The sequence below is a fragment of the Vreelandella sedimenti genome, from assembly GCF_013416325.1.
In the GTDB taxonomy this organism is placed as follows: Bacteria; Pseudomonadota; Gammaproteobacteria; order Pseudomonadales; family Halomonadaceae; genus Vreelandella; species Vreelandella sedimenti.
Genome location: NZ_JACCGK010000014.1, coordinates 1 through 57,671, shown reverse-complemented (window position 1 = coordinate 57,671; position 57,671 = coordinate 1). Strand labels below are relative to the sequence as shown.

General features: G+C 54.4%; 51 protein-coding genes (1 of these 51 running past the window's edge). 31 read left to right on the top strand and 20 right to left on the bottom strand.

Annotation, left to right across the window (positions count from 1 at the left end; all coding sequences use genetic code 11):
• The 5 genes from HZU72_RS16190 to HZU72_RS16170 form a co-directional block, all read right to left on the bottom strand.
• Positions 1-147, bottom strand: partial view of an ABC transporter ATP-binding protein gene (locus HZU72_RS16190; protein ID WP_235976150.1) — the beginning only. Its footprint begins 927 nt before the window's first position; the window shows 147 of its 1,074 coding nt (coding positions 1-147); it begins with the start codon at positions 145-147; its stop codon lies off the left edge, out of view.
• Positions 144-1,160, bottom strand: a complete 1,017-nt coding sequence (locus HZU72_RS16185) for an ABC transporter ATP-binding protein (protein ID WP_009287009.1) — start codon at positions 1,158-1,160, stop codon at positions 144-146. Before HZU72_RS16185 ends, HZU72_RS16190 begins: the two co-directional genes overlap by 4 nt.
• Positions 1,161-1,167: 7 nt before the next feature.
• Complete coding sequence (locus tag HZU72_RS16180; protein ID WP_180093900.1) at positions 1,168-2,109, bottom strand: ABC transporter permease; 942 nt, start codon at positions 2,107-2,109, stop codon at positions 1,168-1,170.
• Entirely contained in the window at positions 2,106-3,155 is a 1,050-nt protein-coding gene (locus tag HZU72_RS16175) for an ABC transporter permease (protein ID WP_180093898.1), read from the bottom strand. The genes HZU72_RS16180 and HZU72_RS16175 overlap by 4 nt, the downstream gene beginning before the upstream one ends.
• Before the next feature lie 208 nt (positions 3,156-3,363).
• Positions 3,364-4,944 carry an ABC transporter substrate-binding protein gene (locus HZU72_RS16170; protein WP_180093896.1) on the bottom strand — a complete coding sequence of 527 codons (1,581 nt, stop codon included), beginning with the start codon at positions 4,942-4,944 and terminating at the stop codon, positions 3,364-3,366.
• 297 nt (positions 4,945-5,241) lie between these two features.
• On the opposite strand from HZU72_RS16170, the gene HZU72_RS16165 reads away from it, so the two are divergent.
• Positions 5,242-5,790 carry a hypothetical protein gene (locus HZU72_RS16165; RefSeq protein WP_180093894.1) on the top strand — a complete coding sequence of 183 codons (549 nt, stop codon included), beginning with the start codon at positions 5,242-5,244 and terminating at the stop codon, positions 5,788-5,790.
• Positions 5,791-5,858: 68 nt separating this feature from the next.
• Here HZU72_RS16165 and HZU72_RS16160 read toward each other — a convergent pair whose 3' ends face one another.
• On the bottom strand, positions 5,859-6,245 hold the full coding sequence (locus tag HZU72_RS16160) for a glutaredoxin family protein (protein WP_180093892.1): 387 nt from the start codon (positions 6,243-6,245) through the stop codon (positions 5,859-5,861).
• A 256-nt stretch (positions 6,246-6,501) separates the two neighbouring features.
• Here HZU72_RS16160 and mpl point away from each other — a divergent pair, with 256 nt between their 5' ends.
• From mpl to HZU72_RS16145, 3 genes are read left to right on the top strand one after another with little or no spacing between them, the layout of a single operon-like run.
• Positions 6,502-7,926, top strand: a complete 1,425-nt coding sequence (gene mpl / locus HZU72_RS16155; protein WP_180093890.1) for a UDP-N-acetylmuramate:L-alanyl-gamma-D-glutamyl-meso-diaminopimelate ligase — start codon at positions 6,502-6,504, stop codon at positions 7,924-7,926.
• Positions 7,923-8,567 (top strand): flavin prenyltransferase UbiX, encoded by a 645-nt coding sequence (locus HZU72_RS16150; RefSeq protein ID WP_180093888.1) that lies wholly within the window; start codon positions 7,923-7,925, stop codon positions 8,565-8,567. Before mpl ends, HZU72_RS16150 begins: the two co-directional genes overlap by 4 nt.
• 3 nt (positions 8,568-8,570) lie before the next feature.
• The gene (locus HZU72_RS16145) at positions 8,571-9,194 is read left to right on the top strand and encodes a LysE family translocator (RefSeq protein ID WP_180093886.1); all 624 of its coding nucleotides are present in this window, start codon (positions 8,571-8,573) and stop codon (positions 9,192-9,194) included.
• An 18-nt stretch (positions 9,195-9,212) separates the two neighbouring features.
• Here the strand turns inward: HZU72_RS16145 and HZU72_RS16140 are convergent, their stop codons facing one another.
• Genes HZU72_RS16140 through HZU72_RS16130 form a run of 3 tightly spaced genes read right to left on the bottom strand, consistent with a single transcriptional unit; the run spans position 9,213 to position 12,434 of the window.
• A complete protein-coding gene (locus tag HZU72_RS16140) occupies positions 9,213-10,610 on the bottom strand; it encodes a bifunctional DedA family/phosphatase PAP2 family protein (RefSeq protein WP_180093884.1) in 1,398 nt (465 codons plus the stop codon).
• Positions 10,611-10,653: 43 nt separating this feature from the next.
• Entirely contained in the window at positions 10,654-11,583 is a 930-nt protein-coding gene (locus HZU72_RS16135; RefSeq protein ID WP_180093882.1) for a diguanylate cyclase domain-containing protein, read from the bottom strand.
• Positions 11,580-12,434: a hypothetical protein gene (locus HZU72_RS16130; RefSeq protein WP_180093876.1), complete on the bottom strand. Its 855-nt coding sequence runs from the start codon at positions 12,432-12,434 to the stop codon at positions 11,580-11,582. The genes HZU72_RS16135 and HZU72_RS16130 overlap by 4 nt, the downstream gene beginning before the upstream one ends.
• Before the next feature lie 198 nt (positions 12,435-12,632).
• On the opposite strand from HZU72_RS16130, the gene HZU72_RS16125 reads away from it, so the two are divergent.
• From HZU72_RS16125 to lipB, 11 genes are all read left to right on the top strand, one after another.
• Positions 12,633-13,940, top strand: a complete 1,308-nt coding sequence (locus tag HZU72_RS16125; RefSeq protein WP_180093873.1) for a glutamate-5-semialdehyde dehydrogenase — start codon at positions 12,633-12,635, stop codon at positions 13,938-13,940.
• Positions 13,941-13,949: 9 nt separating this feature from the next.
• A complete protein-coding gene (gene nadD, locus HZU72_RS16120; protein WP_180093871.1) occupies positions 13,950-14,609 on the top strand; it encodes a nicotinate-nucleotide adenylyltransferase in 660 nt (219 codons plus the stop codon).
• Positions 14,610-14,687: 78 nt separating this feature from the next.
• On the top strand, positions 14,688-15,074 hold the full coding sequence (rsfS, locus tag HZU72_RS16115; RefSeq protein ID WP_022523156.1) for a ribosome silencing factor: 387 nt from the start codon (positions 14,688-14,690) through the stop codon (positions 15,072-15,074).
• Complete coding sequence (gene rlmH / locus HZU72_RS16110; RefSeq protein WP_009286999.1) at positions 15,071-15,538, top strand: 23S rRNA (pseudouridine(1915)-N(3))-methyltransferase RlmH; 468 nt, start codon at positions 15,071-15,073, stop codon at positions 15,536-15,538. The genes rsfS and rlmH overlap by 4 nt, the downstream gene beginning before the upstream one ends.
• Positions 15,539-15,626: 88 nt before the next feature.
• Positions 15,627-17,534, top strand: coding sequence for a penicillin-binding protein 2 (mrdA, locus tag HZU72_RS16105; protein ID WP_180093869.1), 1,908 nt, complete (start codon positions 15,627-15,629; stop codon positions 17,532-17,534).
• Positions 17,535-17,537: 3 nt separating this feature from the next.
• Entirely contained in the window at positions 17,538-18,698 is a 1,161-nt protein-coding gene (rodA, locus tag HZU72_RS16100; RefSeq protein ID WP_180093867.1) for a rod shape-determining protein RodA, read from the top strand.
• Positions 18,699-18,776: 78 nt separating this feature from the next.
• Entirely contained in the window at positions 18,777-19,838 is a 1,062-nt protein-coding gene (gene mltB / locus HZU72_RS16095; protein ID WP_180093865.1) for a lytic murein transglycosylase B, read from the top strand.
• Complete coding sequence (locus HZU72_RS16090) at positions 19,835-20,845, top strand: septal ring lytic transglycosylase RlpA family protein (protein WP_180093863.1); 1,011 nt, start codon at positions 19,835-19,837, stop codon at positions 20,843-20,845. Before mltB ends, HZU72_RS16090 begins: the two co-directional genes overlap by 4 nt.
• Positions 20,846-20,942: 97 nt before the next feature.
• Positions 20,943-22,157, top strand: a complete 1,215-nt coding sequence (locus HZU72_RS16085; RefSeq protein WP_180093862.1) for a D-alanyl-D-alanine carboxypeptidase family protein — start codon at positions 20,943-20,945, stop codon at positions 22,155-22,157.
• Positions 22,158-22,269: 112 nt separating this feature from the next.
• The gene (locus HZU72_RS16080) at positions 22,270-22,578 is read left to right on the top strand and encodes an HP0495 family protein (protein ID WP_022523161.1); all 309 of its coding nucleotides are present in this window, start codon (positions 22,270-22,272) and stop codon (positions 22,576-22,578) included.
• 2 nt (positions 22,579-22,580) lie between these two features.
• Entirely contained in the window at positions 22,581-23,243 is a 663-nt protein-coding gene (gene lipB / locus HZU72_RS16075) for a lipoyl(octanoyl) transferase LipB (RefSeq protein ID WP_180093860.1), read from the top strand.
• Positions 23,244-23,335: 92 nt separating this feature from the next.
• Here lipB and lipA read toward each other — a convergent pair whose 3' ends face one another.
• Together lipA and HZU72_RS16065 are read right to left on the bottom strand one after the other, a co-directional pair.
• Entirely contained in the window at positions 23,336-24,400 is a 1,065-nt protein-coding gene (gene lipA, locus HZU72_RS16070; RefSeq protein ID WP_180093858.1) for a lipoyl synthase, read from the bottom strand.
• A gap of 178 nt (positions 24,401-24,578) precedes the next feature.
• A complete protein-coding gene (locus HZU72_RS16065) occupies positions 24,579-25,565 on the bottom strand; it encodes a LysR family transcriptional regulator (protein ID WP_180093856.1) in 987 nt (328 codons plus the stop codon).
• 246 nt (positions 25,566-25,811) lie between these two features.
• Between HZU72_RS16065 and HZU72_RS16060 the strand changes: the two genes are divergently transcribed.
• From HZU72_RS16060 to HZU72_RS16035, 6 genes are all read left to right on the top strand, one after another.
• Positions 25,812-28,355 (top strand): DUF3141 domain-containing protein, encoded by a 2,544-nt coding sequence (locus HZU72_RS16060; protein ID WP_180093854.1) that lies wholly within the window; start codon positions 25,812-25,814, stop codon positions 28,353-28,355.
• A gap of 314 nt (positions 28,356-28,669) precedes the next feature.
• A complete protein-coding gene (gene topA, locus HZU72_RS16055) occupies positions 28,670-31,297 on the top strand; it encodes a type I DNA topoisomerase (RefSeq protein WP_180093852.1) in 2,628 nt (875 codons plus the stop codon).
• Positions 31,294-31,755 (top strand): DUF6586 family protein, encoded by a 462-nt coding sequence (locus HZU72_RS16050; RefSeq protein ID WP_180093850.1) that lies wholly within the window; start codon positions 31,294-31,296, stop codon positions 31,753-31,755. Before topA ends, HZU72_RS16050 begins: the two co-directional genes overlap by 4 nt.
• 46 nt (positions 31,756-31,801) lie before the next feature.
• Positions 31,802-32,266 (top strand): ferritin family protein, encoded by a 465-nt coding sequence (locus HZU72_RS16045; RefSeq protein WP_180094095.1) that lies wholly within the window; start codon positions 31,802-31,804, stop codon positions 32,264-32,266.
• Between the two features lie 154 nt (positions 32,267-32,420).
• Entirely contained in the window at positions 32,421-33,050 is a 630-nt protein-coding gene (locus tag HZU72_RS16040) for a L,D-transpeptidase family protein (protein WP_180093848.1), read from the top strand.
• Positions 33,051-33,280: 230 nt separating this feature from the next.
• Complete coding sequence (locus HZU72_RS16035; protein WP_022523170.1) at positions 33,281-33,544, top strand: Lpp/OprI family alanine-zipper lipoprotein; 264 nt, start codon at positions 33,281-33,283, stop codon at positions 33,542-33,544.
• A 178-nt stretch (positions 33,545-33,722) separates the two neighbouring features.
• Here the strand turns inward: HZU72_RS16035 and HZU72_RS16030 are convergent, their stop codons facing one another.
• Positions 33,723-34,895 carry a L,D-transpeptidase family protein gene (locus HZU72_RS16030; RefSeq protein ID WP_180093846.1) on the bottom strand — a complete coding sequence of 391 codons (1,173 nt, stop codon included), beginning with the start codon at positions 34,893-34,895 and terminating at the stop codon, positions 33,723-33,725.
• A 111-nt stretch (positions 34,896-35,006) separates the two neighbouring features.
• Positions 35,007-38,456: a transcription-repair coupling factor gene (gene mfd / locus HZU72_RS16025; protein WP_180093844.1), complete on the bottom strand. Its 3,450-nt coding sequence runs from the start codon at positions 38,454-38,456 to the stop codon at positions 35,007-35,009.
• Positions 38,457-38,687: 231 nt separating this feature from the next.
• On the opposite strand from mfd, the gene HZU72_RS16020 reads away from it, so the two are divergent.
• From HZU72_RS16020 to sthA, 9 genes are all read left to right on the top strand, one after another.
• Positions 38,688-40,142 carry a glyceraldehyde-3-phosphate dehydrogenase gene (locus HZU72_RS16020; protein WP_180093842.1) on the top strand — a complete coding sequence of 485 codons (1,455 nt, stop codon included), beginning with the start codon at positions 38,688-38,690 and terminating at the stop codon, positions 40,140-40,142.
• Positions 40,143-40,448: 306 nt separating this feature from the next.
• Positions 40,449-41,813 carry a Na(+)-translocating NADH-quinone reductase subunit A gene (locus HZU72_RS16015; protein WP_180093840.1) on the top strand — a complete coding sequence of 455 codons (1,365 nt, stop codon included), beginning with the start codon at positions 40,449-40,451 and terminating at the stop codon, positions 41,811-41,813.
• A gap of 2 nt (positions 41,814-41,815) precedes the next feature.
• Positions 41,816-43,039, top strand: coding sequence for an NADH:ubiquinone reductase (Na(+)-transporting) subunit B (locus HZU72_RS16010; RefSeq protein WP_180093838.1), 1,224 nt, complete (start codon positions 41,816-41,818; stop codon positions 43,037-43,039).
• Positions 43,039-43,860 (top strand): Na(+)-translocating NADH-quinone reductase subunit C, encoded by an 822-nt coding sequence (locus tag HZU72_RS16005; protein ID WP_180093836.1) that lies wholly within the window; start codon positions 43,039-43,041, stop codon positions 43,858-43,860. The genes HZU72_RS16010 and HZU72_RS16005 overlap by 1 nt, the downstream gene beginning before the upstream one ends.
• Positions 43,861-43,862: 2 nt before the next feature.
• Positions 43,863-44,531 (top strand): NADH:ubiquinone reductase (Na(+)-transporting) subunit D, encoded by a 669-nt coding sequence (locus HZU72_RS16000; protein ID WP_009286985.1) that lies wholly within the window; start codon positions 43,863-43,865, stop codon positions 44,529-44,531.
• Position 44,532: 1 nt separating this feature from the next.
• Positions 44,533-45,150: an NADH:ubiquinone reductase (Na(+)-transporting) subunit E gene (nqrE, locus tag HZU72_RS15995; protein WP_009286984.1), complete on the top strand. Its 618-nt coding sequence runs from the start codon at positions 44,533-44,535 to the stop codon at positions 45,148-45,150.
• Positions 45,151-45,222: 72 nt separating this feature from the next.
• Entirely contained in the window at positions 45,223-46,455 is a 1,233-nt protein-coding gene (gene nqrF / locus HZU72_RS15990; RefSeq protein WP_180093834.1) for an NADH:ubiquinone reductase (Na(+)-transporting) subunit F, read from the top strand.
• A 232-nt stretch (positions 46,456-46,687) separates the two neighbouring features.
• Positions 46,688-46,942 carry a (Na+)-NQR maturation NqrM gene (nqrM, locus tag HZU72_RS15985; RefSeq protein WP_022523176.1) on the top strand — a complete coding sequence of 85 codons (255 nt, stop codon included), beginning with the start codon at positions 46,688-46,690 and terminating at the stop codon, positions 46,940-46,942.
• Positions 46,943-47,002: 60 nt separating this feature from the next.
• Positions 47,003-48,394: a Si-specific NAD(P)(+) transhydrogenase gene (gene sthA / locus HZU72_RS15980; protein ID WP_180093832.1), complete on the top strand. Its 1,392-nt coding sequence runs from the start codon at positions 47,003-47,005 to the stop codon at positions 48,392-48,394.
• 57 nt (positions 48,395-48,451) lie between these two features.
• Here the strand turns inward: sthA and HZU72_RS15975 are convergent, their stop codons facing one another.
• From HZU72_RS15975 to leuS, 6 genes are all read right to left on the bottom strand, one after another.
• Positions 48,452-49,657, bottom strand: a complete 1,206-nt coding sequence (locus HZU72_RS15975; RefSeq protein WP_235976149.1) for a GGDEF domain-containing protein — start codon at positions 49,655-49,657, stop codon at positions 48,452-48,454.
• A 288-nt stretch (positions 49,658-49,945) separates the two neighbouring features.
• A complete protein-coding gene (locus HZU72_RS15970; RefSeq protein ID WP_180093830.1) occupies positions 49,946-50,884 on the bottom strand; it encodes a PA2778 family cysteine peptidase in 939 nt (312 codons plus the stop codon).
• Between the two features lie 13 nt (positions 50,885-50,897).
• Entirely contained in the window at positions 50,898-51,296 is a 399-nt protein-coding gene (locus HZU72_RS15965; protein ID WP_180093828.1) for a PA2779 family protein, read from the bottom strand.
• Between the two features lie 118 nt (positions 51,297-51,414).
• Positions 51,415-52,482 (bottom strand): DNA polymerase III subunit delta, encoded by a 1,068-nt coding sequence (gene holA / locus HZU72_RS15960; protein WP_180093826.1) that lies wholly within the window; start codon positions 52,480-52,482, stop codon positions 51,415-51,417.
• Positions 52,479-52,973, bottom strand: coding sequence for an LPS-assembly lipoprotein LptE (locus HZU72_RS15955; protein WP_180093824.1), 495 nt, complete (start codon positions 52,971-52,973; stop codon positions 52,479-52,481). The genes holA and HZU72_RS15955 overlap by 4 nt, the downstream gene beginning before the upstream one ends.
• Positions 52,970-55,555, bottom strand: a complete 2,586-nt coding sequence (gene leuS / locus HZU72_RS15950; protein WP_180093822.1) for a leucine--tRNA ligase — start codon at positions 55,553-55,555, stop codon at positions 52,970-52,972. The genes HZU72_RS15955 and leuS overlap by 4 nt, the downstream gene beginning before the upstream one ends.
• Before the next feature lie 161 nt (positions 55,556-55,716).
• Here leuS and HZU72_RS15945 point away from each other — a divergent pair, with 161 nt between their 5' ends.
• Positions 55,717-56,238: a zinc ribbon-containing protein gene (locus tag HZU72_RS15945; protein WP_180093820.1), complete on the top strand. Its 522-nt coding sequence runs from the start codon at positions 55,717-55,719 to the stop codon at positions 56,236-56,238.
• 4 nt (positions 56,239-56,242) lie between these two features.
• Here the strand turns inward: HZU72_RS15945 and HZU72_RS15940 are convergent, their stop codons facing one another.
• The gene (locus HZU72_RS15940; RefSeq protein ID WP_180093818.1) at positions 56,243-57,556 is read right to left on the bottom strand and encodes a hypothetical protein; all 1,314 of its coding nucleotides are present in this window, start codon (positions 57,554-57,556) and stop codon (positions 56,243-56,245) included.
• Positions 57,557-57,671: the final 115 nt, after the last annotated feature.

Sequence of the window (57,671 nt, the reverse complement as noted above, 5' to 3'; positions counted from 1 at the left end):
CTTAAAGCGCAACTGATCAAGGAAATCCCCAGAGAGCGAGAAGCGCTTTTTCAAGTCGCGAATCTGCAGTAGCGAATCAGCGCTCTCTTCGTTCTGACGTGGAGTAGGATTATGGCTGTCCGTTATAGCCTCAGCGTGCGCACTCATGAGGTTTCCTCCTTCAAACGGCGATCTTCGAGCATTTCAGCCACCATATGACATGCCACACGACAGTTGCCGGATTCGACAAATTCAGGTACCTGCTGGGTGCAGGCGGGGCGGGGCTGGCCATCGGCACGATTGATAAAATCACAGCGCGGATGAAACGCGCAGCCGCTGGGCAGGTTAGAAAGTGACGGCATGCTGCCACGAATTTGATTGAGCTTTTCACCCGGCGTAGCCATCTGAGGCAGGGCGTTGATTAACCCCTGGGTATAAGGGTGCTGCGGGTCGTTGATAATCTCCCGTGTTGGCCCTTGCTCAATGACTCGGCCAGCGTACATGACCAGCATGCGCTGGGTGACCTGGCTGACCACGCCCAGGTCGTGGGTGATCAGAATAAGCCCCACATTGTGCTGCTCGCAGAGATCAAGTAGCAGCGCCATGATCTCGGCTTGAATGGTCACATCAAGCGCCGTAGTAGGCTCGTCGGCAATGATAATGTCCGGGTCGAGCAGCAGGGCAATGGCGATAATAATCCGCTGGCGCATACCACCTGAAAGCTCGTGGGGGTACTGATCCAGGCGCGTTTCCGGCGAAGGGATTTGCACCTGTTGGAGTTTGTCCAGGGCGATCGCGCGGGCCTCCTTAGAGGAAATACGTCTGTGCGCTTTTAAACACTCAACCATCTGCTCGCCAATGGAGAGCACTGGGTTCAGCGTCATCATTGGGTCTTGGAAGATCATCGAAACGCGGTTGCCGCGTACTTTACGCAGGCCACGCTCAGACATGCGGTTAAGCACCTGACCGTCAAATGTCACCGTGCCGCCGGCGATAAAGCCCGGTTTGGCGATCAAGTTGAGCAGCGAAAACGCGGCAACCGATTTACCAGCGCCGGACTCACCGACAATACCCAGGCGCTCACCGCGTTCAAGGCTGAAACAGATATCGCGCAGGGCGTGCACTTCACCCTGGCGCAGTGCAAAGCGCACATCGAGGTTGTTGACTTCAAGTAGTGCCATGGTGTCCTCAGCCTTTGTAGAGTCGTGGGTTCATGACATCACGCAGCCAATCGCCGAGTAGATTGATCGACAGCACCAGCACCACCAGAACTGCGCCCGGGATCAAGGTTATCCACCAGGAACCGGACTGGATGTAGTCAAAGCCCGATTTGATCAGTGAGCCAAGCGAGGGGTGGGTCTCTGGCATCCCCAGCCCTAGAAACGACAGCGCCGCTTCAGAGATAATCGCGTTGGCGATCTGCACGGTAGAGATAACGAATATCGGTGACATGGTGTTGGGCAGTACATGGCGGAACATAATCCGTTTGCTGCGTAGGCCCATCACGCGGGCAGCGTCAACGTACTCTTTGTTTTTTTCTGCAAGCACTGAGGCGCGCACGGTACGTGCATACTGGGGCCATTCGGCTAGGCCGATAATCAGGATCAGCATCATCACTGCGTACTGGCTATAGAAGGCGCTACCCATGGTCGCTTTGACCAAAGCGCCCACCACGATAGCGACCATCAGCGTCGAGAAGGAGAGCTGAATGTCCGCCAGGCGCATCAAAATCGTATCGACACGGCCGCCCAGGTAGCCAGCCATTAGGCCGAAGGTGACTCCTAGCAGCGCCTGCAAAATAACCGCACCGAAACCAATCAGCAGCGATACGCGGGTGCCATACAGCACAATCGACCACAAATCGCGCCCCTGGGCATCGGTGCCTAGCGCGTAACGCTCATCGGCACCGTCAATCCAGAAGGGCGGCAGTTCAGATGACATAATGTCGATCTGGGAGAGGTCGTAAGGGTTCGTGGGCGCCAGCAGCGGTGAGGCAAAGGCGGCGATGACCATGCAGATAAACACAGCCAGGCAGAGCTGGGCGGTGCGGTCACGCTTGAAGCTGTACCACATATAGGAGTCGCGCAGGCGTTCCCAGCGGCTGGGGGGGACGTTGGTGGTGGTGCTCATGCGGGCTTCCCAGTCAGTTTAACGGTGGGGTTTACCATGCCGTAGATGAGATCCACGATGGTGTTAGTAACGACAAAAATCACGCCGACGATCATCAGGTAGGTCACAATCAGCGGTATATCGGCGCGGTTGATCGCATCCAAAAACATCAAACCCATGCCGGGCCATTGGAAAACGGTCTCGGTCAAAATGGTGTAGGCCACCATGGTGCCGATCTGCACGCCGCCCACGGTAATTACCGGTAGCATGGTGTTTTTAAGGGCGTGAACGAAATAGACCCGGCGCATAGAGATACCTTTAGCGCGGGCGTACTTCACATACTCCGACTGCAGGACTTCCATCATTTCGGCGCGAATCAGGCGGATAAACAGCGGTAGCATAATGGAGGCCAGCGAGACCGCCGGTAGCACTAGATGCTGTAAACCGTTCCAAGTCGCTAGGTTGGTGTCCCAGTTGCCCACCACATTAACGAGGTCATAACCACGGCCGAAGGAGGGCATATTGCCTTCGGTGGAGAAAAAGTCATTCAGCCATGCGCCCCAGCCGGTACTTTCGGGGAACAGCGTGACGGTAACGCCGATGGCGAAGATTTGAATCAGTACGATCGCGGTCAAGAACACCGGAATTGAGATACCGATAATCGATATACCCATAAACAGGCGTGAAATCGGTGAGCGCGGTTTGATGGCGCTATACACCCCAATGGGTACCGAAAACAGCACAATAATCAGCGTCGCGGCAAATACCAGCTCCAGGGTGGCGGGTAAGTGGCGAGCAATCACTTCTAACGCCGGTTCGCGATAAAAGTAGGAGTAGCCGAAATCGCCTTGAACGGCGTTTTTAGCAAAACGAACGTACTGCACCAGGAAGGGGTCATTGAGGCCAAAGCGCTCGCGAATCTCTTCACGCTCGCTCTCCGGTACTGACTGGCCCACCATCTGCTGTACGGGGTCACCCAGGTTATCCTGAATGGCGAAGGCCAGCACGCTGATGACAAACATCACCAAAATCGCGTGCATCAGCCGCTTGATTAAAAAGGCAATCATGGCGTACGCCACCTATATGAGGGGTTCATCAAAGGGAGTAGGGGCATGTTATGCAGAGTTCTCTCAGACGCGAACTGCCAGCCAAAAGGCTTCGCTCCCTAAACGCTTAGGGAGCGAAGCATCCTTGCGGTTTACTCGTTGGCGGTTAACGCTGCAGTGACTCTTTTAATTAAATGCTAGGCATTCAATCAATTAGCTCTGTGGGCGCTTAATCGTCGCTGCGATTAATGACCAAGTCACCGAGGTAAGGAAAGTCAAGAGCGTTAACTACCGGCTCAATCTCAACCCCTTCAGCGGCTGCGTAGGCAAGGTTCTGCCAGTGCAGTGTGATATAGCCGACGTCTTCATAGAGCATGGCTTCGGCTTCGCGCAGCATTTCGTTGCGTTTTTCCAGATCGGTTTCGCTATCTGCTTCGGTGACGAGTGCGTCGATCTCCTCGTTGCAATAGCCACCGTAGTTGTACTGGCCAGCACCGGTCTCTTCATCGAAGCAGAAAGAGAGGTACTGGAAGAAGTTAGCGGTATCTTCGGTATCCGCGTGCCAGCCGATCATCGCCATATCGGACTGGCGGGTATCGTACTCAGGCCAGTACTGCGCCAGGGGCATGGTACGTAAATCCACGTCAATATTGATTTGCGCCAGCATGTTGGCAACCGCTTGGGCGATTTGGGCGTCGTTCACGTAGCGATTATTCGGGGCGATCATTTCAACGCTGAAGCCCTCTTCGTAGCCCGCTTCGGCCATCAGCTCTTTGGCGCGCTCAATGTCGTAGCGGGGCGTTAAATCTGGGTTGTGGCCTGAGTAACCCTCAGGTGAGAATTGCCCTGCAGGGTTAGCAAAGCCGCGCATGAGCCGGTCAGCAATGCCTTCCTGGTTAATAGCCAGGTCGACCGCTTGTCGAACGCGGGCATCCTGGAAGGCTTCAACGCGCTCTTCGTTCATTTGGAAGCCAATGATACGCGTACCATCAACCTCTACCAGATTAACGCCGTCGGCCTCGCGTACGCGATCCAAATCGTTGGGAGGCACGGCATCAATAAAGTCGACACCGCCAGAGAGTAGGGCAGCAACTCGTGAGGCATTCTCAGCGATGGGCGTCAGCACGATATTAGAGACGTTGCCTTCGCTTTCGGTATCCCAGTAATCTTCAAAACGCTCAAAATCTACCCGTACACCCTGACGGCGGTCAGTGACCATGAACGGACCAGTACCGGAAACATTGCGCGAAGCAAAGGAGTTGCCTGCTTTAACAATTTCAGCTTTGTCGCTGCCTTCGTCGGTTTCACCGCTATAGAACTCGCTATCCATCGGGAAGATGTAGGTAGCCAGGTTGAGTAGCAGCGGGTAAGGTTCGGCGGTGACGATCTCAACGGTGTAGTCGTCAACCGCTTCGGCGCTGGAAACCGGCTCAAAAATAGCGCGGTAGTCAGGGCTCTCTTTTAGACGCTCAATGGTCCATACCACGTCTTTGGCAGTGAATTCGTTACCTGAGTGGAAAGTAACACCTTCGCGCAAGGTCATGCGCATGGTGGTTTCGTCGACTTGTTCCCACTCGGTGGCTAAGCGCGGCTCAAACTCAAAATCTTTTGTCCAGCGAACCAGCGGATCAAATGCCATATGAGAAAAGCGCAACACGCCGCCAGAAAGCTGCTCATGGAGGTCGAGTGTTTCAGGGTCAGCGGAGTAGCCAATGCGCAGGGTTTCAGCACTTGCAGTCATCGGTAGCAACGTCGTACCCGCAACCACTGCACCAATAACGGAAGCCAGTAAGGTTTTCTTGAGCGTCATCATCGTTCCCTTAAATCATTGTTTATTGTTCGTTTTACCGCCGTTTTCTTAGCTAGAAGCACCCTTCCCGCTAGGAAAGCGTCAGTAAAACAGACACGGTCAGTTGTTAAGTCTATTTACAACACAAGCGTACAACCTAGGCTTACAACATAGAGAGTGCCTATCGCGTCATACAATCGAAATAATGACAGGCATCATTCGTCTACTGAATGATGGGGCTAATAGCGGTACGCTGAAGGCTCTACTTAAGACGAAAGTAGCAAGCGAAAAGCGACGCATAATCGGACGGAAAATCTTATGTGGGAAAAAATTGGGATAGCGTTGATGGGGTTTTGGCTACCTATCACTGGTTTGGCCACTGAGCCTGTGGGGCAAAGTACCCCTGATCAAGGTGGCTCTGAGCACGCTGCGCCTGAAATAGCAGGGTCGTTGGATGATGAGCTACGCGAGTGGTTTATTTTAAGTCATGGTAATGACTCAAATGCCTCATTCGTAGAGCTAGGCGACGATATCAATATTGATATCACTGGCTCTGTTGACGAGGAGACGTGGGAAGGCAAGGAGGCGCTCTCTATTAGCCTGACCGTGAACGAAGGGCAGTTGATCAATGCAGTGGTCATTTACTCAATAGGAAGTGCTATTTCCCCGCCGTTATTCACCTCTGAAGGCGGAGAAGTGGCGGTAACGCTAACTCATTATGAGCGCTCCAGCCAAACGGTTCACGTGGCAGGGAGAATAGAAGGGGTGCTGCTACTGCAAATCGAACTAGGTGAACCGCCAAGCCAGGAAGAGGGCATTGAAATCGACGTGGCGTTCGATGTAGAAGCGCAAAAAGTAGAGTTCTAAGCTTCCAGGTCGACGTTTGCCGACCTGATGAAAAGACCTCAGAGGCTATCCATGTCCACCAAAAGCGCTTAACCGAACTGCTGGTGCAGCCAGGTATTAATAGTGTCAGATTCGTACATCCACTCTTCACGCCCATCGTCGTGGGTGATTCTCAAGCAGGGCACTTTGACTTTGCCGCCCCCTTCCAAGAGCGCCTGCTTATGGGCAGGATCAAGTTGAGCATCACGTACCTCAATGTTTAAACCCAGCCGCGCTATCTCTTTGCGCACCTTGATGCAGAAAGGGCAGGTGCGAAATTGGTACAGCGCAAGGTTCTGGCACACTTGATCCACCTTGGCTTGCTCTTCAGGCGTACGCTCTACTGACTTAGGCGTGGAAAGCTTCTCGGAAATCAGCATGACCGGGGCGAGCACCAAGCGAAGACCACGAAAGAAATAGCGAATTAAAATGCGCATCGAAAAAGGCTCCTGTGCTGAGATGTTGGCTTACATCAGCGTGACAAGTGGGAAGAAAGGGGTCGTCATCGTAAGTAAACAGTGGCCGCATCCTGCAACAACTAAAGAGATTTGTCACTTGAGTGGTGCTTTGTAAGCGTTTATGGCGATGAATAGATGAGCAAATAGCCTCAACATGCTAGGCTACTTGGCTATTTTTACGCCATTTTTTGGCTTTTAGTGAATTGGTTTACGGGCGATTAACGGGGCGAGAGCCATGCATCTGCATATTATGGGTATCTGCGGCACCTTTATGGGTAGCCTGGCACTGCTGGCGCGTGAAATGGGGCACCAGGTGAGTGGCTCCGATCAAAATGTTTACCCACCCATGAGCACTCAGTTGGTTGATGCGGGCATCACCTTGATGGAGGGCTACCACGCCGAGCATCTGTCGCCAGCGCCGGATCTTGTCGTGGTGGGCAATGCCTTGTCACGGGGCAATGAAGAGGTTGAAGCGTTACTCAATAGCGGTCTGCCGTATACCTCGGGGGCGCAGTGGTTGGCGGAGCACGTGCTGCCCGGCCGACACGTCATTGCGGTGGCAGGTACCCATGGTAAAACCACCACCGCCAGCGTATTAGCCTGGCTTTTAGAGAGTGCCGACTTAGCGCCGGGGTTTTTAATCGGTGGCGTGCCACGTAATTTTGGCGTATCGGCGCGTTTGGGTGATCCGCAGGCGCCGTTTGTGGTGGAAGCTGATGAGTACGACACCGCTTTCTTCGATAAACGTTCCAAGTTTGTTCACTACCGTCCGCATATCGCCATCCTCAACAATCTTGAGTTTGACCACGCCGATATCTTCCCCGACTTGGCAGCTATTGAGCGCCAGTTCCATCATCTGGTGCGCACCGTGCCTAGTCATGGCCACTTATTAGTTGCTGATGAGCAGCCCTCCCTTGAACGCGTGCTGAGCCAGGGCGCCTGGACGCCGGTAGCGCATTTTGGCGACCAGACCGCGAGCGAATGGCAGCTTAAACTAGAGCGCGCCGACGCTAGCCGCTTCCAGGTTATTTATAGCGGTGGCGTGCCCGGCCAGGATAGCCATTCTCAGAATAACAAGGGTCAGGAAGAAGATGGCGTCGTTGAGTGGCCGCTGACTGGCGAGCACAACGCGCGCAATGCCCTGGCAGCGTTGGCAGCGGCGCATTTGTGTGGGGTTGATTTAGCCCGTGGCTGTGCAGCGCTTGCGCGTTTTGAAACGCCCAGGAGGCGTCAGGAAGTGCGTGGTGAAATCAATGGTATTCAGGTAATCGATGATTTCGCCCACCATCCCACGGCGATTGCCGCGACGCTCAAAGGGCTACGAGCGGCAACCACTAAAGGGCGACTGCTGGCGGTCATTGAGCCTCGCTCGAACACCATGCGCTTAGGCGCCCTGCGCGAGCGGTTAATTGAGAGTGTTGCTGACGCTGATGGCGTGTTTTGGTTTCAGCCCGCCGGGCTTGACTGGTCGATGGACGAGTTGGTTGCCACGCAAGGGGCGCATGCCCAGCTGTTTAGCGATATTGATACGCTGGTGGCGGCAGTGGTCACCCAAGCGACACCGCTGGATCGTATTGTGGTGATGTCCAACGGTGGCTTTGAGGGAGTACATGATCGCTTGCTCACCGCATTAGCCGCCGCCAAGGAGGGGAAAGCGTGACAGATAGAGCCGAGGCATCGTTCAAAAAGCCGATTACCGTGGCACTCACCGGCGCATCCGGGGCTCAATACGGTTTGCGCTTGATTGATGTACTAGTCGCTGCAGGTCATGAAGTGTGGGTCATGATTTCGAAAGCCGCGCACATGGTCATCGCCACAGAAACAGATATTGAGCTGCCCGCACAGCCCCAGCGTTTAGCCGTGGCGCTGAGTGAGCGCAGTGGGGCGCGGCCCGGTCAGATTCGCTGCTTTGGTCGCGAAGACTGGATGGCGCCGGTGGCTTCAGGTTCTGGCGCGCCGTCTGCCATGGTGGTGTGCCCGTGCTCTACCGGCACGCTTTCTGCCGTTGCAACAGGGGCTAGCAATAACCTGATTGAGAGGGCAGCGGACGTGGCGATTAAAGAGCGCCGAATGCTTGTGCTGGTGCCGCGGGAAAGCCCATTTTCACCCATTCACTTGGAGCACATGTTGGCGTTGAGCCGCTTGGGCGTGGTCATTTTGCCGGCGGCTCCTGGGTTTTATCACTGCCCGCAAAGTATTGATGATCTGATTGATTTTATTGTAGCGCGCATCCTCAACCAGTTGGGAATCGAGCATTCGCTAGTGCCTCGCTGGGGAGAGGTCGAAGATAAGGATGAGTGATCTATGATGTCGTGGGCCACGCTGTCGGTTTTTGTGCCAACGTTTCTGTTTGTCTCGCTGACCCCTGGTATGTGCATGACCCTCGCCATGGTGCTTGGCATGACCCAAGGCGTTAAACGCACGCTGTGGATGATGGTGGGCGAGTTGCTGGGCGTTGGCTTAGTGGCTGCCGCCGCAGGCGCGGGGGTGGCTGCGTTGATGCTGCGTCAGCCAGAGCTGTTTGTACTGTTTAAATGGGTGGGCGGTGCTTACCTGGGCTATTTGGGTATTATGATGTGGCGCTCCCGAGGGCGCATGGCGATTCCCTGCGAGCTGGATGCGGGCCCACCCGCTAGCCACCTGCAGTTAGCCATGCAAGGGTTTGTTACCGCGGTGGCAAACCCTAAAGGATGGGCATTTTTTATGGTGCTGCTGCCGCCTTTTTTGGATAGTAGTCGTCCATTGCCGGGACAGCTCAGCTTGCTGATCGCGGTTATTTTGACCATTGAGTTTGCCAGCATGCTGGTCTACGCCACCGGTGGCAAAACGCTACGTAATGTGCTCGGTAAAAGCGGTAATGTGCGGCTACTGAATCGCATCGCCGGAACACTGATGATTGGGGTAGGTCTGTGGCTTGCCTTGGGGTAAAGCGGTGCTCATTTAAAGCTAAACCGGCGGGAGGAAGCCGACGCGAGCGCTGATAAGCACTAGCGATGCCACACTGAGCAGAAGCCATGGGCAGGGGCGCATCGGCGGGCGCAACTGCTGCTGCCAATGAAGTAGCGTGAGCGCGCAAACGACCAAACCGAGTAGCGCGCCTCCCACTAAGTCACTGAGCCAGTGCACGCCCACCACCAGTCTTGAAAGCGCCATGGGCAGCGCAAGCGCTAGTGCTATCCAGTACACCCAAAAGCGTTTTTGACGGGGTATCTCGGCAGCAACGAATGCCGCTGTAAGGCCAACGAGCACCACAGCGGTTGAGGTGTGGGCACTGGGGTAGGAAAACGAGCCCATTAAGTAGTCCGGTGTTTCTGGGCGAGCACGACCAAACAGCCCTTTGCCTACTATGTTTAGCAGGGCGACGCTGGCAAAGGCGCCACTCCAGTGCAGTAAAGCCTCCCATCTCTTACTCACCAGCATCCATGCTGCCCAAGGCAGTGTTAAAGCGATAATGCCCAGGGTGTCGCCAATGCGTGCAAAAACATTCCCCGCTAGGTACAAAACATCGCTCTGCAGCCAGGTGAACAGTTGCTGAATGAACAGATCCATCTCAAGCGGTTCATGGTGGGCGATGACCAGAAGTGTCCAGCCAGACAGACTGCCTAGCGCTATGACCAGTAACAGTAGTGAAGCCAAGGGAACATCACCGGTTTGGCTCATGGCCAGCCATGGCCTGCGTAGTAGCGGCATACGGCGAACGCTGCCAGCAATAGCCCGGTAAAGTCGCCCATGCCGCGTCGCCTGATGCCGACCCCAGGAGAAAATCACCGCGAGCACGACAATGATCGCTGCGAGGATAAGCAGTGCAGCCTCTAAACCCGGCGGTAGATTCAAATGATGCTGCCAGGTACGCCCTAACAAATAACCGGGCAGTATATAGGCAGGCGCCCACAGCGCTGCAGAAGTGACGTTAGCCCATATAAAGGTGCGTGGCGGCATACGCATCATGCCTGCTACCAAGGGAATAATTGGTCGCACCGGGCCGACAAAACGGCCGATAAACACCGACCAAATGCCATAGCGCTCAAAGAACCGTGCCCCGCGGCCCAACCATTCGGGATGCAGGGAAAGGGGCCATCTCTGAGTGACCTGCTCATGATGCTTAAAGCCTAGCGAAAAACTTACGCCGTCGCCTAAAATAGCGCCTATGAAGGCGGCACCGATTAACCATGTCAGGCCAAGATCCTGGTGTCCCGCCAGGGAGGCTGCGGTAGTGATTAACACCACGCCCGGCACCAGCAGCCCGATCAAGGCAAGTGATTCTACTAATGAAATCACCAGCACCAGACAGACAATCAACGCAGGCGATGGCGTTAATGAGTGGAGCAGATCGGCTAGCGGCAAGGAGAGTACTCCAGCGTCAGATAAGAGACATTGAAAAGGCAGACTAGAGGTTGGCGAGGGCGGCGCCGCGGGTTTCCAGGCGCTTTACATATTGCGCAAAGTGCTCGGTGCGACTGGGTAAGCAGGCCGCAATGCGCGCTTCCAGTTGACCAGTTTCTACCAGTACACGCTGTGAAAGAGCTCTTTGTAAACGCTCGCGTACCAACAGGGCGCCGCTTTCACTAGTGTCAGGTAGAACCAGCCAAAAAGTGGCGCTGTCCGCGCGCCCCAGCACGTCATGATCGCGACAACGGCTATTCACTTCACCGCATAGCGCCCCCAGCAGCGCCGTTTGCGCACGATGGCCAAACTGCTCTGCTGCCATATCCAGCTGCGGTAAATGCAGTACCAGTACTGCCAGTTGCTGATTGAGCATGGCAGCGCGCTGGAACTCGCTGTGTAAGCGCTCTTTTAGCGTGTCCATGTGGAAAGCTTCGCAGTCGCTGTCGTTGGGGTCGGTAGCTCTTAAGAGTGCGCGGCGACGAGCATGCTCCCAGCGGGGGAGGGCAAGTAACAGTATTAAAGCAGCATAGCCCACGATAATCGCCGGTGGCGCGGAGGCGACCGAAGGAAGCAGCCACCACAATGGCCCAATGGCAATATTAATTAGCATTGCAGCCCATAGCGGTAACAGTAAAAACGCGGCGGTAATCGGCAGGCCTAACCATAGAGGTGATACCTGCGGCTGAAAATAGAAAGCGCCGAGCACTACCGAGTAGGTGCTGCAGAGTAGAATAATACGCGGTAGGTAGCTTTTCACGCCCTGCCCTATATGCATCAGCAGAGCTGCCATTAGCAGCAGGGTCATAAAGGTGGGAATCAGCAGGTCGCGGTAGTCACCCATGGCATACAGCCATAGTGCGTAGCCCGTCATCAACGCGATACTGGAAGTATAAGCCAGGGTCATTAATCGTTTGGGGAGGTGCTCAATCATATCGTCTCCCGCACCCGCTCAGCCGGAAGTTTGCTGATTTCAAACACCGAAAGCGTTGCCGGTTCGATATCGATTAATTCAAGATGTTCACTCGTAATATTGTCGGGTAAGTCGGCGAGTAGTCGGCTGCGTCGTTGAGCGGCTTCTCTAGGTGAGCGGGCAAGAATGAGGGTCACCAGCGTTGTGCTGCTTAAGCGGTAAACGTTTTCAAAATCATAGGTTAATTCGCATAGCTTTTGCGCCATTGGCCACAGTTGGTGGCGTTTTACGTGCAGAATAAACAGTTCCGCATGAACGCCTTCACGCTCGCAGCGCGTTTGTTCCCGGGCGATATCGCGCAGTAACTGCTCTCCGGCCCAAAGGTTAAGGCCGGGGATCAATCGCAGGCGTTGTCGAATGGAGCCGTTCATATCAATAAGCTGCTGGGCTCTGGATAAGGCCAGCAGGCCAAGCACCAGCAGTGAGCAAATCAGCAGAACAAACGCTGACGCCTCTAATTGAGGTGCTACCATTACAGCGCTAATCAGTGCAGCGCTGAGGTTAAAAGCGGCGACCCAATTGTTTTGCGGCAGCATCAGCATTGCTGCCCACGCCCAGATTAAAATGCCGTGTCGTTCTGGCGCAGCGGCAATTAAGCCCAGTAGCAGTGCTCCCGGTACAATTTGCCATGGCAATCCTCGCGAACGACGGTGGCTAAAATCAAGCATCAGCGCGGTGATGAGTAACCAGCCGACTGATAGCCACAGCACTAGGGCAGCAGCAGGGGGGGTAGCGGGTGTCCATAGTGCCAAAGCGACGGCAGCAGCTAAAAGGTTGGCACGTAGTAGGCGGATTTTGTACTTGCTTTGCATGGTGACTTACTATTCGTCCTGAATAACCAGATGTATCTCATCAAGTAAAGTAATTGTAGGATAATAAATGTACGCGAGACATATTAGTGCCTTAATCGTCCTCAGTATAACGATGAAATGACGTAACATAAGCAAAACATGTAAAACACGACACATGGTTAATTAAAAAATTAAAGTATCCTTCCGCACGGAGACACTATGAGCGCTTCAACACCGTTCCAAGACGAGGCCCATCAGCACTTAACTGCCGGGAATGTGCCCGCCTACATGCAGGCCTTGGGGCAAGCTGCGCGACGCGCCGCCAGTGAACTGCGGCGGGCGGATACCGGGTTGAAAAACCGTGCGCTGATGGCTATGGGGCAGCGCTTGGCCGATGCGCGAGCCAAAATACTGGATGCCAACACAGAGGATTTACAGCGTGGCCGCGAGAGCGGTTTGGAAAGCGCGCTATTGGATCGCTTAGCGCTGAATGACGCGCGTATCGACGCCATGATTGAAGGGCTACAGCAGGTAGCGGGCTTACCCGACCCGGTGGGCGAAATTGGCGATATGCGTTATCGGCCTAGCGGCATCCAAGTGGGCAAAATGCGCGTACCGCTGGGCGTCATCGGGATTATTTACGAGTCGCGCCCCAATGTGACCCTGGAAGCCGCCAGCCTATGTTTGAAGTCGGGTAACGCCTGTATTTTGCGCGGCGGGTCGGAAGCCAGCCAGTCAAATGCCGCCATTAGTGCCTGTATTCAAGCAGGGTTAGCTGATGTAGGCCTGCCAGCGGGTAGTGTGCAGGTGGTCGCCACCACTGATCGCGCGGCGGTGGGTGAAATGATTAGCATGCCGGAATATGTCGACGTGATTATCCCCCGCGGTGGAAAGTCGTTGATTGAGCGTATCAGCCGTGATGCCCGCGTACCGGTTATCAAACATCTCGACGGTGTTTGTCATGTATATATCGATACCACTGCTGATCCCGCCAAAGCGCTAGCCATCGCGGTCAATGCGAAAACTCATCGCTACGGCACCTGTAATACCATGGAAACGTTGCTGGTTGATGCGCCGATTGCTGACCTGCTGCTGCCGGAGCTGGCCCGCGCTTATGCCGAACATGAAGTTGAACTGCGTGGCTGCCAGCGTACGCAGGCACTGTTGCCACAGGCGGCAGTTGCTGAAGAAGCCGATTGGTATGCCGAGTATTTGGCCCCTGTACTGGCAATCAAAGTGGTCGATGGTATCGATGAAGCGATTGCCCATATTGAACAGTACGGTTCTCACCACACTGATGCGATTGTCACCCAGGATTATTCACTCGCACGCCGCTTTATGGCGGAAGTCGACTCCAGTTCGGTGATTGTTAATGCCTCTACTCGGTTTGCCGATGGTTTTGAGTACGGGCTTGGCGCTGAGATCGGAATTTCAACCGACAAGCTTCACGCCCGTGGGCCTGTTGGTTTGGAAGGGCTAACCACTCAGAAATACGTCGTATTTGGCGATGGCCAGGTACGTGAATAGGGTGGTGGCATGAGTCAAACGGAGCAGCGTATCGGCATGTTAGGCGGCACCTTTGACCCTATTCATCTGGGGCACTTGCGCAGCGCGGTAGAGTTGCATGAGGCGCTGTCGCTTGATCGGCTACACATGATACCGGCTCAACAGCCACCGCTACGCGGGCGACCCCAAGTCTCGGCGACACAGAGGTTGGCGCTATTAGAAGCGGGTATCGGTGCGACGCCCGGGCTGATCGCCGATGACCGCGAGCTGCGCCGTGACGGCCCCTCTTATAGCGTCGATACACTGGCTGAGCTGCGTGCGGAAGTTGGCGAACAGGCCCGTCTGGTGATGGCGATTGGTTTTGATGCCTTCTTGCGGCTCGCCCAGTGGCACCAGCCTGAGCGCTTGTTTGAGTTTGCTCATCTAGTGGTGATTGCCAGACCGGGTTATGACGATCCGTTACCGGAATCATTAATGGAACTGGTGGCGCATCGCAGAGTCGATAGCGTAGACGCATTGATGCATCGGCCTTGCGGCGGCTATCTGCCGTTGGAACTGCCATCACTGATGGCGATCTCGGCAACGTATATCCGCGAGCGTTTGGAGGCCGGGAAAAGCGTGCGCTATTTACTGCCAGAAGCCGTTGAATTGGCCATTACGCAGGACGGACTTTATCGACAACGCGAATAGCGCTGGCAGTCATCAAAGAAGCCGTTACAATGGCCGGCTTTATTGACCGATTAACCAATAAGGTTGTCTTTAGGAGTCATGCACATCGATACATTGAAAAATCTAGCGGTTGACGCGCTAGAAGAACTGAAAGCACGTGACATTACGCAGTTGGATGTTGCCAAATTAACCGAGGTTACCGACCTCATGCTAATTGCCAGCGGCACTTCGACTCGCCATGTGGCTGCCCTGGCGCAAAACGTCGTGGAAAAAGCCAAGGCTGCAGGGCTTGGCCCGCTGGGCGTTGAAGGTGGCGATAACGCTGATTGGGTACTGGTTGACTTGGGGGATGTTGTTGTCCACGTAATGATGCCCGAGGCACGCACCTTGTATGACTTAGAGCGGCTATGGGCCGATCTACCTAGCGACTCGGGTGCCATTGGCGACTCTCTTGAGCGCTTCCAAGAGCGAGCCGGCATGTCATGAAGATCCGGCTGTTAGCGGTGGGAAGCAAAATGCCTGGCTGGGTAGAAGAGGGCGTAAATACTTACCGCAAGCGGCTGCCGAGAGATTTTAATCTCGAGATAGAAGAAATTGCCCTCGGTCAGCGTGGCAAAAATGCAGATATCGCGAAGGCGCGCGCCCAAGAGGCGCAGCGAATTCGCGATAAGTTGCGTGGCGACGAGTATCTAGTCGCGCTGGAAGTCAAAGGTAAGCCTTGGACCACCGAACAGTTAGCGCAAGAAGCCGATGCTTGGCGTATGGCCGGGCGAGATATTGTCCTGCTTGTAGGGGGGCCAGACGGTCTCGAGCCCTCACTCTCTGCGACGGCTGACAAAACCTGGTCGATCTCCCCGCTGACGCTGCCCCACCCACTGGTGCGGATTATGCTGGCCGAGCAGCTCTACCGTGCCTGGACACTACTGGTAGGTCACCCTTATCACCGCTGACGGCTAACTGAGATGGTGAGCGATCACTGTTACGGCCAGCTGCGCCTTTTATTTGATTTGATTGTTTGATTTGAGAGTCATCGTTGCCATGCTCAAGCGCCCCAACACGCTAAAAAACTCCGAGCAAGAACTGCGTATTTTTCGTGTTAGAGCGCTACTCGCGGTGTTAGTGGTTTTTACGCTTGCAGGCTTGCTAACGAGTCGCTTGGTTTATTTACAGATCGTCCAGCATGATATGTACAGCACGCGCTCCGAAAATAACCGGGTTCGCGTCGAGCCGCTGCCGCCGAACCGCGGTTTGATCTATGACCGCAACGGTGTGCTGCTGGCTGAAAACCGTCCCACCTACAACCTCACGCTGGTTCGCGAGCGTGTCGATAACCTAGACGAAACCCTGGCGCTATTGGTCGACCTGCTTGAACTGCCTGAAGAGGAGATCGAGGCGTTCAATGTGCGTTCACGCCAACGCCAGCGTCCTTTCCAGCCAGCCCTTCTTACCAGTGACTTAAGCGAAGCGCAAATTGCCCGTTTGGCGGTTAATCGTCACCGTCTGCCTGGGGTCGAGATAGAGGCTCAGCCGCTGCGCTACTATCCCGATGCCGAAATCATGGCACACACACTGGGCTACGTTGGGCGGATTAACGCCGAAGAGATGGAAACCCTGGACGCGGGTCGATACGCAGGGACTCATTTTATCGGTAAGACGGGGGTTGAGCGTTTTTATGAAGAAGAGCTGCACGGCCAGGCAGGCTTGCGCAAAGTTGAGACAAACGCTCGCGGGCGAGTCTTGCGGGAGCTTGGGCGAACCGATCCGGTGCCTGGTAAGAACCTAACCTTAACCCTGGATAAGTCGCTGCAAACACTGGCCTACGAATTGCTGGATGGTCGTCGCGGCTCCATTGTGGCTATCGTGCCGGGTACTGGTGAGATCCTTGCCATGGTATCGACACCGGGTTTTGACAGTAACCAGTTTGTCACCGGTATTGATGTTGCGTCTTATCGCGATTTGCAGCAAGACCTTGATCTCCCTCTGTTTAACCGCGCGACTCGCGGTCACTATCCTCCCGGCTCTACGATTAAGCCCTTTCTTGCGCTCGCGGGGTTGGTGGAAGGGGTAATCACTCCAGACAGCACCATCAACGACCCTGGTTACTACCAACTGCCTAATGATTCCCGACGCTATCGCAACTGGCTGCGTTGGGGGCACGGGCGGGTAGATTTAGAACGAGCTTTAGCGGTATCTAATAACACCTATTTTTATACCCTTGCGCACGATTTAGGCATTGATGATTTACATGATCAAATGAGTAATTTTGGCTTTGGCCGACGTGTAGCCCATGACGTTCAGGGAGAGAGTGGTGCTTTGATGCCTTCGCGAGATTGGAAGCGTGGCCGCTTTAACCAGCCCTGGTATCCTGGGGAAACCCTCTCGGTGGGGATTGGGCAAGGCTATTGGCAGGTAACGCCTCTCCAGCTAGCCAGTGCTACCGCAACGCTGGCCAATCGGGGCCATTGGGTGAAACCAAGGCTGGCCCGTCAGATTGGTGATACCCCTGTGCCACGTGATCTGCCGGATACGTTAGATGATATTGTGCTCGCCAATGATAGCTGGTGGGATCGTGTCTTCAGCGGCATGGAAAAGGTGATTAGTGGCACGGAAGGCACTGCCCGGCGAACCGGTGTGGGCCTTGAGTACCGCATGGGCGGAAAATCAGGCACCGCACAAGTATTTTCGCTGGGGCAGGATCAGCGCTACAACGCCGATGAGTTGGCCGAACGACTGCGCGACCATGCGCTGTTTATGGCCTTTGCGCCGTTGGATGACCCCCAGATTGCTGTATCGGTTATTGTTGAAAATGCTGGTGGTGGCAGTACCCACGCGGCGCACCTGGCTCGTGCAATGACCGATGCCTGGTTACTTGAGGATGAGGCCCCCGACGTAGAGGAAGTGCGTGAAGTATTGGAAGAAGATGATGCCAATGTGGAGGGAAACTAAGCCATGCCTTGGCATTATATAGCCCGTTCGATGCGTGGCCATCCTGTTCGTCCGCCTGAGAGTGGTATCGCCCGGCGTAAAAGTATCTGGGAGCGAATTCATCTTGATCCTTGGCTGCTAGGCTTACTGCTGGTGCTGATGGGGAGCGGTTTAATCGTTCTTTACAGCGCTTCCGGACAATCTATTGATGCAGTTATTGGTCAAAGCGTGCGCTTTCTTATCGCGCTGGTAGGCATGGTAATTATTGCCCAGTTCTCTCCCTCGACCTTTTTGCGCTTCGCGCCATTGGCCTATTGCGTTGGCGTAGCCATGCTGATTGCCGTTGATGTAGTGGGTGATGTGGGCATGGGGGCGAAGCGCTGGCTAGTGATTCCTGGTGTGATACGTTTTCAGCCATCGGAAATGATGAAGTTAGCAGCCCCGTTAATGGTTGCTGCCTATCTAAATCGCTGCGAACTACCGCCCCGCCTGCGTGATATTGTCGTGTGCGGGGTCATTATTGGCGTGCCTGTGGTGCTAACCGCGATCCAACCTGATTTGGGTACTTCGCTGCTGGTATCTAGCGCGGCCCTTATTGTAGTGCTATTGGCGGGCTTGTCATGGCGTTTAATTGGATTTATTGCTGCCCTAGGAGCTGCGGGTGTGCCGCTGCTCTGGATGAATATGCATAACTACCAGCGTCAGCGGGTATTGACGTTTCTCAACCCTGAAAGCGATCCGTTGGGGTCAGGCTGGAATATTATTCAGTCGACCACGGCCATAGGTAGTGGAGGGCTATGGGGCAAGGGGTGGCTGCAGGGTACCCAGTCCCAGTTAGAGTTTTTACCTGAGCGACACACCGATTTCATCATTGCCGTGTTGGGCGAGGAGTTTGGTTTGGTGGGTATGCTGGTGCTGCTGTTCCTGTATCTATTGATTGTTAGCCGTGGTTTGTGGATGGCAAGCTCCGCGCAAGATACCTTTGGGCGTTTGGTGGCAGGCAGCATCATTTTAACTTTTTTTATCTACGTGTTCGTCAATATGGGCATGGTGAGCGGCATTTTGCCCGTGGTGGGAGTGCCGCTGCCGTTGGTTAGTTATGGCGGCACCTCTAGCGTGACCTTGTTAGCGGGTTTCGGTATTCTCATGTCGATACATGCGCATCGTCGGTTACTGTCGCGCTAGCGACGCTGCCTGCTTCAGACGCTAATGTTGCTCGGTAATGGATAATTCAGGATTGAATAGCTCAGGAGTGGAGAGCCAATGAACAAGGTTCAAGGGAAGACGAGCAGCTATGTGTTGGCCGCGCTGATGTGCTGGGTGGCCCCTGGGGTGTTTGCTGATCAGCCTTCACCGCAGGCTCAGTTTGAGACTCCTCGCCACTTTGCTCCCCAGCAAAATGCTGACAGCCAAGCGCTGGTGGAAGAGCTGGTCGAGCAAGGGTTACCGCAAGACTGGTTGGCAGAAGCGCTGGGGCAGGCGAGCTATACCCAAAGCGTATTAGATGCCATGGAGGGGGCTGCTGAGCGGCGTCTGAAGTGGTACGAATATCGTGCCATTTTTCTGACCCAGCAGCGCATTGAAGAGGGCGTGGAGTTTATCGATGCTCATGCCGACGCCTTGGCGCGAGCGGAAAGCACCTATGGTGTGCCCGCTGAAATCATTACCGCTATTATTGGTGTTGAAACTTACTATGGTCGCCATAAAGGCCAGCATCGCGTACTGGATTCGCTAGCCACACTGGCGTTTCATCATCCAGCAAGGGGCGCTTTTTTTCGCGGTGAGCTAGCGGCCTTTTTACGTATTGCCTACGAGCAGCAGGTCGACCCTACCGAGTTGCGCGGTTCCTATGCCGGCGCGATGGGTTACCCGCAGTTTATTCCCACCAGTTACCAAGCCTATGCTGTGGATTTTGATGGCGATGGACGACGTGATCTTTGGGAGAACCCGGTTGATGCGATTGGCAGCGTCGCGAATTACTTTGCCGAGCATAACTGGAAGCCGGGGGCTGATATCTACCACCAGGCCACTGGGCCAGACGTAATGCCCGTAGAGTTACTTCAGGAGCTCTCATTTAACCAAACCTCACCTCCCGCGGTGAGCATTGCTCAGTTGGCCACTCATGGGCTTGAGCCCAGTGAACCACTTGATGATAATTTGCCAGTGGTGCCGTTGGCGCTTGAGTTCGACAATGGGGAGACCCGTTACCGGTTTGGCGAGTATAATTTTTACGTGATTACCCGCTACAACCATAGCCACCTCTATGCCATGGCCGTAGCCGAGTTGGCGGAAGCGATTGCTGAGCTACACGAGGATGAGGTATGAAGAGCAAATTGAGGACTAGCCAGCGGGCAGTTGGTGCGATTGTCTTACTGGCGCTGGTCAGCGGCTGTGCCAGCAATGACACTCAGCGGGTAGATGCCTCCGGTTCCGAGAATAAAGCGGCGGTTCCTGCTTCAACGGCGGCCACCACTGGTAGTGGCCGCTATGCCATGAGTGGTGATGCCTATCCACTCGAGCCGCCGGATGTTACCAAAGTGCCCGACGCAGAGCCCCGCATCGAGCAGCCTTCTAGAGCGGGCAACCGCTCTAGCTATGAAGTGTGGGGGAAAACCTACCAAGTGCTGCCTGATGCAACGGGTTATGAGAAACGTGGTACGGCTTCCTGGTATGGCGAAAAATTCCATGGCTACGCGACCTCAAACGGTGAAATCTACGACATGTATAAAATGTCGGCGGCGCACCGTTCGCTGCCTCTACCCACCTTTGCGCGAGTCACAAGCCTGGATAACGGGCGATCAGTCATTGTCCGAGTGAACGACCGTGGCCCCTTCCACAGTGACCGTGAGATCGATCTCTCCTACGCGGCAGCCGCCCGGCTAGGCTTCCTCGACAATGGCACCGGTTCCGTGAAAGTGGAAGCGATCAACCCTGAACAGTGGCTAGCCGAGCACGGCAGGGGCGCTGGCAGCGCTCCCCCACAGCCTCGCGTAGCCGAGGCGCCGCGGGTTGCTGAAAACGCTTCTTTGCCCGTTCCGCCGACGGCGTCTGCTACATCAGCGGCTGATCCTTCACCACAGGCGCAAACAGCGCAGCCGCCAAACGAAGGGGGAGGCGACGCCGTGTATCTGCAGATCGCGGCACTGGGTAATCCGGAAGGCGCTCAGCAGTTGCAGCAGCGTTTACAAGGTGAGCAGCCCCACGCGGTGCGTATTATGAACGACGCTGATGTTTATCGTGTTCAAGTGGGGCCCATCGCTCCGGGCCAAGAACCTCAAGCGCGAGAAACACTGCGCCAAGCAGGGTTCCCCCAGGTCTTTGTTGTGCGATAATTCACTCCCTGTTTATTTCCTGTGGCGCACCTTACGCGCCGCCGTTTTTTTAAAATAAGCTTTTCAAGTAAGCTTTCAAGTAAGTGAGACTGACGTTATGAACGTGTTTACATCCATTGGCCGCTCTGCACGCTTGTGCCTCTTTGCTGCCATGGCGACGGTTGCTGTGCCTGCCATTGCCCAGCCAACGCCTCAACCGGTAATTCCGCAGCCGCAAACCATTATCCCTTCAGCCCCTCAGTTAGCGGCAAGTTCGTGGATTCTGATGGATGCTAACAGTGGCCGTATCTTGGCCGAGCATAATTCCGATGAACGTTTGCCGCCGGCAAGTTTAACCAAGCTGATGACCGCCTATTTGGTAGAGCGTGAGCTCAATCGTGGCACCATTAAGCTCACTGATATGGTTAATATTAGCGAGAATGCCTGGCGTACCGGCGGTTCGAAAATGTTTATTGAGGTGGGTGATCAGGTTTCGGTGGATGATTTACTCCACGGTATCATCATTGTGTCGGGCAACGATGCCAGCGTCGCCATGGCAGAGCATTTGGCGGGTGGCGAGGTGCCCTTTGCCGATTTGATGAATCAGCATGCCACGCGGTTGGGTATGAATAACACTAACTTTCAGAACGCCACTGGCTTACCCGCCGACAATCACTACTCAACGGCTCATGACTTAGCGCGTTTATCCCAGCACATTATTAATGATTACCCTGATCATTACGAAATCTACTCCAATCGTACATTCTCCTATGGCGGTATTGATCAGCCCAACCGCAACCGCTTGCTGTGGCGTGATCCGTCGGTGGATGGCCTGAAAACCGGCTGGACGACAGAAGCCGGCTTCTGTCTGGTGTCTTCAGCTAAGCGTGATGATATGCGCTTGGTTTCCGTAGTGATGGGCACCAACTCTGATGAAGCGCGCGCTCAAGAAACCCAAAAGCTGCTCAGCTACGGTTTCCGCTTTTTCGAAACCATGAAGCTCTATGAGCGCGGTGCCGTATTGGCAACGCCGCGGGTGTGGGGCGGCGATAACAATGAGCTGCGTGTTGGTGTCGATGAAGAAGTCTTTATGACCCTGCCACGCAACCGCAACGAAGAGCTGCGTGCGCGCCTAAACCTCAATCCAGATCTACAGGCACCGATTGCCATTGGCGACGAGGTCGGTACGCTGGAAGTGCATTTAGGTGACGAAGTGGTCGGTGAGCGCCGCCTAGTGGCGCTGGAAAACATCGAAGAGGGTGGTCTCTTTAAGCGCCTGTTCGATCAGGTGCAGCGCTTCTTTAGTAACCTGATTAGTAATTTTACGGATTGATTATAGACTTACAGCCGGTAGGTTGATGGGTTCTAGCGTATATCTGTGATGAACCCAGTCTTTGTGAAAATCAGTCATTGTGAAAATATAGTCTTTGCGAAATAGGTTTGTTATGAAAAAAGGTGCTCCGGGACTTCGTGATTTGCGCCAACCGGCGGCTCAGGAGCCGCCTAAAATCACCTTCCCATGTGATTACTCGTTAAAAGTCGTCGGCGATGCGGCCGAAGACTTTCCTGCCTGTGTGTGCCAAGTGATTGTGCGCCATGACCCCGACTTCGATGCAACGGCAATGCAGGTGGTCGATAGCCGCAATGGCCGTTTTCAATCGGTACGTGTGGTGATTAGAGCGACCGGAGAGCAGCACATTAAAGAGTTGTTCGACGACCTCAAGGCTACTGGCCGTGTGCATATGGTGGTGTAACCGTGGATGACGCCGTCCCGATTGAGTTGCACGATTTGGGTCACCAGGCCTACCTGCCAGTATGGCAAGCTATGCGCACGCTAACCGATACACGGGATGCGCAAACCCCTGATCAGTTCTGGTTGGTCGAGCATGACCCAGTGTTTACCCAAGGACAGGCTGGTAAGCCCGAGCACCTGCTACTGCCCGGCGATATTCCGGTGGTGCACGTTGATCGGGGGGGGCAAGTCACTTATCACGGGCCAGGGCAGGTGGTGCTGTACCCGCTGCTGGATGTACGGCGGGGGAAAATTGGTGTGCGCGATTTAGTCACAGCATTGGAGAATGCCGTGATTGACGTCTTGAGCCACTATGGCGTGAGCGCCCGAGCTCGGCCCGATGCTCCAGGGGTTTATGTAATGACAGAGGCGGGTGAGGCGAAGATTGCCTCACTCGGCCTGCGTATTCGGCGGGGGGCGAGCTTTCACGGCGTGGCGTTGAATGTAGACGGCGACCTGACGCCTTTTTTGCGCATTAACCCCTGCGGCTATGCAGGTATGCCCATGGCGAAGTTGGCTGACCTCGTCTCGTTGCCAGGTGATCATCGGGTGGGTGAGCAACTGGCCGAGGCGCTGGCTAAACGGCTAAACCGCGCATTGGTCAGTGTCGAGAACACGTCACTGTAAAATTGGGTTACCGTTATTAAAAACGAGGCTTATAAAGCGGGTCTTAAAACCCGCCCCATAGTAGCAAGCCCCGTAGAACGCTTAATTTAAGCCTATCCTACGTTGAGAGCTGGAATAATATTGGGGTTTGCTTCTTGTTCCTGCCCGGGAATCGCGGCAGGTGAGGCGAGCCCCAGGTTGTTTTTCTCAAATACGCGATCAGCACGGTAGCTTGAACGTACCAGCGGGCCAGAGGGTACTTCCATAAAGCCTTTTTCCAGGCCAATCACGCGGTAGCGATCAAACTCTTCAGGCGTGACCCAGCGCTCCACCGATAGATGATTTTTGGTCGGGCGTAGGTACTGGCCAAGCGTGACAATATCGACGCCGATCTCACGTAAATCATCAAACGTTTGCAAAATCTCTTCGTCGGTTTCACCCAAGCCTAGCATCAGGCTGGTTTTGGTGATGATATCTGGGCGGTAGCGCTTGGCATGGGCAAGGACATCGAGGGTTTTCCGGTAACCAGCCCGCCGGTCACGCACTCTGCCTGTCAGACGTTCCACGGTCTCCACATTTTGGGCAAATACCTGAAGGCCTGAATCGACGACGCGTTCGATAGCGGCAAGGTCACCATCAAAGTCGGGCGTCAAGGCTTCCACTACCACATCGGGTGTGCGCACTTTGATCGCGCTGATGCAGTTGGCGTAGTGGGTTGCGCCACCATCGTCAAGGTCATCACGGTCAACAGAGGTCAGTACGATATAACGCAGCCCCATGAGCTCTACAGATTTGGCTGTATTTTCAGGCTCTTCGTGGTCAAGCCAGCCTTGGGGGTTGCCGGTGTCTACTGCGCAGAACCGGCAGGCGCGGGTACATACCGAGCCCATCAGCATGATAGTGGCCGTGCCATTGCTCCAGCACTCGCCCATATTGGGGCAGTGGGATTCAGCGCAAACAGTGCTTAATCGATGGGTCGCGACGTTTTTCTTGACCGCTTCAAAGCGCTCGCCACCTGGAATCTGTGCTCGCAGCCACTTGGGTTTGCGCTCAAGCTCAACAGAAGGGGCCTCTGGCTGCGCTTTGCGCTGCTTCATGCCATCCTTGATCACCGACATGCCATGTTCATTACGGTATTTTTCACCGCTGGACACGCGCTGCGAGGGGTTATTGCTCATAGTGACAGAGCCTCTCTTCTGTGCGGTAGGCCGAAGGCGTAAAAAAGGTTTAACCCCGTTCCAAGCCTGCCTATTGATACCTGGTTAATACGAAGTTTGCTCGATATTTTATCGCGCTAATGATGGCTAATGTAACATATCTCGCTGCCAACAAGACACCGTAAGCCATCACTCTCCTTCAGGGAGGAAGTATCGGCAAACAGGCTACCCCGTGGCTGGGTAAGGGGCTTGCGGGTGCCTGAAAGTGACGGCGATAGTCGGGTAAGTGTTCACGGATGAAGCTCAAAAACAACTCGGCGACCGGAGTGGGTAAGCGCTCTCTCGTATAGACCGTGCACCAAGAGCGGTGGATGGGAAAGTCCGGCAGCCCCAACTCAAAAAGTAACCCCTGCTCAAGCTCCAGCTGTACCGCCAAACGCGGCAGCACAGCAACACCTAAGTGAGCCATGACGCCCCCTTTAATTGCTTCATTAGTACCTAGCTCAATACCGTGGGGAAGGGCGACCTGCTGACTGGCCGCCATCTGCTCAAAAGCGTTGCGTACGCCGGAGCCGGGTTCGCGCATTAGCACGTAATGGCGCGCAAAGTCTGCTAACGAGGGTTGCGGCATCGAAAGTAGCGGATGCTCGGGCCAGACGACGGCGATCAGTTCGTTATCAATAATCGGCATCACTACCAAGCGATCGTCTTCAGGCACCATGGCCATGATAACCAAGTCATCCTGCTGCTCAGCCAATCGATCGAGTGCCTGGCAGCGATTGCACACCTTTAAGCGGACGTGTACCTCAGGGTAGTGAGCACGGAAGCGGGCAAGTAAATAAGGCACCACATATTGGGCTGAGGAAACCGCCGCGATGTTGAGTTCCCCGCTTATTTTGCCGTTAATATCCGATAGGTTCATTTCCAGCCGTGACAGTTGGCCAAAAATTTCGCGCGCTGAGTGGGCGAGGGTATCGGCGGCGGGAAGCGTGTGGAGCGTTTTACCCGCGTAGTTAAACAGTGACTGGCCCAGGGCCTGCTCAAGCTGGCGTATTTGCGCGCTCACCGCCGGCTGGGTTAGCCCCAGTTGTTCAGCCGCGCGTGAATAAGAGCGCTGCCGATGCACTGCCTGGAAGACCTGCAGCTGTCTAAATGTGAGGCGATTGAGCAGATTAGGGGATGACATGGCAACCTCGTAGTCAACGTCCTATATCGACGTAGGAATTAATATCAAAATCAGGCTTCATCGCCAGGGCAAAGCATGCTACCACTGAATCTTTGGCACTGCCTAAACATGGCCTCATTAGTCGCATAAGGCGTAATTATCAGGGTTAATGATCGACGCCGCGCACGTAGTGGCCTAGACTATATTGCATTGCAGCATCATTGCTTTCGGGTCTGGTGCCTGTGCATCAACCCAATGGGAGACCCTATGAACTTTCTTGCCAATCCTCTGACCACCTCTTTGTTTCCAGCCAGCGCTTTTACAAGCGCGTGGTCGAAAGATCAAAATGCTTCCACCGCGGTGCCAGGTGGCGAGGCGCTCTCAGCGTTGTTCGACCCGTTCGGATTTGGGCGCGCTGCCTTTGATTACTGGCGCGATAGTATGGAGCGCAGCGTTCTCTATCTGGACGTTATGCGCGAACGCGGTAATCAGTACCTCGAACATATGGAGCAAACCAAGCCCAATGTGTTGGGGTTCGATACCGAAGTGCTGATGGATGGTCGGACGCTGCCGCGGCCAACCAACTACGAACTGCTGCGCGTATTGCCCCATGAAGGAACAGAAATTGATCTGCAAAAGCGCCCGTTTGTAGTGGTTGACCCACGTGCGGGGCATGGGCCAGGGATTGGTGGGTTTAAGCCGGACAGTGAGTTGGGCGTGGCGCTTAAAGCGGGGCACCCTTGCTACTTTATTGGTTTTTTGCCATTTCCTGAGTCAGGCCAAACCGTTGAGGATGTGGTCGAGTCGGAGATCGCATTTTTACGCCATGTGATTGAGCTGCATCCCGAAACCACCGAAAAGCCGATGGTGGTGGGCAATTGCCAGGCGGGCTGGCAGATAATGATGGCGGCTGCCTTGGAGCCTGACGTTTTTGGCCCGATCCTGATTGCCGGCGCGCCGCTCTCCTACTGGGCGGGTGAGCACGGCAAAGCCCCCATGCGCTATACCGGTGGAATGGCAGGAGGCAGCTGGATTACGGCACTCACCAGCGATATCGGCGACGGCCTGTTTGACGGGGCGTGGCTGGTGCAGAACTTCGAGCGCCTCAACCCGGCTAATACCTACTGGAAAAAGCAGTATCACCTTTACGACAATATCGATACCGAAGCGGGCCGATACCTCGATTTTGAACGTTGGTGGGGTGGTCACGTCGTATTAGGCGGTGAAGAGATTCAGTATATCGTCGATAATCTGTTTGTCGGTAATCGGCTCTCTACCGCACAGTTGGTGACCCGTGATGGACGCCGAATCGATCTGCGAAATGTACGCTCGCCGGTCGTTGTGTTCTGTTCGCGTGGGGATGATATTACCCCGCCGCCTCAAGCATTGGGATGGATTCGTGATTTATATGAAAACACCGATGACATCATTGCCAATGAGCAAACCATCGTCTATTGCCAGCATGATACGACCGGCCATCTAGGTATATTTGTTTCGGGCAGCGTATCGCGCAAAGAGCATACCGAATTCACCGCCAATATGGATTACATCGACGTGCTGCCGCCTGGGCTGTACGAAACCACCATATCTCCGGCAGAGAAGGGCGAAGACGCTGAGCTGTTCGAGCGTGATTATCTGCTTGAATTTATGCCGCGTAACTTTGAAGAGTTAGATCAGGCAGTAATGCACAAGCCGGAAGATGATCGTCGTTTTGCCACCGTGGCGCGGATCTCAGAAATCAATTTGGGGATGTATCGTCTCTTTCTGCAGCCCTGGCTAAAAGCCATCATGACACCGGAAGCTGCCCGCTTGATCCGTCGTATGCACCCTATCCGTTTGGGCTACAAACTGCTTTCTGATCGTAATCCACTTTCGGTGCCGCTACCGGTAATGGCGGAAGCCGTGCGCAAAGATCGTCACCCAGTATCAGAAGATAATATGTTCAAAGCGCTTGAAACCATGGGGTCTGATCAACTGGTCGCCAGCCTCAATGCGATGCGCGATTTGCGGGATAGCAGCACCGAAAAAATGTTTATGGATATCTACGGCCAGCCGCTATTGCAAGCTGCTGTCGGTCTGTTTGGCGATGCCCACGTACACCGCCGCCGTCCAGGGGCAGAGCCCGAGCATCGTCGCTTTATTGAACAGCGTCAGGAAGAGCTGCGAGAAAAAATTGCTAAGGGCAGTGCCCATGAAGCGGTTATGCGCTCGCTTATCTATGTACTCGGTGGCGCCCCAGCTACAGATGAGCGTAACTTTAAGCGGCTACGCGCCTCCCGTGCGGAGCTTGAGCCTGGTATTGAACTGAGTGATTTTAAAAACTTGGTGCGCGAGCAGTTCTTTATCTTGAAGCTGGATCGTGAACAGGCGTTGAATTCGCTGCCTACTTTGCTAGCAGGTAGCAGCAACGACGATGTCGATGGCTATATTAGCCACCTTGAGCATGTGTTTGCCGCCAGCGGCGATCTTTCAGAGCATGCTGCTGAGCGCTTTGCTCAAATTAAAGCGCTGTTTGATAAGGCAAGACCCCGCAAATCGGTAGCGAATAAGCCCGCTGCGAGCAAGCCGACGGTGAGCAAAACGTCTGCGACAACTAAGCCTGCGGCTAAGCCCAAGGCTGCTATTGCTAAGGTGGCCGAAACGCAAACGACCTCGCCTGCGCCAGTGGCCAAGGAGCAGCCCGTGGTGAATAAGGAGTCCGTGGTTAAGGAGTCATCGTCTAAACCTACTGCGGCTAGCGAGTCGGCCAGTGAGCCGGCGGCTAAACCCACCAGCACTACCAAGCGTAAAAAGACGCCGCCTAAGCGCTAAATCAGTACATTAGCTCATTGCGCCCCCGCCTATTTGGTGGGGGCGCTTTGTTTGCCTGATTACCTTTTGGGTTGCTGTAATGTCGGTGGCAGTCTAGTGTCTAGCTACTATTTGTCTGAAATATAACCCTGGTTGTCTAAAGTCTATGGATTCTCCCTACGGCTTGGTTGCCACTGGCGCTTAGCTAAGGGCTGGGGTAGGGTAGGCGCATTTTTTCATCCGTATCTTTTTTAACGGGCAGTTTCATCCCGTCGATACGGCACCGAATTCAGAGCACGCGCTAGACAGTCCGTGCATTAGGAAAGTGGAGCACTATGGGCAAGTCACTGGTCATCGTCGAGTCGCCAGCGAAAGCGAAGACGATTAACAAATATCTCGGCAACGATTTCATCGTGAAGTCGAGCGTGGGCCACATTCGTGACCTGCCGACCAGCGGCTCAGGTAAGGCAGCCTCCGACCCCAAGGAGCGCGCGCGCCAGGCCGCAGCGACACGCAAGATGTCGGCGGAAGAGAAAGAAGAATATAAAAAACGTAAAAGCCAAGATCAGTTGATTCGGCGGATGGGGATTGACCCCAACAACGGATGGGAAGCTCGCTATGAGGTGCTGCCCGGAAAAGAGAAAGTCGTTGCCGAACTAAAGAAGCTGGCTGAGAAGGCTGACGCTGTCTACCTCGCAACGGATTTGGATCGCGAAGGGGAAGCCATTGCTTGGCACCTGCGCGAGACCATCGGTGGCGATGACAGCCGTTACAAGCGCGTGGTGTTCAACGAAATCACCAAAAACGCGATTCAAGACGCTTTCAAGGCGCCTGGCGCGCTCAATATCCCACGGGTAGAGGCGCAGCAGGCAAGGCGTTTCCTGGATCGCGTTGTGGGCTTTATGCTTTCGCCTCTACTGTGGGCGAAAGTAGCGCGCGGGCTGTCGGCTGGCCGTGTACAGTCAGTCGCGGTACGTCTAATTGTTGAGCGCGAGCGCGAAATCCGTGCCTTTATTCCTGAAGAGTTTTGGGATGTGCACGCGGATTTGGCCTCTCCCGAGGGTGAGCTGGTGCGCTTTGCCCTGGTTCGTCAGGATGGCAAGGCTTTTAAGCCCACCTCCGAAAAAGACACCCTGGCGCGTATTGAACAGCTTAGAAAAGCCAAGCTGGCGATTACCTCAAGGGAAGACAAACCCACCAGTTCAAAGCCCACGGCACCCTTTATTACCTCTACGCTGCAGCAAGCGGCAAGTGGCCGGTTAGGGTTTTCTGTGAAGAAAACCATGACCATGGCTCAGCGCCTCTATGAGGCGGGGTACATCACCTATATGCGTACCGACTCCACCAACTTATCGAAAGATGCGGTTGAGGGAGTGCGCAGCTATATCGGCGAAGAGTTCGGCGAACGCTACCTGCCAGAAGCACCTAATCGTTACAGTAGTAAAGAGAGTGCTCAAGAGGCCCATGAGGCGATTCGCCCTTCCAGTGTCGAGCGTAAGGCTTCCGATCTGGCTGGAATGGAGCGGGATGCCGAGCGTCTCTACGAACTGATCTGGCGTCAGTTTGTGGCCTGCCAAATGACCCCCGCAGAGTACCTTTCAAGTACGCTGAGTGTTGAAGTCGATGGCTACGAGCTACGTGCCAAAGGACGTGTACTGAAGTTTGATGGTTATACCCGAGTAATGAAGCCTAGTGGCAAAAATGAAGATCAGAGCTTACCGGACTTGCCAAAGGGTACGCCCATGGCGCTGGAAGCGCTCGATCCTCAGCAGCACTTTACCAAGCCGGCACCACGCTACACCGAAGCAAGCCTGGTCAAAGAGCTTGAGAAGCAGGGTATTGGCCGACCATCAACCTACGCTTCAATCATCTCAACGATCCAGGATCGCGGCTATGTGAAGTTGGAAAACCGCCGTTTCTATGCCGAAAAGCTAGGCGATATCGTCACCGAGCGATTGAAAGAGTCCTTCCCTGATTTGATGGACTTCTCGTTCACCGCCCGTATGGAAGATAGTCTGGATGAGGTCGCCGAAGGCGAACGCAACTGGCAGGCGCTGCTGGACGCCTTTTACGAAGAATTCCGTGAAGAGCTGGTCAAGGCGGAGAGCGAAGATGGCATGCGCCCCAATCAGCCAGTGGCGACGGATATTGACTGCCCAAGCTGTGGCCGTCATATGCAGATTCGTACCGCTTCCACCGGGGTTTTCCTGGGGTGTAGTGGCTACAATTTGCCGCCCAAAGAGCGTTGTAAAACCACCATTGACCTGATTCCTGGTGAAGAGGCGGTGGCCGAAGACGCGGGTGAAGAGGCCGAAACCAATGCACTGCGTGCCAAGCGTCGCTGCCCCAAGTGTGGCACGGCGATGGACAACTACCTAATCGATGAAACGCGTAAGCTGCACATCTGTGGTAACAGCCCCGATTGTGACGGATACGAAGTTGAAGGCGGCAAATTCAAGATCAAAGGCTATGACGGCCCGATCATCGAGTGCGATAAGTGCAGCTCTGAGATGCAGTTGAAGTCAGGCCGCTTTGGCAAGTATTTTGGCTGTACTAATAGCGAATGTAAAAACACTCGTAAGCTATTGAAAAGCGGCGAAGTAGCACCGCCAAAAATGGATCCGATCCCGATGCCGGAACTGGCTTGCCAAAAAGTTGACGACCATTACGTGCTCCGTGATGGCGCAAGCGGACTATTTTTGGCTGCCAGCAAGTTCCCTAAAAATCGCGAAACACGGCCGCCGCTGGTGAAAGAGCTGAAAGCGCATGCCGAGGAGCTGCCCGAAAAGTATCACTTCATTCTTAAAGCGCCGAGTGAAGATCCGGATGGTCGCCCGGCGCAAATCCGCTACTCGCGTAAGAGTAAAGAGCAGTACGTGATGACCGACGAGGAGGGCAAGGCCACAGGCTGGAAGGCCATGTTTGATGCCGGTAAATGGCACGTGGAGGACAAACGCAAGTGAATGCACGGTCACGAACCAACCAACTGCTCTACCAAGCGGAGCTGTTAGCCACCTTGCCCGCTGGGAGTGATGAGCATGCCCCTGCGCGGCAGATGGCGTTGGAAGAGAGTGCGCTGGCGCTTTTTGAGCTGGCGCTTGAGTCGCTGCTGCGCGAAGTTACCGAACACGCTCGGCTGTCGGAGCATCGCTGGACTGTGTTGCTGGCACAAGATGGCCCTGCTCTGGCCGAGCTGCAGCGTCTGCGCGACTTGAAAGCCCAGCCGGAAAGCTGGCTGAGTTGGTTGGAGGGTCAGCTTGAGCGCCTACATAGTGACGAAGGTGCTGCGCGGCGCGCAACTCACAACCCCGCTATGATTGCCGTGGGTAATCAAACCAGTTTGCGCCAGCAGCTGCTGGATAATCTTCAGGCGGCCAAGCGTGAAATAGGCGCGCTGCGCGAAAGCAGTCTGGAGTGGTAGTGTTTATTGTTATGCATCGCTCAAGTCGTCAAGAAAGGAGATCATGATGCGTTATAACCAGGTGAAAGATTTAATCGAATGGGCGGCGGGTTTTCATGCCCGGATGGCGCGACAGTATAGCGAAGCCGCTGAGGATGCTGAGAATGAGCGCTTAGAAATGGCGTTTAATTACTTGGCTAGCCGAGAGCTAAAAATGAAAACGGGGCTTGAAGATCTCTTCCACGATGGTTCCGACCATTCAGAAGTGCTGGAGTTATGGTTCGATGATTCCAGCGATTTTCCCCAACCGCCTGAGTTGGATCATTTGGCGGAACAAACGATCACCGGCACGATAGAGGATGCGATGAGAACTGCCACATCGTCGCATCAGCGTCTTCAAGCGCTCTACGAGCATCGCGCGGCACGAGCGAAAATTGAGCCTGAAGAGGAGTTTTTCAACGCCCTGGCTCAAGGACATAATTCCGAGATACGCAATATAATGGCGAGTATGGAAGAGTTGCAGGGCGTTTGATGGGGGCTCTATTAGTGGATTGTCGGTTACTGCCCTTCGGGGCGTCAGTCGTGTACATGACGAAATTGCTAACGGCGAATGTGGGAATAGGGTATAACAGCCACCAGATGCGCCGAGTCGGTCAACCACGGGCTAACTTGTTTCGAGAGCTGTCATGTTTTTAGTTAATCGCCGTCGATTTTTAGCCATGGTGTTGAGCTTGCCAGCCGTGGCCAGTGCTGCTGTTACTGCGCCCAACCAGGACACCGCCACCGATCTCGTAGAAGCGATGCTGAGTCGCGCCCATGTACCGCGTCATAGCAATGAACTGTGGGTGCTGGTGGACGACAAGGAAGCCACCCTTAGCGTGTTTCGGGGTAACGCGCTGCTGGAGCGGTTTGCGCCCATATCACTTGGCCGTGCTGGGGCTAAAACCCAACGGGTTCGCGGCGATAATGTGACTCCCATGGGGGAGTTTCATGTCAACCGCTTTAATTACGAAAGCCAGTGGCGTACCTTCATAGGCATTGATTACCCGACCCCAGTGCACGCTAGAATGGCGCTGGAAAAAGGGATTTATTCCCAAGCTGATTATGATGACTACTTCGACTACTATCGACGTTACGGTCGCCCCCCGCAAGATACCGCACTGGGTGGGGCGATTGGAATTCATGGCCTGGGTAGCGCAGACCCCGATATTCACGGGCGCTATCACTGGACTCAGGGGTGTGTTGCCGTTACCAACGATCAAATCGATCGCCTGGCAGCGCTAGTGGGTGTTGGCACCCGGGTAGTGATCCGTTAAGCTAACGCCGTTGATGGAAGTTCGAGGTTTTAAACAAGTGGCTATAGACAACCGCTGTGGTCTATTATAAAACAGCGTTTGACTTGCGTGCTTTGCAGCACAAGTCACTGAAAAGAACCTGCACCGCAGGTAGACAAATTTAAGCTAAGAACTTATTCTAATTTAAGTGACTAGCCTTACCTTTGTCATACCCTTAACGTAGTACCCAAGGACGACTCAAGGAGAACATTATGACTCTGAAAACTACTCTGAAGATGACTGCTGCTGCCGCTTCTCTGGCAATTCTTGCTGGTTGTGCTTCTACCAGCGCGCTGGAAGAAGTTCGCATGACTGCAGAATCTGCACAGGCTGACGCTGCAGAAGCACGCAGCATGGCTTCACAAGCTATGAACACTGCAAACCAAGCCCAGCGCGACGCGCAGGCTGCTCTGCAGATGTCTGAGCAGAACCGTGAAGAAATGAACCGTATGTTCCAGCGTTCCATGCAGAAGTAATTCTGCTTGGGCTGCTGAGGGAGTCGTCTGACTCTCTCAGTAGCTGCTGGAAGGAAGCTGTAGTTAGTTAATACGCCGTAGTAAGGCGCTGTAAATTAAAGCGTCAGACCAGTAGGTTTTTATACTAGCTACGCAAAAAACCCCGCCTTGGCGGGGTTTTTTGTTGCTAGGTGTTCGGTTAAGCGTCTTTATCGTCGCCAGTGGCGGCACTGAGCTTAAGCTCGTCAATCAGTTCAACAGGCTCGGGCTCTGGTTCAGGTGCCTGAGGGCCAAAGAGGGCGATAAATTGGCCGTCAGGGGCTTCTACGGCGCGCTGAATCCGTTCGGCGTCTATTTCAGTGTCATTGTCAGTCAGCGCAGTGACGCGCTCTAGGGCGTTGAGTAGCGGCTCAAAGCCTTCCGCGTTCTCTTCCAGCTGTGGGAAAGATTGTACAAACAGCGTGCCATCGGCTGCAAAGCCCGCTTTGAACGGTGCATCCATCAGGTTGACCTGAGTGCCGCTGGGTAAGCGTTCGTAGAGCGATTTGATGTCTTCCGGGTACATACGAATGCAGCCGCGGCTAACGCGCATGCCGACGCCATCAGGGCGGTTGGTACCGTGAATCAGATAGCTCGGCATGGCCAGTAGGATCGCGTGCTCGCCCAAGGGGTTGTCAGGGCCGGGCGGCACTATGGAAGGCGCTGGTTCGCCGCGTTCGGCTGCTTCGCGACGCATGGATGCCGGTGGAGCCCAGGCGGGGTCTTTCACCTTAACCGTGGTGCGGGTGATGCCTACGGGGGTGGCGAACTCTTCGCGCCCCACGCTAACCGGGTAGGTTTCGACAATGCCGGGCTTATCGGCCGGGTAGTAGTAGAGGCGTAGCTCAGAAAGGTTAATGACAACGCCTTCCCGCGGCGCAGGCGGAAGGATGTATTGGGCCGGGATCACCACTTCGGTACCTACACCAGGTACCCAGAGGCTGACGCCCGGGTTGGCCATGCGAATCTCTTCATAGCCAATGTTGTGGCGTCGGGCGATATCGATCAGCGTCTGCTTGGGGTCTTCGACAACGACGGTGTAGCGCTCCCCTATGACATCGCCTTCTTCGGGCAGGCGGAAGTGACCACGTGGTAGCTCATCCTGATCAGCAACCTGAGCGGCGCTATCGGCGGCGTCTATGCTGATTTCCTGTGCTTGCGCCTGTGGCGATTCTTCTGAGCTTTCTTGAGTCTGCTGCTCTTGCGACTGTGCCGGGCTGTCGGCTTGCTCGTCAGCTGGTTGCGCAAAAGCTGGGCTTACCAGACTAGCGGCGAGTAGCACGGCCAAGCTGGTAGGGCCCCAAAGGGTGGTAAAGGTATCGCGAATGTTCATGATCGTTCCTAATGTGTTAATTCACTGCTGATGCGCGTTGCTAGGCCACTGGGATCAATAAACGACTGTTGACCAACTGGGCCATGGCTACTGGCAAGTTTGCCCCAAGCTTCACGCCGCCGCTACTTTTTGGTTAAGGGTGCTAAGCAGGTTTTCAAGTTGCTGGAAGCGCTCATCGACACTTTCCATTGGTAATTCAAACCGTAAGGTGTCAGAGCCATCTAAACGGTAGTGCTTTGGTGACGTCTGGATGAGGGTCACCAGGGTTAAGGGATCCACCTGGGTGCTGCTATCAAACAGTACTCTGCCGCGGCTCTCGCCAGCCTCGATTTTGCTGATTCCCAGTTGCTCGGCACGGTGGCGCAGCTTGGTCTGGCGAATCAGGTTTTTCACCGGGTTGGGCAGCAAGCCAAAGCGGTCGATCAGTTCAACCTGCAACTCTTTTAGCTCACTATCGCTCTGGGTGTTGGCAATACGCTTGTACATCACCAGGCGCTGCTGAACATCGTGAATATAATCGCTTGGAATCAGCGCGGGCAGGTTGAGGTTGATTTCAACGCCGGTATTGAAGGGCGCATCGATATTGGGCGTTTTGCCCGCGCGAATAGCCTTCACCGCTCGATCCAGCATCTCCATATAAAGGGTGTAGCCGATGGTTTCCATCTGGCCGCTCTGTTCATCCCCCAACAGTTCACCCGCGCCACGTATTTCCATATCGTGGCTGGCCAGGGTAAAGCCTGCGCCTAGATCATCCGAAGCGCTAATCGCTTCCAGGCGCTTGATAGCATCCCGGGTCATCGCTTTGGGCGGTGGTGTTAATAGGTAGGCGTACGCCTGATGGTGACTACGGCCAACCCGGCCCCGCAGTTGGTGCAGCTGTGCCAGGCCAAATTTATCGGCGCGTTCGATAATAATGGTGTTGGCGCTGGGTACATCAATGCCAGTTTCAATGATGGTCGAACACACCAGCACGTTAAAGCGCCGATGGTAGAAGTCCGACATAATACGTTCCAAGCTACGTTCGGGGAGCTGGCCGTGGGCAACCGCTACCCGCGCTTCGGGGATCAGTTCACGAATCTGTTCGGCACTGTTTTCAATGGTTTTGACTTCGTTATGCAGTACATAGACCTGCCCACCACGCAGTATTTCACGTAGCAGGGCTTCCTTGATGATACTGGTATCGTGCTGCTGAACAAAGGTTTTAACCGACAGGCGGCGGGCGGGCGGCGTGGCGATAATCGACAGATCACGGATGCCACTCATGGCCATATTGAGCGTGCGCGGGATAGGGGTCGCGGTCAGCGTCAAAATATCGACTTCGGCACGCAGCGTTTTGAGCTTCTCTTTTTGCGCCACCCCAAAGCGGTGCTCCTCATCGATGATCAGCAGGCCCATTTTGGGCAGCTCAACGCTTTTGGCGAGCAGCTTGTGGGTGCCGATGACGATGTCGGTCTGGCCGCTTTTAATGCTCTCTAGCGTCTGGGTGACCTCTTTGCCGCTGGTAAAGCGCGAGATCAGGCCGATATTGACGGCGGTGTCGGCAAAGCGGTCGCGGAAGTTCTCGAAGTGCTGGCGCGCCAGCAGCGTAGTGGGCACCAATACCACCACTTGGCGGCCAGACTGTACGGCCAAAAATGCCGCGCGCATGGCCACTTCGGTTTTGCCGAAGCCGACATCGCCGCACACCACGCGGTCCATGGGCTGCGGTGAGGTCATATCGCTGATGACCGCTTCAATCGCCGCGTGCTGATCAGCGGTCTCTTCAAATGGGAAGTTGCCTGCAAAACGCAGATACTCCTCGCCAGGCGCCTCATAGACCACCCCTTGCTGGGCTTCTCGGCGGGCGTAGACATCCAGCAGCTCTGCGGCGGTATCGCGAATTTTCTCGGCGGCCTTGCGGCGGGCTTTTTCCCACTGATCCGAGCCGAGCTTATGCAGCGGGGCCAGTTCGTCACCGGCCCCGCTGTAACGGGAGATCATATGCAGGCTGTCGACAGGCACATAAAGCTTGGCGCCATCGGCATAGGAGAGCGCCAGGAACTCATTTGCCTGGCCGCCGGCCTCTAAGGTTTCCAGCCCTAAATAGCGGCCAACGCCGTGGGCCTGGTGAACCACTGGCGCACCTTCGCGCAGCTCCGACAAGTGGCGTACTGCAAGTTCATTGTCATCCGTGGCTTTTTCGCGCCGACGGCTCTGGCGTACCACGTCACCAAACAGCTCGGTTTCACTAATCACCGCAATGCTTGGATTATTTAGCCATAAGCCGCTGTCGACCAAACCTTCCGTAATCGCATAGGTATGAGCGCTAGCTAGAAAGTCGTGGAAGCTATTGGTATGTGGAAGCGAGAGCTTAAGTGGCGACAGGATCTCTTCCAGGGCTTCCCGGCGCCCCCGCGACTCTGCCACAAACAGCACCCGGGTTTGGGCATGGGAATGTAAAAACGCTGACAGCTCCGCTAATGGCTGCTTGGCGCGGGCATTGATAGAGAGCGTGGGGAGTGGCGCGGCTTCAGGCTGTTGTGCATGGCGCTGCTCGCTATCCTCGGTTAGCTCTATTCGCGGGCAGGCTTTGATCGCCGAGAATACATCATTGACCGGGAAAAACGCTCGGTGGGGTGGTAGCAACGGGCGGGTTGGATCAACGCCCAAATTTACGTAGCGGGCGTCAATCGACTGCCAGTGATGCTCCGCGGCATCAAACACTCCCGGCAGCAGTGCTACTCGTGTATCGTCGGTCAGGTGGTCAAACAGCGACGCGGTGTGTTCAAAAAACAGTGGCAAATAGTGCTCAAGCCCCGGCGAAGGAATGCCTTTCAACGCATCGTTATAAAGAGGGCATTGCCGCGGATCAACGTCGAACAGGGTTTCAAACTGCTCACGAAAACAGGCAATCGCGCTGCGGCTTAGCGAGTATTCGTGGGCGGGTAGCAATTCTAGCGATTCAAGCTTATCAGTCGAGCGCTGGCTGCCAGGGTCGAAGTGGCGCAGCGAATCGATCTCGTCATCGAACAGATCAATACGGATGGGCTCATCCATACCCATCGCAAACAGGTCAATCAGCGCCCCTCGCATAGCGTATTCGCCGGGCTCGTAGACCGTTTCGACAGCGCGATAGCCCGCTCGGGAGAGCGATTCCCTAAACGCTTCGCGATTCAAACGCTCGCCAGTTTTGAGTGTCATGACCCGTCCAGCAATGTACTCAACCGGGGGCAAGCGCTGCATCAACGTGTTGATCGGCACCAGCACAATACCGCGCACGCCATTTTGCAGTTGGCGCAGGGTGCGCAGCCTCGCAGAGACAATGTCCTGATGGGGTGAAAAGCTGTCGTAGGGTAGCGTTTCCCAGTCGGGGAAGGGCAGTACCGGTACGTCGCTATAAAAATAGAGATCCTGTTCAAGACGCTGCGCGCTGGCCGTATTGGGGGTGATCACCAATAGCGGAGCTTTCGCAGCAACGCGGGAGAGTGCCAGCGCAGTCGCGCTACCCGGCGGCGATGTCCAGTAGAGCGTATCGAGAGTCCCTTGGGGCTGGGGCGGTTCGAGCAGAGAGAATGTCGGCATAAGCAAGATATCGTTTTGCGCTGAAACGGAAGAGAGATCATACACGATCACCCGTTTCAGTTAGAGTGCCGCGGCTTAAGGTAGCGGGTTAATCTGTATTGAAAGGGGTTTTGTAGTGAGATTGGCATTCCTGTAATACCCCTACATGTTGTGCGACTATCCAGTCATTGCGACCACTGCGCTTGCCCCGGATAATGCACTCTCCCTTCCCACAACCTGATGAGGCCGCACGTGAGTCAGCAAGCGCTCGAAAACGTTTTTCAAGAATGGCAAGGCAACGAAGCCTTGGCGGAGCAGATGATCCCGTTAGTAGGACAGCTCTATCGTCAAAATAACGTCGTTGCCACCATGTTCGGACGTTCGCTTATTAAACGGTCGGTCATCCGCATTCTTAAAGACCACCGCTTCGTGCGCAAAATAGAAGGCACTGAGCTCTCCGTTGAGGATACCTACCCTATCGTGAAGGGGATGGTCGCTTTGAATCTTGGTCCTGCCCATGTGGATGTAGGTAAGCTGGCGGTGATGTTCAAGAACCAGGGCGGTGGCGATGTCGAAGCCTTCCTGCGTAAAGAGCTGCAAGAGATTATTGACGGCTACCAGCCGGGGGCTAGTACCGGGGAGCCGCAAGACGTGGTGCTCTACGGTTTTGGTCGTATTGGTCGTTTACTGGCACGAGTGATGGTGGAAAAGGCCGGGGGCGGTAATCTGCTGCGTTTGCGCGCTATTGTGGTGCGTGGCCGTGGAGATGTGGCTAAAGACCTTGAAAAGCGTGCCAGCCTACTGCGTCGTGACTCCGTGCATGGGCCCTTTGACGGCACCATCATGGTTGATGCAGAGGCCCGTACGCTGACGGTCAACGGCAATGTCATTCAGGTTATTTACGCCGATTCGCCCAGCGAGATTGACTACACCGAGTATGATATCGATAACGCGGTGATTGTTGATAATACCGGTATCTGGCGCGATGAAGAGGGCTTGGGCCAGCATCTGAAGTGTAAAGGCGCTGCCAAAGCGCTGCTAACGGCACCGGGTAAAGGTGATATTAAAAACATCGTGTACGGTATTAACCACGAATCCATTGGCGATAGCGATCTCATCGTCTCTGCTGCCTCTTGCACCACCAATGCGATCGTTCCAGTATTGAAGGTACTCAACGACGAGTACGGTGTGGTGAATGGTCATGTGGAAACCGTGCATGCCTATACCAACGACCAGAACTTGATCGACAACTACCATAAAGGTGACCGTCGTGGCCGCAGTGCGGCGCTGAATATGGTATTGACGGAGACAGGAGCCGCCAAGGCCGTATCAAAAGCGCTGCCTGAGCTAGAGGGTAAGCTGACCGGCAATGCCATTCGCGTGCCAATCCCTAATGTCTCTATGGCCATTCTCAATCTGACCCTAGATAAAACGACGGATGCCGTAGCGCTAAATGATTACTTGCGCCGTATGTCGATCGAGTCTGCCTACCAGAAGCAAATTGACTTTGTCGATTCAGCAGAAGTGGTGTCGTCGGACTTTGTGGGCAATCGTCATGCCGGTATCGTGGATGCTAAAGCTACCATCGCCAACGGCCATCATGCGGTCATTTATGTGTGGTACGACAATGAGTTCGGTTATAGCTGCCAAGTCGTACGTATTTTGCAGCAAATGTCTAACGTGCGGTTTTTAAAACTTCCTCGCTAGTTAAACTTAGCAAGGCCCGCATGCCGGGTGTTAGAGCTAAGAGAATGCGTTGACGCCACCTTCGGGTGGCGTTTTTTTGGTCTCAATCCCATCTTTTGCCAATGTATATAGCACTTTTGGTGGTCATCAGGGATGTGGTCATTGGACGCGCTTATCTTTATAATACGATGGATTTTTCGGGGTGGTTCAAGTGCTGCTTGGGCCGGACTGGTAACAATCTGAGCAGAAAATAACAATTCGCTGAGCAGAAAATAAGCATTCGAACCCCATACCTTCGTATATCCGATCCAACAACTGGGCGAGACTATGATCGAAGTCAAAAAAGGCCTGGATCTCCCCATCACGGGAGCGCCCGAGCAGCGTATTGAAGATGCGCGGCCTGTGCGCCACGTGGCAATCCTGGGTACCGACTACGTTGGCATGAAGCCGACGATGGAAGTCCAGGAAGGGGATAAGGTCAAACTGGGCCAATTGCTCTTCACCGATAAGAAAATTGCTGGTGTGCGTTATACAGCGCCCGCTGCCGGTGAAGTGCTTGCAATAAACCGTGGCGAAAAACGTCGTTTGCTGTCTGTCGTAATTAAAGTAGACGAAACTGAGGAAGCGGTCGAATTCGCTGCTCATGATCGTAATGCCTTAGCGCAGCTTGAACGTCAGGTCGTTGTCGACCAACTGGTAGAATCGGGACTCTGGACTGCATTGCGCACTCGTCCTTTCTCGCGCACCCCGGCCATTGATAGCACCCCGGCCGATATTTTTGTAACAGCCGTGGATACGCATCCACTAAGCCCTGATCCTGCGTTGATCATTAACGAGCAGCCGCAGGCATTCGAGGATGGCCTCAAGGTGTTAGCGCGCCTGACCGAGGGCAACGTCTTCCTATGTACAGGTGAAAATGGCGCGGGCGAAAATGCCTCAGTTCCGGGTGGCGATGTTGACGGCGTAAAAACCGAAAGCTTTGCCGGCCCTCATCCTGCGGGACTTGTCGGCACGCATATTCACTACCTTTCTCCAGTCGCACTGCACAAAAAAGTGTGGCACATCGGCTATCAGGACGTTATTGCGTTCGGTAAGTTGTTTGTAGAAGGGAAGCTGGATATGAACCGTGTGGTTGCCATTGGTGGCCCGCGCGCTGAGAATCCGCGTCTGATTCGTACCCGTATCGGCGCTAGTACAGATGAACTCCTGACCAACGAAGTCATCAAACCCGAAGACACTCGCGTTATTTCTGGTTCGGTATTCTCTGGCTTTGCCGCTGAAGGTAAGTTGACCTACCTTGGCCGCTTCAGCAATCAAGTGAGCTTGCTGGAAGAGGGCAACAAGCGCACGTTTATGGGTTGGCTGTCTCCTGGTGCTAATCGTCACTCGGTCTTGGGTATTTATATCTCCAAGATTAAGGGGCTGAGCAACTATGCGCCGACGACCTCTACCAATGGTTCCGAGCGTGCTATGGTGCCGGTAGGTGCCTACGAGCAGGTGATGCCGCTAGATATCATGCCGACTCAGCTACTGCGTTCGTTGATCGTGGGCGACATTGAGGTTGCCATGCAGCTTGGGTGTTTGGAGCTGGACGAAGAGGATCTGGCGCTGTGCACGTATGTTTGCCCTGGCAAATACGAATATGGCCCCATCCTGCGTGATAATCTCACCATGATCGAGAAAGAGGCCTGATAATGGGTATTCAACAGACACTCCAAAATATCGAGCCGCATTTCCACAAAGGCGGAAAGTACGAAAAGTTCTATCCGCTGTTTGAAGCGGTAGATACTATTTTTTATACGCCTCCGAGCGTGGCTAAAACCACTGCGCATGTGCGTGACGGTATCGATCTTAAACGCATCATGATTACCGTGTGGATGTGTACTTTTCCGGCGATGTTTTTCGGCATGTGGAGCGCTGGTTGGCAGGCCAACACGGCAATTGATGCGGGCTACGCCTCTATGGGAGGCTGGCGTGAAGCGATTATGATGACGCTGTCGTCCGGTCACGATGCGAATAGCCTATGGGCTAACTTTGTCCTTGGCGCTACCTACTTCCTACCTATCTACCTGGTCACCTTTGTGGTCGGTGGTTTCTGGGAGGTGCTGTTCGCTATCAAGCGCGGTCACGAAGTCAACGAAGGCTTCTTCGTCACTTCCGTACTCTTCGCGCTGGTACTACCCGCCACCATCCCCCTTTGGCAGGTTGCGCTGGGTATCACCTTTGGTGTGGTAATTGGTAAAGAGATCTTCGGCGGCACAGGTAAAAACTTCTTGAACCCCGCGCTGACCGGTCGTGCATTCCTTTACTTTGCCTATCCCGCGCAAATATCAGGTGACTCTGTATGGGTTGCCGCCGATGGCTATACCGGTGCGACGGCACTCTCTCTAGCGTTTCAGGACGGTATGTCTGCGTTGACCGACACCTTTAGCTGGTGGGATGCCTTCATCGGATTTATCCCTGGCTCGATCGGGGAAGTCTCGACATTAGCCATCTTTATCGGCGCCGCTGTGTTGCTGTGGACGGGAATTGCCTCTTGGCGAATCATGCTGGGGGTACTCCTGGGCATGGTGGTGACCAGTACGCTGTTTAATCTAGTCGGCTCTGATACCAACCCAATGTTTGCCATGCCGTGGTACTGGCATCTGGTGATCGGCGGTTTCGCTTTCGGTATGGTCTTCATGGCAACCGATCCGGTGTCGGCGTCGATGACCAATCAAGGCCGTCTGCTGTTTGGTGCGCTGATTGGTGTGATGACTGTTTTGATTCGCGTTGTGAACCCGGCTTTCCCGGAAGGCATCATGCTGGCGATTCTCTTCGCTAACCTGTTTGCACCGCTGATTGACCATTTCTTCGTCCAGGCCAACATCAAGCGTCGCGTGAAGCGAAGCGGCGTACCGGCCGAGGAGACTGCCTAATGGCACAAGGTAACAACTCCATCAAGAAAGTCCTGATTGTGGCGTTTGCACTGTGTATTGTGTGCTCCGTCATTGTCTCGACCGCGGCGGTCGCCTTGCGACCCATGCAGCAGCTTAACCAGGAGCTCGACCGTAAAACCAACATCTTGAACGTTGCCAAGCTCTATGAGCCGGGTATGGACGTTGAAGAGGTGTTTAGCGATGAGATCATCGCTCGGGTCGTTGACCTGGATACGGGTGAGTACTCCGATGAGTTCGATCCCGAGACCTACGATAGTTTTGAGGCCGCCCGTGACCCCGCCTCGGGTCGCACGCTTTCTGGCGATCAAGACATCGCGGGCCTTTCACGGGTTGAAAACTACGCGACTGTTTATCTGGTCGGCAGTGAAGACGATCCGGAACAGATCGTGTTGCCGATTCGTGGTCAGGGGCTTTGGGGCTTGATGCGTGGCTTCCTGGCCGTAGAGGGTGATGGCAATACTATTGTCAGTATCACTTACTACGAGCACAGTGAAACGCCAGGTTTGGGCGCAGAGGTTAACAACCCGCGCTGGCAAGCCCAATGGGAAGGCAAGAAAATTTACGCTGAAGAGGGCGTCCTCTCACCGGAAATTCACCTGACCAAAGGCGGCGCCAGTGACGAATACGAAGTCGATGCGCTATCTGGCGCTACGCTGACCAGTAACGGCGTGACTAACATGCTGCAGTTCTGGTTGAGCGAAGAAGCTTTCGGTCCCTATTTGGCTAAATTCCGCAGTGGCACTGAGCCGGAAGACGCCGAAGAGACCGATACCAACTTCGAAGACGTTGAGGGGGCCTGATCATGGCGGACGTAAATGCAAAAGGCGTTTTAACAGCGCCGATTTTCCAGAACAACCCTATTGCGCTGCAAATTCTGGGGATCTGTTCAGCACTTGCGGTAACCACCAGTATGAGCGTATCGCTCGTTATGGCGCTGGCGGTTATTTTCGTAACGGCATTCTCAAATCTGTTCGTATCGTTGATCAGGAATCATATTCCTTCTTCGATCCGTATCATCGTGCAGATGACCATTATTGCCTCGCTGGTTATCGTGGTTGATCAGATTCTCAAGGCGTATGCCTATGAGATGTCTAAGCAGCTCTCGGTATTTGTGGGTTTGATCATTACTAACTGTATCGTCATGGGGCGCGCTGAAGGCTTTGCGATGTCCAATACGCCTGGCATGTCGTTTTTAGACGGTATTGGTAACGGCCTCGGCTATGGCTTTGTACTCATGGTGGTGGGTTTCTTCCGTGAGCTGCTGGGTTCGGGCAGCGTATTTGGCATTACTATCCTCCAGACCGTGCAAAATGGTGGCTGGTACGTGCCTAACGGCTTGCTATTACTACCGCCTTCAGCGTTCTTTATTATCGGTCTACTGATTTGGGTAATGCGTTCCGTTAACCCTGAGCAAGTAGAAGATAATGAGTTCAAAATGAAGGAAAACACCAAGCCCAAGGAGGCCGTGTAACATGGAACATTATCTGAGTCTTTTTGTTGCCTCGGTGTTTGTTGAAAACATGGCACTGGCCTTCTTCCTGGGGATGTGTACTTTCTTGGCGGTGTCCAAAAAGGTCTCCTCAGCGATTGGCCTGGGCATTGCGGTTATTGTGGTATTGACCGTCACCGTGCCGGTTAACAACCTGGTCTATACCTTCTTGCTACAGGAAGGTGCGCTGACCTGGACCGGTATTAGCGGTGCTGAAAACATTGACCTCTCCTTCCTTGGGTTGCTCTCCTACATCGGTGTCATTGCGGCGCTGGTACAGATCATGGAAATGTTCCTTGATAAGTACGTACCGTCGCTCTACAACGCGCTAGGGGTCTTCCTGCCGCTGATTACCGTTAACTGCGCCATCCTGGGTGGCGTACTGTTCATGGTGGAGCGTAGCTATAACTTTGGCGAAGCCGTGGTCTATGGCTTTGGCGCGGGCACAGGTTGGGCGCTGGCAATTGCCGCCCTGGCAGGTATTCGTGAAAAGCTGAAGTACAGCGATGTGCCGGGTGGCCTTCAAGGGCTGGGCATTACTTTCATCACCGTGGGGCTGATGTCGTTGGGCTTTATGTCCTTCTCGGGCATTCAGCTTTAATCGGAGCCGGTTTTTCCCGGCGATGCCAAACATCGCCGGGTAATAGAAAACCTCCAGCAATAGGAAACCGACATGGTTGATACAACAGTCATCTTGCTCGGTGTTGTCATGTTCACGGTCATCGTTATTAGCTTAACGGCGATCATTCTGGCAGCGCGCAGCAAGCTTGTGAGTAGCGGGGACGTGACCATTGAGGTCAACGGCGACCCTGAGCACACTTTGAAGACCCAGGCCGGTGGTAAGCTGCTAAACACGCTTGCAGCTAACGGCATTTTCCTCTCGTCCGCCTGCGGTGGCGGTGGTTCTTGCGCCCAGTGTAAGTGTCGGGTTGAAGAGGGCGGCGGCTCTATTCTGCCGACCGAAGAGTCGCACTTCACGATGCGTGAGAAAAAAGAGGGCTGGCGCCTCTCTTGTCAGGTACCTGTGAAGCAGGACATGAAAGTCGAAGTGCCTGAAGAAGTCTTTGGGGTGAAGAAGTGGGAATGCGAGGTTATTGCCAACCCCAACGTTGCCACCTTTATCAAAGAGTTAAACCTGAAACTGCCAGAGGGCGAAGAAGTTGCCTTCCGCGCCGGTGGCTACGTACAGCTCGTTGCTCCCCCTTATGATGTCAAATTCTCTGATTTTGATATCGATGAGGAGTATCGAGGGGATTGGGAAAAATTTGATATGTTCAAAATTTCCCACAAGAGCAACGAGGAAGTGATTCGCGCCTACTCCATGGCGAACTACCCAGACGAGAAGGGTATCCTCAAATTCAACATTCGTATTGCGACGCCGCCTCCTGGCACTGACCATCCGCCTGGCTTGATGTCGACTTACGTCTTCAACCTTAAAGAGGGCGATAAGGTCACTGTAATGGGGCCGTTCGGTGAGTTCTTTGCCCGTGATACCGATGCCGAAATGATCTTTATCGGTGGTGGTGCGGGTATGGCACCGATGCGTAGTCACATCTTCGATCAGCTGAAGCGCTTGAAGTCTGATCGCAAGATCACCTTCTGGTACGGCGCGCGCTCCTGGCGTGAAACCTTCTACAACGAAGAGTACGACCAGTTAGCCGAAGAGTTCCCTAACTTTGAGTGGCACTTGGCACTATCTGATCCTCAGCCGGAAGATAACTGGGAAGGGCCGACAGGCTTTATCCATAACGTGCTGTACGAAAACTATCTGAAGGATCACCCAGCACCTGAAGATTGCGAGTACTACATGTGTGGGCCGCCGATGATGAACGCCTCGGTTATCAAGTTGTTGCTTGATATGGGCGTTGAGCCAGAAAATATCCTATTGGATGATTTCGGTGGCTAAACGGTCGGCGTAAGTCGATAGTAGCGTTAAGCGGGGCTGGCCTTTTGGGCTGGCCCCGTTTGTTTATATAACCTTGTGAAGGGAATGACTTATCACCGCGCTGATAAGAGGGGCTTGGCTAAGGTATAATCACTTTAATGATGAATGACCGTGAGGCACTTATCACTACGACTGTTGTCGTCAGGTAAGGCCAATAATTTAAAGCGAAGCAATGTGAAGCTGGGAGGTTGATATGACTATTTGGCTACTGGTATTCGGTTTCATGGCACTGATTATGGGTGCTATGGCTGTGGGCGTCATCATGGGCCGCAAACCAATTGCCGGTTCTTGCGGCGGTTTGAATCAAATCGGCATGAAAGATGGCTGCGATATCTGCGGTGGCAAAGATGAGGTTTGTGAAGAGGAGAACCGCAAGCGCGGGGGTGTGCGCCGCCGTAGTGATGAAAGCCGTGGCGCCGATTTGGGCTATGACGCTACACGTCGCTAACAAGACTGCGTTGTATGCAACGGGATGATTGATCAAAAATAGCAAGGGGACGCAGAGAGCATGGCGGTTCACAATTACGATGTTGTGGTGATCGGTACGGGGCCTGCAGGGGAAAGCGCTGCTATCAACGCTGCAAAGCATGGCAAGCGTGTAGCGATTATTGAGAAGCAGCTTCAGGTAGGTGGCAACTGTACTCACTGGGGTACCATTCCTTCCAAAGCGTTGCGCCATCAGGTGAAACAGATCATGGCGTTCAACACCAACCGTATGTTCCGCGATATTGGTGAGCCGCGTTGGTTCTCCTTCCCCAAAGTGATGGAACGCTCAAGAGGTACCATCGATAAACAGGTAGAGATGCGTACCACCTTCTATGCGCGCAACCGCATTGATCTGTTTCATGGCGTCGCCCGATTTAAAGATGAGCACACCTTGGTGGTGCGTGACCGCCAGGAAGGCATGGAAGAACTGGTGGCGAAGAAAATCGTGATTGCCACCGGTTCTCGCCCTTACCGCCCGGCGGATATTAACTTCCGCCATCCTCGTATTTACTGCTCTGACACCATATTAAGCCTCTCGCATACCCCGCGCACTCTGGTGATTTTTGGCGCCGGGGTGATTGGCTGTGAATATGCATCGATCTTTTCGGGCTTGGGCGTCAAAGTTGATCTCATTAATAACCGTGACAGCCTGCTGTCGTTCCTGGACGATGAGATTAGCGATGCACTCTCCTACCATTTGCGTAAGCACGGTGTGCTGGTTCGCCATAATGAAGAATACGAGAGCGTTGAGGGCGATGAATCAGGTGTTGTCGTGCGTCTGAAGTCAGGCAAGAAAATTCGCGCTGATGCTTTTTTGTGGGCCAATGGGCGAACCGGTAATACCGACAGCTTAGGCCTTGAGAACATTGGCTTAACCGCCAATGGGCGCGGTCAGCTAAGCGTTGATGAGCACTACCGCACTGCGGTTTCCCATATCTACGCAGCGGGCGATGTAATTGGCTGGCCGAGTTTGGCGAGCGCGGCTTACGACCAAGGCTTGAACTCGTGCAATGAGTTGCTCGATAAAGAGTATCGCTTTGTGAGTGATGTACCCACCGGAATCTACACCATCCCCGAGATTAGCTCATTCGGCCCCAATGAGCGTGAACTTACCGAAGCAAAAGTGCCCTATGAAGTTGGCAAAGCTTTCTTCAAAGATACTGCCAGGGCACAAATTACCGGTGATACCGTGGGTATGCTTAAAATTCTTTTCCACCAAGACACCCTGGAAATACTTGGTATTCACTGTTTTGGCGACCAGGCATCGGAGATTTTGCATATCGGCCAAGCGATCATGCAGCAAGAAGGCAACGCCAACACGCTCAATTACTTTGTAAATACCACGTTTAATTACCCCACCATGGCAGAAGCGTACCGGGTGGCTGCGCAGAATGGTTTAAACCGAGTCTTCTAGCCGCACCTTTAGCGAGGGCTTTTTCAGGATCCGAGACGTCGCCTTTGTCTTAGGTGTTTAAGAGTCACTGGATTCGCGTATAAGCGTGTGACCGTAAGCTTGTAGTTCGCTATAGGGTGACGGTTCTGTGGGGGGCAACAAGCTTTCAACGCGGTTGCGCCCCAGTGCTTTAGCTTGATAGAGCGCTTTATCGGCAAACGAATAAAGCTGCTCAAATGTTAGCGAGCCACTTTGGCAAGTCGTCACGCCTATGCTAATGGTTGGATTGGCGTGTAGTTCCATATCACTCATCGCATTAACTTCAATCTCTCGGCGCAGGCGATCTGCCGCCTGTAGCGCATCATGGGTGGCAGTGTTGGGCATCAATAAGCAAAACTCCTCGCCACCAATTCTCGCTAATGTATCCGATGGGCGGCTAAGCTCGCGAAGCTGTTTACTGATCTGGCGAAGTACCTTATCGCCGGTTGGGTGCCCGTAGGTATCATTAATTTGCTTGAAGTGATCAATATCTAACAGCAGCAAGCTAAGTGGTGCTCGATCGCGCAGCGCTTGGGTAAGCGCAGCGGATGCTACATTGACCAAATGGCGCCGGTTATATAGCCCGGTCAGTTCATCGGTTAGCATTAGCTGATGCATGACGTTGCGCTGACGGTGGAGATGAATAACCGCTAGGCAGAGTGTGATTGCAGCGCTGACCATTAACACCAATAGCGCACTCACCGCAATCGAGAGTCGCTGCATCACCAAGCGTTGCTGGACAGAGGTGTCACGCACTTCTTCTAGCAGCTGGTTATACAGCCAGGCCTGAGCACCGCCTACCTCCATGGCAACCCGTTGTAACGGATCAATCAGCTCTGGGCGCTGTTGGGCTTGCTGTGACTGCTGGGTTAAGTCTGAGAGGCGATTGCTAAGCTCGCTGAAGTGATTATGGAGGTATTCAACGTCCGAGATGAGATATCGGTGGCGTTCAATACTGCTCTGTATGTTATTTAAATGCTGTTTGGAAAGTGAAATAAAATAATCGATGTATTTAATGTGTTCGCTGCTAGGCTGGCGGCTGCCTTCCTCTAATGCGGCCCGTAACTGAGGCGTGGCCTGTTGGGCTAGAACAATATCACTCACTAGCGTGGTGTAATCGGCGCTAGCTTTTTGGCACGCACTGTAAACATAGCTGCCCATTACTGCGGACATCGCGCAAAGAATGACGGCAAAAATGGATGCTAAGCGCCCACCGGGCTGACGAAGAAAGCGACGCATCATCATGAGGGCGTCAGCAAGCTGACAGCGGTGGTGCTCCCCCTCGCCAACTGCTGAGTTGGCGAGGGCACGTTGGAATAGTAAACGAAATCATCGTAACAGTGCATCCGTTGCAAAGGGCAGTTCTGCATGGCACCTCTCCGTTAATGGTTAGGTAATCCAATGAACAGCTTAAAGATTTCATCCTTATGCAACTTAAGCACTTACTCGTCTTTTCTACCATCCCACAACTTTACTAATTGCAGGATCATACTTGTGCTCGTTATTATTAATATCTATTTAATTATTTGATATTTAATCGTTATTTAAGGAGTCCAAGGCTAAACGCGCTTTTTCCTGCCAGCTTCCTTCAAGCGCAGCAGCCTGTGTTAACGCTTCGCGAGCCCCGTCAGGCGCGCCGTCTTGCAGTAGTAAAAGGCCCAGATTTAGCCATGCGGCCCCCATTTTTTCATTTAGCTCCGTGGCCCGCTCAAATGCCTTGCGTGCGTTGTCGGGTTGTTGATCTGCGTAAAGCGCATTGCCTAACGCAAACTGCCCCATAGCGTTAGTGGGATGGCGTTTTACAAACGCTTGCCAGCTTGAAAGCGTGGCGCGTGGCCCATGGGCCTCTTCGTAGGCGCTAAGCGCTTCTAAGGCGTTGCGGGCAGTAATACCTGTAGGCAATGTACCTGGTTCGGCCACCACAAATCCCCAGCGCTCTGTGCGTGCCCAAGTGGCATCGAAACGGCTGAACGACATGGTATGGCGCTCAATCTCGCCGCTGCGCAAAATAAGCGTTTCATTGGGCAAATCGTAACCAATGGCCACAGCGTAGTGCCACATTGGATAAATCGGCAGCGACAAATTCTGCATAACGACCACTGGGTCGCCCGCTGCCAGATGGTTTAATAGGGCGTCCATGGTGCCACGAATAGGAAACGCGAGCTGCTCGTGCCGTCTCACCGTTGCCAGCATTTCTGGCTGCACACTGCCATCGCGTCCGGGCAGAAATACTTGAGGAATCAGCTCCTCAACATCGGTGTCGACACCCTGGTGATTGAGTACCATTGCCAGCGTGGCAGGCCCGCACTGAAATTCTGTTTGGGCGTAAAACGGTACGCTGGTGATTTCTGTATGGGGCGGTAGGGCTTGATAGGTGCTTTGCAGTAATATCGGATTTCGCGCACAGCCGCTGAGCAGTAGCAGCATAATAAAAACGCCCGCAAAGCGGGCGTTGGAAAACAGATGGGTCATGAGCGGCCTTATATTAGCGAGTAAACGGGTAAACGTCGGTTAGGCCGAGAATGTCGGTTACCAGCAAAATAATGAAAACGGCAAATAAAGCGCCTACAACGCCGGCACCGGCTGGCAGTTGCTCAAGCTGATCGGCCATTTGCTGTGCTTCAGCATCACTGAGTGATGCAACGCGAGCTTCGACTTCGTCCAGATCAACACCCTGTTTTAACAGCTGATCTTGCACATCGGCGCGGGCCAGTATCTCGTTGATACGCTCGCGATCAGCGCCAGTACGGTCAGCTGCCAAAGCAGACTGGGTAGAGACTAAATCCATTGACTGGGGCGAGGCGGGAGCAGCGGCGACGGGTAAGCTGGTAATAACCAGCGCGGCAATCAGCAGGGTGGAGAGGTAAGTACGCAATGTTTTCATCGTCTTCTTCCTTATAGACTGGTCGGGATGGGGCAAGCTTTTTCGGCCTGCCCCATATTTACACGCCTACTGAGTATAGAAACAAATGGTTTGATTTTTAAGCGTAATATGCAAAGTGCTAATTATTTGCACTAATGCGATAGGTCCAGGCGGATTCTGACAGCAGTCCACGGCCTCCGGCCATGGTCATGGCTAAATCGTGTAAGCCGGGCCATAGCGGCACCGCTGCCGCCCCCTTGACGGCTAAATCGAGCCGCTGGGCCATTAATAGCAATTTATGTAAGCGCTTCATGGGCAGGCGGCCAATGGCTTTCTGGTAAGCGGGGCGGCGCTTATCAAAAATCATCGGCTTTTGGGTTTTGCAGGCGTGCTCAAAACTCTGCCCTTGATCTAGGTGCTGATGCAGCGAGAGTAGCGTGCGTAGCTCTCGGCTAAGTGCCCACAGCACGATAGGCGCCTCAACGCCTTCACTGCGTAAGCCATTCACAATGCGCGAAGCGCGGCTGGGTTCGCCTTTCAGGCAGGCATCGGCCAAATTGAAGACATCGAAGCGGGTGCTGTCCTCTACCCCCTGGGCAATACTTTCCACGTTCAATCGGGTGCCTTGGGGGTGAATCAGCGCCAGCTTTTGTAACTCTTGGTCAGCGGCCAAAAGATTGCCTTCGGTGCGCTCACCCAGTAGGCGAGCGGCTTCCAGGTCAATTTGTAGACCGTGCAATGAAGCACGATCCCGCAGCCAGTAGCCTAAGCGGGAAGCGTCCACGGGCCACACGGGAACAAACAGGCCGTGCTTATCCAGTGCTTTGAACCAAGCGCTTTTTTGCTGCTTGGCATCAAGCTTACCCATACCAATGAGCAGAACGTCATCGCTGTTATCCAGGGTTTCAGCGTACTGTGCTAACGCTTTACTGCCTTCTTGCCCTAACTTGTGATTGCCTAAGCGCAACTCCAGCAGCTTGCTGGTCGCAAACAGCGAGAGATTGCTCGACATTTCCATCAAGCGGCCCCAAGCAAAATTGGGCTCGACATCGAGTACTTCACGCTCTTCGACACCACCCTGGCGAGCTGCGGTCCTAACCGCATCGCAGGCGTCGCGATGCTGTAAGGGCTCATCCCCGGCTACGATCACTACGCGGGGTAGCTTTTTTGCTAACGCAGCGGGTAGCTGATCAGCAAATACCTTCACTGCATGTCCTCAACGTAACTAAGGCGCTCAATGATTTGCTGAGACAACTGGCGTGCAAGCGTCTGTTCTGCTTCCATCATTAGCGTTTCGCGGTTAAGGAGGTCGTCATCGCTAACGCGAATGCGGGTATCCGTCGACAGCGTTTCATTATTGATGTGGTAGGCATTGGATGCTCGCTCCTGAACTGAGAGTCTGGCGCTAAGCGTTAGCTCGTGCTCGCGGCTTGCTCTGCCATCACCGCCGAGTCGACGCTCGGTTAAAACAGGCGTGCCCAACGTGACCCTCCAGGGTGCATCAGCGGCTACCTGGGTGCCTAATTGCTGAAGACGTGAGGCGATCTGCTGAGCGACGGCACTGTTGGTGTCGCCTTCTAAAGCAAGGGGGGGCAGCGTAGGCAGCGATTCAGAGCCGCGTAGCCGAAACCCACAGCCGCTGAGCAGCACCGCCACCGAGGCGGCGATGCTAGCGGTTAAAAATGTGCGTCGGTTCATCCACTCACCACGATATTAACCAGTTTCCCGGGCACCACGATCACTTTACGTACGGAGTTGCCCTCGAGGAAGCGCTGAACGTTTTCGTGCTCCATCGCCATTTTTTCAATAGCCGCTTTATCGGCATTTGCAGGTACTTCAAGGCGAGCGCGCAGCTTACCGTTGACCTGTACCACCAGCTCAATACTGTCACGGGTAAGGGCGGACTCATCCACCACCGGCCAGGTCGCCTCGATGGCCGGGCCTGAATGGCCAAGCGCTTCCCAGAGACTATGGCACAGGTGCGGCGTAATCGGCGAGAGCAAGAGTACGCAGGCTTCCAGCGCTTCACGGCTAACCGCCAGGCCAAGTTCAGAGCTATCGTCGAACTTGCCGATGGCGTTGGACAGCTCCATCACCGCAGCAATGGCGGTATTGAAAGTGGTGCGGCGGCCAATGTCGTCGCTGGCTTTCTTGATAGTCTCGTGGGTTTTCCGGCGCAGCGCCTTTTGATCGTCGTTAAGTGCATTGACGTCCAGCGTGCCGGGCGTGCCCGCTGCCAAGTGCTCATTCACTTGACGCCATAGGCGCTTCAAGAAGCGGTGCGCGCCCTCTACACCTGAATCTGACCACTCCAGGGACTGCTCGGGGGGGGCGGCAAACATCATAAACAGGCGTACGGTATCGGCACCAAACTTGTCGATCATCGACTGTGGATCAACGCCGTTGTTTTTCGACTTGGACATCTTCTCGATGCCACCCATTTCCACCGGCTCGCCGTCGCTCATGAGGATAGCGCTCAGCGGGCGGCCTTTCTCATCACGCTTCACTTCCACGTCAGCGGGGTTAAACCACTGCTTGCCACCGTTATCAGTGGAGCGGTAGAAGGTTTCCGCAATGACCATGCCCTGGGTCAGAAGCTGCTGGAAGGGCTCGTCGGAATCCACCAAGCCAAAGTCACGCATCAGCTTGTGGAAGAAACGCGCATACAGCAGGTGCAGAATGGCGTGCTCGATACCGCCAATGTAGAGGTCAACCGGCAGCCAGTAGTTGGCGCGCTCGTCCAGCATGGCCTCGTTGTTATCCGCACAGCAGAAGCGCGCGTAGTACCAAGACGACTCCATAAAGGTGTCGAAGGTGTCGGTTTCGCGCGTCCAGCCATCGCCCAGGTCAGAAAACGCCGGCATCTTTTTCAGCGGCGAGCCCGAGGCGTCTACGGTGACTTCCATAGGCAAAGAGACCGGCAGCTCATCATCGGTGAGCGGAACGGTTTGACCTTCCGGGCCGTATTTAACCGGAATTGGCGCGCCCCAGTAGCGTTGGCGGGCAACGCCCCAATCGCGCAGGCGGTAGTTGGTTTTGACTTCGCCACGACCAAGCTCCGCCAGTTTGGCGGCAATGGCATCAAAGGCTTGTTCAAAATCAAGGCCATCAAACTGACCTGAATTGACCAGCTTGCCGTATTCGACGTAGGCCGCCTCAGAAACATCGGCAGGCTGGCCGCTTTCATCGGCGATGACCGGTTTGATGGCAATGCCGTACTTGGTGGCAAACTCCCAGTCGCGCTGGTCGTGGCCAGGTACCGCCATGACAGCACCGGTACCAAACTCCATTAGCACGAAATTTGCCACGTAAACGGGCACTTCATCGCCCGTTAGCGGGTGAACCGCCCTATGGCCGGTGAGCATGCCTTTTTTCTCTTTGGTGGCCATCTCTGCTTCGGAGGTGCCACCCCTGGCGCACTCATCGCAAAATGCAGCTAGCTCGCTGTTCTGCTCGGCCGCCTGCTTAGCCAGCGGGTGGCCTGCTGCAACTGCCACATAGGTCACGCCTAACAGCGTATCCGGGCGGGTGGTGTACACCGCCAGCGGGTCGCAGGCGCTGCCGTCTCTAGTCTTGATATCAAAACTCAGTTCAACGCCGCTGGATTTGCCAATCCAGTTGCGCTGCATGGTTTTGACCTGTTCTGGCCACTCCACTTTATCCAGGTCAGCCAGCAGTTCATCGGCATAATCGGTAATCTTCAAGAACCACAGGGGGATCTCTTTACGCTCAACCAAAGCACCAGAGCGCCAGCCGCGGCCTTCGATAACTTGCTCATTGGCGAGGACGGTTTGATCCACCGGATCCCAGTTAACCGTCGACATTTTCTTATACACCAAGCCTTTTTCTACCAGCTTGGTGAAGAACCACTGCTCCCAGCGGTAGTAGCTGGTATCGCAGGTGGCGAACTCGCGGCTCCAGTCATAGGCAAAACCCAGCGCCTTCAACTGATTGCGCATGTAGTCGATATTCTGGTACGTCCACTTGGCGGGAGGCACCTGATTCTGGATGGCGGCGTTTTCCGCGGGCATGCCGAAAGCGTCCCAGCCCATGGGCTGCATGACATTTTTACCCTGCATGCGCTGGAAACGGGACACAACGTCACCGATAGTGTAATTACGCACGTGCCCCATGTGCAGCTTGCCGCTGGGGTAGGGGAACATGGAGAGGCAGTAAAACTTCTCGCGATTCGCGTCCTCTACGGCTTTGAAGCACTGATGTTTGTCCCAGTACTGCTGGGCGTCGCGTTCGATTTCACGAGGGCTGTAGTGTGCGTCCATCGGTTTATTAATGCCTTGGCGTATTCGCCCAAAAGGGGCGCAAAGTGAATGTGAGATGACATCTGTCAGATAAGTGAGGTCGATTGTATCCTATGCAGGTGTATCCTTGAACGGTAAGCCGATGATAGGTAACTGCACGCGTCGACAAAAGGAGAGGCACCATGAGTGAACAGCAGAATGACAATCGCCTACGCGAAGGCTATGAGCGCTTGCTAGAGCGAATGCAGGGGGGCGCCAATGAGCTTACCTGGGAAAACTTGCAGAAGGATTTGGACGACGCGGTCGAGTTTGAAGCGGAGCTGGAAGAGTACACCAAAGATGAGCTAGCCCTGCTGCGCGCCTGGGTAGAGCGTGACCTGAAAGATATGCGCTACTACATGGCAGACACCGGCAAGCAGGTGGCCAGCTGGCTGGGCATCGACATTAACGGCCTTTCGCGCCGGGTGGCGGAGTCGCTGCTTTCGATTGCTGACCGCAGCGTTGTCGAACGCGAGCGCTTCGAAGAAGATTTAGAAGCTGCTCGTGCCGACTACTGCGAAGGTGAGATGGCGGCACCCGGCCTAATGGCCTGCACCCACTGCGATGCTCAGGTGATGCTGCCTACCGTTGCGCGCCTGGAGCCTTGTCATCAATGTGGCCATCGCTACTTCTACCGTTTTCCCAATAAAATCATTGAGACATGATTGATTAGGTAATCAGTAAACTGACGCCTGCGATCGCCCCTAGCGAGAGCAGGCTCATAACTGCTGCGTAGAGCAGGTTATTTTTCATCATGCGGTAGCCGCTCACCCCGTAGCGCCCCTGCAGTGACAGGTTGATCCCAGAAAGCGGGCCCACGCTGGTGCCCACCGCCCAAGATGTTAACGCCACAAACGCAAATACGGTCTGTTCTCCGTTCTGCAGGTTCAGTATCGAGGCCAACACCGACACCCCAATAATGGGATGAAGCCCTGCCAGTGCGCTCAGGGTAATCGCCGCAAAGCTAAGCATCGCCTGGGGTGCACCAAAGCGGGTGAACAGCGTCCAGTCGCTGCCAGCTGCCGCAGTTACCAGTGTTGAAAGACCAATCGTTAATAGCCCCGCGGCTAAAAACAGCGAAATTTCCCCGCGCATGGCCGGTAGCCGTGTGGTGGTGTGTTGGCGAATGCGTCGCAGGGTAAAACGGGGCCCATGGGGTAGGTTGCTCAATACCGCCACGCTGGGCAGCAGAAAGGTAATAATGCTGACAATGGTAAGGGCAGGGGTAAGCACAAAGTGAAAAAGCATCACCAACGCTGCCATACCTACCGGCATAAATAGGCTACGCGGCGCCAGTGAGTATCCATCCACCTCGCTGAGGTCAAACCGGCGCCTCAGCTCCAGCGTAGTTAATAGCCCCGACAGCATCGCCATGGGAAAGCCCACCACGGCAATTTGCGCGTACTCAACATCGGGTACTAAAGCAATCACCACGCCCATGGAGGCAAAAAAAGGCGACCACAGCGCCGCGCTGGAGAGCCCGCGGTTAAGCGCCAAAAGCTGTGGTGTAGTGAGCGGCCCACGCCGGGCCAGCTTATCGCCCACCATAAACACGGTAGAGAGATTTAAAATCGTACCCAGAAAGTGAACGCCCAGCCAGGTGCGCAAAATACCGCCCGCGCCAGTCACTCGGCTCCCCGTCGCACCCTTGTTACCTTGCTTACCGATCAGCGAGATAAAACTAACGCCCACCAGCATCGCCGCCACAAACGAATTGCCCTGTAACATAGCGGGCCAATCCACCTCGGCGCCATACACAAATCGCGCCACTAGCAGCATGCCTGCACCCAGCGCAATCAGCATGCCCGCCTGAATCCGCGAACGGCGGGGGATATCCCGCCACAGCAACACAATCGCCGCCCACAGCAAATAGCTCACCGCATTCGCGGTGTTCAACCAGCCGGTAAAACCAATAATTTGTGCGATCAATCCAAACAGAATCAGCACGCCCGCCAAGCGCTGCCGAACAGTCGTCTCTTGCATGCCAAACCCTTAGTAGTGAATTAGCAGGCTAATCGGATTTGCAGAAGAAGGCTAGCGGTAGGCAAGTAATGATCGGGTGGTTTTCGTAGCGCGTATATGGACTCCTCCTCGCTTG

What these genes read in the sequence shown, in the direction of transcription:
- HZU72_RS16010 (WP_180093838.1), top strand. Translation starts at nt 41,816, where the DNA reads ATGGGTATTCAACAGACACTCCAAAATATCGAGCCGCATTTCCACAAA.
- leuS (WP_180093822.1), bottom strand. Translation starts at nt 55,555, where the DNA reads ATGGACGCACACTACAGCCCTCGTGAAATCGAACGCGACGCCCAGCAG.
- HZU72_RS16060 (WP_180093854.1), top strand. Translation starts at nt 25,812, where the DNA reads ATGAACTTTCTTGCCAATCCTCTGACCACCTCTTTGTTTCCAGCCAGC.
- HZU72_RS16160 (WP_180093892.1), bottom strand. Translation starts at nt 6,245, where the DNA reads ATGCGCATTTTAATTCGCTATTTCTTTCGTGGTCTTCGCTTGGTGCTC.
- HZU72_RS15955 (WP_180093824.1), bottom strand. Translation starts at nt 52,973, where the DNA reads ATGAACCGACGCACATTTTTAACCGCTAGCATCGCCGCCTCGGTGGCG.
- HZU72_RS16180 (WP_180093900.1), bottom strand. Translation starts at nt 2,109, where the DNA reads ATGAGCACCACCACCAACGTCCCCCCCAGCCGCTGGGAACGCCTGCGC.
- HZU72_RS16035 (WP_022523170.1), top strand. Translation starts at nt 33,281, where the DNA reads ATGACTCTGAAAACTACTCTGAAGATGACTGCTGCTGCCGCTTCTCTG.
- nqrM (WP_022523176.1), top strand. Translation starts at nt 46,688, where the DNA reads ATGACTATTTGGCTACTGGTATTCGGTTTCATGGCACTGATTATGGGT.
- nadD (WP_180093871.1), top strand. Translation starts at nt 13,950, where the DNA reads ATGAGTCAAACGGAGCAGCGTATCGGCATGTTAGGCGGCACCTTTGAC.
- HZU72_RS16000 (WP_009286985.1), top strand. Translation starts at nt 43,863, where the DNA reads ATGGCGGACGTAAATGCAAAAGGCGTTTTAACAGCGCCGATTTTCCAG.
- sthA (WP_180093832.1), top strand. Translation starts at nt 47,003, where the DNA reads ATGGCGGTTCACAATTACGATGTTGTGGTGATCGGTACGGGGCCTGCA.
- lipA (WP_180093858.1), bottom strand. Translation starts at nt 24,400, where the DNA reads ATGAGCAATAACCCCTCGCAGCGCGTGTCCAGCGGTGAAAAATACCGT.
- topA (WP_180093852.1), top strand. Translation starts at nt 28,670, where the DNA reads ATGGGCAAGTCACTGGTCATCGTCGAGTCGCCAGCGAAAGCGAAGACG.
- nqrE (WP_009286984.1), top strand. Translation starts at nt 44,533, where the DNA reads ATGGAACATTATCTGAGTCTTTTTGTTGCCTCGGTGTTTGTTGAAAAC.
- HZU72_RS16090 (WP_180093863.1), top strand. Translation starts at nt 19,835, where the DNA reads ATGAAGAGCAAATTGAGGACTAGCCAGCGGGCAGTTGGTGCGATTGTC.
- rlmH (WP_009286999.1), top strand. Translation starts at nt 15,071, where the DNA reads ATGAAGATCCGGCTGTTAGCGGTGGGAAGCAAAATGCCTGGCTGGGTA.
- mfd (WP_180093844.1), bottom strand. Translation starts at nt 38,456, where the DNA reads ATGCCGACATTCTCTCTGCTCGAACCGCCCCAGCCCCAAGGGACTCTC.
- HZU72_RS16185 (WP_009287009.1), bottom strand. Translation starts at nt 1,160, where the DNA reads ATGGCACTACTTGAAGTCAACAACCTCGATGTGCGCTTTGCACTGCGC.
- HZU72_RS15940 (WP_180093818.1), bottom strand. Translation starts at nt 57,556, where the DNA reads ATGCAAGAGACGACTGTTCGGCAGCGCTTGGCGGGCGTGCTGATTCTG.
- HZU72_RS16135 (WP_180093882.1), bottom strand. Translation starts at nt 11,583, where the DNA reads ATGATTGAGCACCTCCCCAAACGATTAATGACCCTGGCTTATACTTCC.
- HZU72_RS16165 (WP_180093894.1), top strand. Translation starts at nt 5,242, where the DNA reads ATGTGGGAAAAAATTGGGATAGCGTTGATGGGGTTTTGGCTACCTATC.
- mrdA (WP_180093869.1), top strand. Translation starts at nt 15,627, where the DNA reads ATGCTCAAGCGCCCCAACACGCTAAAAAACTCCGAGCAAGAACTGCGT.
- mltB (WP_180093865.1), top strand. Translation starts at nt 18,777, where the DNA reads ATGAACAAGGTTCAAGGGAAGACGAGCAGCTATGTGTTGGCCGCGCTG.
- rodA (WP_180093867.1), top strand. Translation starts at nt 17,538, where the DNA reads ATGCCTTGGCATTATATAGCCCGTTCGATGCGTGGCCATCCTGTTCGT.
- HZU72_RS15965 (WP_180093828.1), bottom strand. Translation starts at nt 51,296, where the DNA reads ATGAAAACATTGCGTACTTACCTCTCCACCCTGCTGATTGCCGCGCTG.
- HZU72_RS16145 (WP_180093886.1), top strand. Translation starts at nt 8,571, where the DNA reads ATGATGTCGTGGGCCACGCTGTCGGTTTTTGTGCCAACGTTTCTGTTT.
- HZU72_RS16125 (WP_180093873.1), top strand. Translation starts at nt 12,633, where the DNA reads ATGAGCGCTTCAACACCGTTCCAAGACGAGGCCCATCAGCACTTAACT.
- HZU72_RS16170 (WP_180093896.1), bottom strand. Translation starts at nt 4,944, where the DNA reads ATGACGCTCAAGAAAACCTTACTGGCTTCCGTTATTGGTGCAGTGGTT.
- HZU72_RS16015 (WP_180093840.1), top strand. Translation starts at nt 40,449, where the DNA reads ATGATCGAAGTCAAAAAAGGCCTGGATCTCCCCATCACGGGAGCGCCC.
- HZU72_RS15970 (WP_180093830.1), bottom strand. Translation starts at nt 50,884, where the DNA reads ATGACCCATCTGTTTTCCAACGCCCGCTTTGCGGGCGTTTTTATTATG.
- HZU72_RS16065 (WP_180093856.1), bottom strand. Translation starts at nt 25,565, where the DNA reads ATGTCATCCCCTAATCTGCTCAATCGCCTCACATTTAGACAGCTGCAG.
- HZU72_RS15975 (WP_235976149.1), bottom strand. Translation starts at nt 49,657, where the DNA reads ATGATGATGCGTCGCTTTCTTCGTCAGCCCGGTGGGCGCTTAGCATCC.
- HZU72_RS16045 (WP_180094095.1), top strand. Translation starts at nt 31,802, where the DNA reads ATGCGTTATAACCAGGTGAAAGATTTAATCGAATGGGCGGCGGGTTTT.
- HZU72_RS15945 (WP_180093820.1), top strand. Translation starts at nt 55,717, where the DNA reads ATGAGTGAACAGCAGAATGACAATCGCCTACGCGAAGGCTATGAGCGC.
- HZU72_RS16175 (WP_180093898.1), bottom strand. Translation starts at nt 3,155, where the DNA reads ATGATTGCCTTTTTAATCAAGCGGCTGATGCACGCGATTTTGGTGATG.
- mpl (WP_180093890.1), top strand. Translation starts at nt 6,502, where the DNA reads ATGCATCTGCATATTATGGGTATCTGCGGCACCTTTATGGGTAGCCTG.
- HZU72_RS16040 (WP_180093848.1), top strand. Translation starts at nt 32,421, where the DNA reads ATGTTTTTAGTTAATCGCCGTCGATTTTTAGCCATGGTGTTGAGCTTG.
- HZU72_RS16085 (WP_180093862.1), top strand. Translation starts at nt 20,943, where the DNA reads ATGAACGTGTTTACATCCATTGGCCGCTCTGCACGCTTGTGCCTCTTT.
- HZU72_RS16005 (WP_180093836.1), top strand. Translation starts at nt 43,039, where the DNA reads ATGGCACAAGGTAACAACTCCATCAAGAAAGTCCTGATTGTGGCGTTT.
- rsfS (WP_022523156.1), top strand. Translation starts at nt 14,688, where the DNA reads ATGCACATCGATACATTGAAAAATCTAGCGGTTGACGCGCTAGAAGAA.
- HZU72_RS16030 (WP_180093846.1), bottom strand. Translation starts at nt 34,895, where the DNA reads ATGAACATTCGCGATACCTTTACCACCCTTTGGGGCCCTACCAGCTTG.
- nqrF (WP_180093834.1), top strand. Translation starts at nt 45,223, where the DNA reads ATGGTTGATACAACAGTCATCTTGCTCGGTGTTGTCATGTTCACGGTC.
- HZU72_RS16130 (WP_180093876.1), bottom strand. Translation starts at nt 12,434, where the DNA reads ATGCAAAGCAAGTACAAAATCCGCCTACTACGTGCCAACCTTTTAGCT.
- HZU72_RS16080 (WP_022523161.1), top strand. Translation starts at nt 22,270, where the DNA reads ATGAAAAAAGGTGCTCCGGGACTTCGTGATTTGCGCCAACCGGCGGCT.